The 57,671-nt window shown below is 39.5% G+C and carries 56 protein-coding genes (1 of these 56 running past the window's edge); 16 read left to right on the top strand and 40 right to left on the bottom strand.

Annotated elements, in window-relative coordinates; all coding sequences use genetic code 11:
- Positions 1 to 150: 150 nt before the first annotated feature.
- A complete protein-coding gene (locus ACOEN1_RS01590) occupies positions 151 to 666 on the top strand; it encodes a cob(I)yrinic acid a,c-diamide adenosyltransferase (RefSeq protein WP_422484659.1) in 516 nt (171 codons plus the stop codon).
- 8 nt (positions 667 to 674) lie between these two features.
- On the opposite strand, the gene ACOEN1_RS01595 is transcribed toward ACOEN1_RS01590, so the two are convergent.
- Together ACOEN1_RS01595 and abc-f are read right to left on the bottom strand one after the other, a co-directional pair.
- On the bottom strand, positions 675 to 1,451 hold the full coding sequence (locus ACOEN1_RS01595) for an enoyl-CoA hydratase/isomerase family protein (protein ID WP_422484660.1): 777 nt from the start codon (positions 1,449 to 1,451) through the stop codon (positions 675 to 677).
- A 2-nt stretch (positions 1,452 to 1,453) separates the two neighbouring features.
- Positions 1,454 to 3,352 carry a ribosomal protection-like ABC-F family protein gene (gene abc-f / locus ACOEN1_RS01600; protein ID WP_422484661.1) on the bottom strand — a complete coding sequence of 633 codons (1,899 nt, stop codon included), beginning with the start codon at positions 3,350 to 3,352 and terminating at the stop codon, positions 1,454 to 1,456.
- A gap of 77 nt (positions 3,353 to 3,429) precedes the next feature.
- On the opposite strand from abc-f, the gene ybaK reads away from it, so the two are divergent.
- Positions 3,430 to 3,906, top strand: coding sequence for a Cys-tRNA(Pro) deacylase (gene ybaK, locus ACOEN1_RS01605; RefSeq protein WP_422484662.1), 477 nt, complete (start codon positions 3,430 to 3,432; stop codon positions 3,904 to 3,906).
- Between the two features lie 343 nt (positions 3,907 to 4,249).
- Here ybaK and lpdA read toward each other — a convergent pair whose 3' ends face one another.
- The 9 genes from lpdA to ACOEN1_RS01650 form a co-directional block, all read right to left on the bottom strand.
- Positions 4,250 to 5,638 (bottom strand): dihydrolipoyl dehydrogenase, encoded by a 1,389-nt coding sequence (gene lpdA, locus ACOEN1_RS01610; RefSeq protein ID WP_422484663.1) that lies wholly within the window; start codon positions 5,636 to 5,638, stop codon positions 4,250 to 4,252.
- Between the two features lie 10 nt (positions 5,639 to 5,648).
- Entirely contained in the window at positions 5,649 to 6,953 is a 1,305-nt protein-coding gene (locus ACOEN1_RS01615) for a dihydrolipoamide acetyltransferase family protein (protein WP_422484664.1), read from the bottom strand.
- Between the two features lie 19 nt (positions 6,954 to 6,972).
- Positions 6,973 to 7,968, bottom strand: a complete 996-nt coding sequence (locus ACOEN1_RS01620; protein WP_422484665.1) for an ATP-NAD kinase family protein — start codon at positions 7,966 to 7,968, stop codon at positions 6,973 to 6,975.
- A gap of 42 nt (positions 7,969 to 8,010) precedes the next feature.
- Entirely contained in the window at positions 8,011 to 8,982 is a 972-nt protein-coding gene (locus tag ACOEN1_RS01625) for an alpha-ketoacid dehydrogenase subunit beta (protein WP_422484666.1), read from the bottom strand.
- On the bottom strand, positions 8,983 to 9,963 hold the full coding sequence (gene pdhA, locus ACOEN1_RS01630; protein WP_422484667.1) for a pyruvate dehydrogenase (acetyl-transferring) E1 component subunit alpha: 981 nt from the start codon (positions 9,961 to 9,963) through the stop codon (positions 8,983 to 8,985).
- 15 nt (positions 9,964 to 9,978) lie between these two features.
- The gene (locus ACOEN1_RS01635; protein WP_422484668.1) at positions 9,979 to 10,335 is read right to left on the bottom strand and encodes a Lin0512 family protein; all 357 of its coding nucleotides are present in this window, start codon (positions 10,333 to 10,335) and stop codon (positions 9,979 to 9,981) included.
- Between the two features lie 218 nt (positions 10,336 to 10,553).
- The gene (locus ACOEN1_RS01640) at positions 10,554 to 12,482 is read right to left on the bottom strand and encodes a sigma-54-dependent Fis family transcriptional regulator (RefSeq protein ID WP_422484669.1); all 1,929 of its coding nucleotides are present in this window, start codon (positions 12,480 to 12,482) and stop codon (positions 10,554 to 10,556) included.
- Between the two features lie 11 nt (positions 12,483 to 12,493).
- Positions 12,494 to 12,970, bottom strand: a complete 477-nt coding sequence (locus ACOEN1_RS01645; protein WP_422484670.1) for an NUDIX domain-containing protein — start codon at positions 12,968 to 12,970, stop codon at positions 12,494 to 12,496.
- Positions 12,971 to 13,088: 118 nt separating this feature from the next.
- Positions 13,089 to 13,895: a carbon-nitrogen hydrolase family protein gene (locus ACOEN1_RS01650; protein ID WP_422484671.1), complete on the bottom strand. Its 807-nt coding sequence runs from the start codon at positions 13,893 to 13,895 to the stop codon at positions 13,089 to 13,091.
- 147 nt (positions 13,896 to 14,042) lie between these two features.
- On the opposite strand from ACOEN1_RS01650, the gene ACOEN1_RS01655 reads away from it, so the two are divergent.
- From ACOEN1_RS01655 to ACOEN1_RS01665, 3 genes are all read left to right on the top strand, one after another.
- Positions 14,043 to 14,507 carry a nucleoside deaminase gene (locus tag ACOEN1_RS01655; protein WP_422484672.1) on the top strand — a complete coding sequence of 155 codons (465 nt, stop codon included), beginning with the start codon at positions 14,043 to 14,045 and terminating at the stop codon, positions 14,505 to 14,507.
- A 132-nt stretch (positions 14,508 to 14,639) separates the two neighbouring features.
- Entirely contained in the window at positions 14,640 to 15,122 is a 483-nt protein-coding gene (locus ACOEN1_RS01660) for a hypothetical protein (protein ID WP_422484673.1), read from the top strand.
- Entirely contained in the window at positions 15,122 to 15,652 is a 531-nt protein-coding gene (locus ACOEN1_RS01665) for a permease (protein ID WP_422484674.1), read from the top strand. Before ACOEN1_RS01660 ends, ACOEN1_RS01665 begins: the two co-directional genes overlap by 1 nt.
- Positions 15,653 to 15,710: 58 nt before the next feature.
- On the opposite strand, the gene ACOEN1_RS01670 is transcribed toward ACOEN1_RS01665, so the two are convergent.
- The 4 genes from ACOEN1_RS01670 to ACOEN1_RS01685 all read right to left on the bottom strand — a co-directional run bounded on the left by ACOEN1_RS01670 (position 15,711) and on the right by ACOEN1_RS01685 (position 19,012).
- Positions 15,711 to 15,905, bottom strand: a complete 195-nt coding sequence (locus ACOEN1_RS01670; RefSeq protein ID WP_422484675.1) for a hypothetical protein — start codon at positions 15,903 to 15,905, stop codon at positions 15,711 to 15,713.
- The gene (gene dpaL, locus ACOEN1_RS01675) at positions 15,898 to 17,091 is read right to left on the bottom strand and encodes a diaminopropionate ammonia-lyase (protein WP_422484676.1); all 1,194 of its coding nucleotides are present in this window, start codon (positions 17,089 to 17,091) and stop codon (positions 15,898 to 15,900) included. The genes ACOEN1_RS01670 and dpaL overlap by 8 nt, the downstream gene beginning before the upstream one ends.
- Positions 17,088 to 17,648: an RNA 2',3'-cyclic phosphodiesterase gene (thpR, locus tag ACOEN1_RS01680; protein ID WP_422484677.1), complete on the bottom strand. Its 561-nt coding sequence runs from the start codon at positions 17,646 to 17,648 to the stop codon at positions 17,088 to 17,090. Before thpR ends, dpaL begins: the two co-directional genes overlap by 4 nt.
- 65 nt (positions 17,649 to 17,713) lie before the next feature.
- Positions 17,714 to 19,012 carry an acetamidase/formamidase family protein gene (locus tag ACOEN1_RS01685; RefSeq protein WP_422484678.1) on the bottom strand — a complete coding sequence of 433 codons (1,299 nt, stop codon included), beginning with the start codon at positions 19,010 to 19,012 and terminating at the stop codon, positions 17,714 to 17,716.
- A 139-nt stretch (positions 19,013 to 19,151) separates the two neighbouring features.
- Here ACOEN1_RS01685 and ACOEN1_RS01690 point away from each other — a divergent pair, with 139 nt between their 5' ends.
- Entirely contained in the window at positions 19,152 to 21,131 is a 1,980-nt protein-coding gene (locus tag ACOEN1_RS01690; RefSeq protein ID WP_422484679.1) for an LTA synthase family protein, read from the top strand.
- Positions 21,132 to 21,148: 17 nt separating this feature from the next.
- On the opposite strand, the gene ACOEN1_RS01695 is transcribed toward ACOEN1_RS01690, so the two are convergent.
- Positions 21,149 to 22,123 (bottom strand): D-2-hydroxyacid dehydrogenase, encoded by a 975-nt coding sequence (locus tag ACOEN1_RS01695; RefSeq protein ID WP_422484680.1) that lies wholly within the window; start codon positions 22,121 to 22,123, stop codon positions 21,149 to 21,151.
- A gap of 441 nt (positions 22,124 to 22,564) precedes the next feature.
- Positions 22,565 to 22,828, bottom strand: coding sequence for a hypothetical protein (locus ACOEN1_RS01700; RefSeq protein ID WP_422484681.1), 264 nt, complete (start codon positions 22,826 to 22,828; stop codon positions 22,565 to 22,567).
- 159 nt (positions 22,829 to 22,987) lie between these two features.
- Between ACOEN1_RS01700 and ACOEN1_RS01705 the strand changes: the two genes are divergently transcribed.
- On the top strand, positions 22,988 to 24,115 hold the full coding sequence (locus ACOEN1_RS01705; protein ID WP_422484682.1) for a hypothetical protein: 1,128 nt from the start codon (positions 22,988 to 22,990) through the stop codon (positions 24,113 to 24,115).
- A 43-nt stretch (positions 24,116 to 24,158) separates the two neighbouring features.
- Here ACOEN1_RS01705 and ACOEN1_RS01710 read toward each other — a convergent pair whose 3' ends face one another.
- The 18 genes from ACOEN1_RS01710 to ACOEN1_RS01795 all read right to left on the bottom strand — a co-directional run bounded on the left by ACOEN1_RS01710 (position 24,159) and on the right by ACOEN1_RS01795 (position 44,748).
- Complete coding sequence (locus ACOEN1_RS01710; protein WP_422484683.1) at positions 24,159 to 26,183, bottom strand: urocanate hydratase; 2,025 nt, start codon at positions 26,181 to 26,183, stop codon at positions 24,159 to 24,161.
- A 13-nt stretch (positions 26,184 to 26,196) separates the two neighbouring features.
- Positions 26,197 to 27,453, bottom strand: a complete 1,257-nt coding sequence (gene hutI / locus ACOEN1_RS01715) for an imidazolonepropionase (protein ID WP_422484684.1) — start codon at positions 27,451 to 27,453, stop codon at positions 26,197 to 26,199.
- Positions 27,454 to 27,669: 216 nt separating this feature from the next.
- Positions 27,670 to 29,379 (bottom strand): sigma-54 interaction domain-containing protein, encoded by a 1,710-nt coding sequence (locus tag ACOEN1_RS01720; RefSeq protein ID WP_422484685.1) that lies wholly within the window; start codon positions 29,377 to 29,379, stop codon positions 27,670 to 27,672.
- Between the two features lie 18 nt (positions 29,380 to 29,397).
- Positions 29,398 to 30,288, bottom strand: coding sequence for a fumarylacetoacetate hydrolase family protein (locus tag ACOEN1_RS01725; protein ID WP_422484686.1), 891 nt, complete (start codon positions 30,286 to 30,288; stop codon positions 29,398 to 29,400).
- Between the two features lie 91 nt (positions 30,289 to 30,379).
- Positions 30,380 to 31,246, bottom strand: a complete 867-nt coding sequence (locus ACOEN1_RS01730; RefSeq protein WP_422484687.1) for a DegV family protein — start codon at positions 31,244 to 31,246, stop codon at positions 30,380 to 30,382.
- Positions 31,247 to 31,261: 15 nt separating this feature from the next.
- Positions 31,262 to 32,341 (bottom strand): peptide-methionine (R)-S-oxide reductase MsrB, encoded by a 1,080-nt coding sequence (msrB, locus tag ACOEN1_RS01735; RefSeq protein ID WP_422484688.1) that lies wholly within the window; start codon positions 32,339 to 32,341, stop codon positions 31,262 to 31,264.
- 68 nt (positions 32,342 to 32,409) lie between these two features.
- Positions 32,410 to 33,177: an NADPH-dependent oxidoreductase gene (locus ACOEN1_RS01740; RefSeq protein WP_422484689.1), complete on the bottom strand. Its 768-nt coding sequence runs from the start codon at positions 33,175 to 33,177 to the stop codon at positions 32,410 to 32,412.
- Positions 33,178 to 33,261: 84 nt separating this feature from the next.
- A complete protein-coding gene (locus tag ACOEN1_RS01745) occupies positions 33,262 to 34,224 on the bottom strand; it encodes an ABC transporter ATP-binding protein (protein ID WP_422484690.1) in 963 nt (320 codons plus the stop codon).
- Between the two features lie 18 nt (positions 34,225 to 34,242).
- On the bottom strand, positions 34,243 to 35,085 hold the full coding sequence (locus ACOEN1_RS01750) for a hypothetical protein (protein ID WP_422484691.1): 843 nt from the start codon (positions 35,083 to 35,085) through the stop codon (positions 34,243 to 34,245).
- Between the two features lie 12 nt (positions 35,086 to 35,097).
- A complete protein-coding gene (locus tag ACOEN1_RS01755) occupies positions 35,098 to 36,720 on the bottom strand; it encodes an ABC transporter permease (RefSeq protein ID WP_422484692.1) in 1,623 nt (540 codons plus the stop codon).
- Positions 36,721 to 37,824, bottom strand: coding sequence for an extracellular solute-binding protein (locus tag ACOEN1_RS01760; RefSeq protein ID WP_422484693.1), 1,104 nt, complete (start codon positions 37,822 to 37,824; stop codon positions 36,721 to 36,723).
- 177 nt (positions 37,825 to 38,001) lie between these two features.
- Positions 38,002 to 38,517, bottom strand: coding sequence for an SOUL family heme-binding protein (locus ACOEN1_RS01765; RefSeq protein ID WP_422484694.1), 516 nt, complete (start codon positions 38,515 to 38,517; stop codon positions 38,002 to 38,004).
- 12 nt (positions 38,518 to 38,529) lie between these two features.
- Entirely contained in the window at positions 38,530 to 38,982 is a 453-nt protein-coding gene (locus tag ACOEN1_RS01770) for a VanZ family protein (RefSeq protein WP_422484695.1), read from the bottom strand.
- 36 nt (positions 38,983 to 39,018) lie between these two features.
- Entirely contained in the window at positions 39,019 to 40,479 is a 1,461-nt protein-coding gene (gene pepD, locus ACOEN1_RS01775; protein ID WP_422484696.1) for a beta-Ala-His dipeptidase, read from the bottom strand.
- Positions 40,480 to 40,525: 46 nt separating this feature from the next.
- On the bottom strand, positions 40,526 to 41,683 hold the full coding sequence (locus ACOEN1_RS01780; RefSeq protein WP_422484697.1) for a DUF2974 domain-containing protein: 1,158 nt from the start codon (positions 41,681 to 41,683) through the stop codon (positions 40,526 to 40,528).
- Positions 41,684 to 41,710: 27 nt separating this feature from the next.
- On the bottom strand, positions 41,711 to 42,469 hold the full coding sequence (locus tag ACOEN1_RS01785) for a Mut7-C RNAse domain-containing protein (RefSeq protein WP_422484698.1): 759 nt from the start codon (positions 42,467 to 42,469) through the stop codon (positions 41,711 to 41,713).
- A 180-nt stretch (positions 42,470 to 42,649) separates the two neighbouring features.
- The gene (locus ACOEN1_RS01790) at positions 42,650 to 44,092 is read right to left on the bottom strand and encodes a hypothetical protein (RefSeq protein WP_422484699.1); all 1,443 of its coding nucleotides are present in this window, start codon (positions 44,090 to 44,092) and stop codon (positions 42,650 to 42,652) included.
- A 104-nt stretch (positions 44,093 to 44,196) separates the two neighbouring features.
- The gene (locus ACOEN1_RS01795) at positions 44,197 to 44,748 is read right to left on the bottom strand and encodes a helix-turn-helix domain-containing protein (protein WP_422484700.1); all 552 of its coding nucleotides are present in this window, start codon (positions 44,746 to 44,748) and stop codon (positions 44,197 to 44,199) included.
- 153 nt (positions 44,749 to 44,901) lie between these two features.
- Here ACOEN1_RS01795 and lepB point away from each other — a divergent pair, with 153 nt between their 5' ends.
- On the top strand, positions 44,902 to 45,447 hold the full coding sequence (gene lepB / locus ACOEN1_RS01800; protein WP_422484701.1) for a signal peptidase I: 546 nt from the start codon (positions 44,902 to 44,904) through the stop codon (positions 45,445 to 45,447).
- A 30-nt stretch (positions 45,448 to 45,477) separates the two neighbouring features.
- Here lepB and ACOEN1_RS01805 read toward each other — a convergent pair whose 3' ends face one another.
- The 3 genes from ACOEN1_RS01805 to ACOEN1_RS01815 all read right to left on the bottom strand — a co-directional run bounded on the left by ACOEN1_RS01805 (position 45,478) and on the right by ACOEN1_RS01815 (position 46,925).
- A complete protein-coding gene (locus tag ACOEN1_RS01805) occupies positions 45,478 to 46,029 on the bottom strand; it encodes a guanylate kinase (RefSeq protein WP_422484702.1) in 552 nt (183 codons plus the stop codon).
- Between the two features lie 11 nt (positions 46,030 to 46,040).
- Entirely contained in the window at positions 46,041 to 46,583 is a 543-nt protein-coding gene (locus tag ACOEN1_RS01810) for a DUF6512 family protein (RefSeq protein ID WP_422484703.1), read from the bottom strand.
- Positions 46,584 to 46,664: 81 nt separating this feature from the next.
- On the bottom strand, positions 46,665 to 46,925 hold the full coding sequence (locus ACOEN1_RS01815; protein ID WP_422484704.1) for a hypothetical protein: 261 nt from the start codon (positions 46,923 to 46,925) through the stop codon (positions 46,665 to 46,667).
- Between the two features lie 232 nt (positions 46,926 to 47,157).
- Here ACOEN1_RS01815 and ACOEN1_RS01820 point away from each other — a divergent pair, with 232 nt between their 5' ends.
- The 8 genes from ACOEN1_RS01820 (at position 47,158) to rbsB (ending at position 55,443) form a co-directional block, all read left to right on the top strand.
- On the top strand, positions 47,158 to 48,486 hold the full coding sequence (locus ACOEN1_RS01820; protein WP_422484705.1) for an NfeD family protein: 1,329 nt from the start codon (positions 47,158 to 47,160) through the stop codon (positions 48,484 to 48,486).
- A 29-nt stretch (positions 48,487 to 48,515) separates the two neighbouring features.
- Positions 48,516 to 49,316 carry a slipin family protein gene (locus ACOEN1_RS01825; protein ID WP_422484706.1) on the top strand — a complete coding sequence of 267 codons (801 nt, stop codon included), beginning with the start codon at positions 48,516 to 48,518 and terminating at the stop codon, positions 49,314 to 49,316.
- Between the two features lie 282 nt (positions 49,317 to 49,598).
- The gene (locus ACOEN1_RS01830) at positions 49,599 to 50,606 is read left to right on the top strand and encodes a LacI family DNA-binding transcriptional regulator (protein ID WP_422484707.1); all 1,008 of its coding nucleotides are present in this window, start codon (positions 49,599 to 49,601) and stop codon (positions 50,604 to 50,606) included.
- 14 nt (positions 50,607 to 50,620) lie between these two features.
- Positions 50,621 to 51,559: a ribokinase gene (rbsK, locus tag ACOEN1_RS01835; protein ID WP_422484708.1), complete on the top strand. Its 939-nt coding sequence runs from the start codon at positions 50,621 to 50,623 to the stop codon at positions 51,557 to 51,559.
- Positions 51,560 to 51,561: 2 nt separating this feature from the next.
- Positions 51,562 to 51,969: a D-ribose pyranase gene (gene rbsD, locus ACOEN1_RS01840; RefSeq protein ID WP_422484709.1), complete on the top strand. Its 408-nt coding sequence runs from the start codon at positions 51,562 to 51,564 to the stop codon at positions 51,967 to 51,969.
- A gap of 28 nt (positions 51,970 to 51,997) precedes the next feature.
- Positions 51,998 to 53,494, top strand: a complete 1,497-nt coding sequence (locus tag ACOEN1_RS01845) for a sugar ABC transporter ATP-binding protein (protein WP_422484710.1) — start codon at positions 51,998 to 52,000, stop codon at positions 53,492 to 53,494.
- Positions 53,495 to 54,463: a ribose ABC transporter permease gene (rbsC, locus tag ACOEN1_RS01850; RefSeq protein ID WP_422484711.1), complete on the top strand. Its 969-nt coding sequence runs from the start codon at positions 53,495 to 53,497 to the stop codon at positions 54,461 to 54,463.
- A 65-nt stretch (positions 54,464 to 54,528) separates the two neighbouring features.
- Complete coding sequence (gene rbsB / locus ACOEN1_RS01855) at positions 54,529 to 55,443, top strand: ribose ABC transporter substrate-binding protein RbsB (protein ID WP_422484712.1); 915 nt, start codon at positions 54,529 to 54,531, stop codon at positions 55,441 to 55,443.
- 263 nt (positions 55,444 to 55,706) lie between these two features.
- On the opposite strand, the gene dctP is transcribed toward rbsB, so the two are convergent.
- Positions 55,707 to 56,744: a TRAP transporter substrate-binding protein DctP gene (gene dctP / locus ACOEN1_RS01860; protein ID WP_422484713.1), complete on the bottom strand. Its 1,038-nt coding sequence runs from the start codon at positions 56,742 to 56,744 to the stop codon at positions 55,707 to 55,709.
- Positions 56,745 to 56,804: 60 nt separating this feature from the next.
- Positions 56,805 to 57,671 carry the 3' portion of a TRAP transporter large permease gene (locus ACOEN1_RS01865; RefSeq protein WP_422484714.1) on the bottom strand. It continues 441 nt past the right edge of the window, so only the last 867 of its 1,308 coding nucleotides appear in the window; the start codon falls outside the window, past its right edge; the stop codon is at positions 56,805 to 56,807.

Genomic DNA, 57,671 nt, shown 5'->3' on the forward strand with positions numbered 1-57,671 from the left:
GGTTTTTTCCTCAAAATTAATCATACCATACGGAGCTCTATTCTCATTTATTTTTCCTACAGTTATTTTACACTAACGTGAAAATCCCACCAATAAGGGTATATGTAGCTCAAACAAGTATAAAAAATTACCAACCAAGGAGGCATACCAATGGAAAAAGGATTAATTCATATATACACAGGTAACGGAAAGGGAAAAACCACTGCTGCATTCGGTTTGGCCATCAGGGCAGCACTGGCAGGGAAAAAAGTATATATCGGTCAATTCGTCAAGGATATGAAATATAGCGAAACAGCTATTTCAGAATATATTCCCTCAATTGAAATAGAACAGCTGGGCAATGGTTGCTATATCTATTCCAAACCAGAGCAGATAGATATCGACAAGGCTATGGAATCACTCGCTAAATGTTCAGACATCCTTAAAAGCAGCGAGTATGACCTTGTTATTCTGGACGAAGTAATCATTGCAATCTATCTCGGTCTTCTTGATGAGGCTAAGGTCATTGAAGCGGTCAAGAACAAGTCCCCAGATGTTGAAGTTGTTCTTACAGGAAGATATGCTTCAGAGGGACTTATCAATATTGCAGATCTAGTTACAGACATGACTGAAATAAAGCATTACTACTCCCAAGGTGTGCTTTCTAGAAAAGGATTTGACTGCTGATTCGAGAACTAGTCTTTTCTGAATTCTGGTTTTCTTTTCTCAAGAAAGGCCCTTACTCCCTCCTGCCCCTCTTCAGTGGTGCAAAGGGTTGCAAAATGATAATTGGTAAGATCAAGGGCATCTTCAAATTTCATGTCTTCCATCTGATAGAAGGATTGCTTCCCCAGCTGCAAAGCCAGGGGGCTTTTTCCTGCCAGTTTGGCAGCATATTTCCTCGTCTCTGCTTGAAGGTTTTCTGCCGGCACAATCTTGTTTACAAGGCCTATTCTCAGTGCTTCCTCCGCATCAATGATATCCCCTGTCATAATCAGTTCAAGAGTCTTTTTTCTACCTAGGCTTTTGTAAAGTGGAACTGCAGGCCCCATGCAGAATAATCCAACATTGATTGCAGTGGCTCCAAACATTGCGTTGTCTGCTGCTATTGCAAGATCGCAAGCTGCCACGAGACCAATGCCATTTGCAACTGCTATTTTGTGAACCGATGCAATAACTGGTTTTTTCATTTTTGCAATTGTCATATTCATCTGTTCCATAAGTCTTACCCACTTCAGGTATTCATCCATATCCTTTCCATCCACATAATTGACATCTATCCCTGTACAAAAATTTCTTCCATTGGCATTGATGACAACAACATTGACATTTGAATCTTCATCCATCAATCTCAGTGCATTGTTTAGTTCCTCTGCCATTGGAATATTGAAGGTATTGTTGGCTTCCGGTCTGTTTAAGGTAATCGTTCCAATCATTTCATCAACTGAATGGAGTATCGTTGTAAATTTCATCTTTACCTCCCTTGAGCCTCCTGTAGGCTCTCCCATTCTTCCATTACCAATATTATCTGTTCTTCCAGCTCTTCCTTGATTCTATAAAGCTCCATAAGTTCATCTGGATTGTCATTATTATGCTCCATCTGCTTTGAAACCTCCAGGAGTCGAGATTCTTTCTCCTTGATTTCCATTTCAAGTCTCTCGATTTTCTGAGCATGGTCTGGCTTTCTGGATGGCTTTTTCTTCTTGTCTGAAATTCTATTTCCGGATGTATCTTTTTGTTTTTCCTCTTGTTTCCTTTTTGCTCTTTTCTCCATATAATCATCATATCCAAATGGATAGATCTTATACCCTTCTTCTTCCAATACAATTATACTCTTTGCAACCTTTTCAACGAAATATCTGTCATGGGATACAAACAAGATTGTTCCCTCGTAGTCAAGCAGGGTGTTTTCAAGCACCTCCCTGGTATCTATATCCAAATGATTGGTTGGTTCATCCAAAATCAATAGATTTACCTTGGTGTACAATAAGGAGCACAGTTTTAGTCTAGACTTCTCTCCTCCTGACAATACCTTTATCTTTCTAAAGACATCATCCCTTACAAATAAAAGTCTTGCCAATTCATTCCTTGCTTCCTGCTCTGTAATACCATGGGTTCTTGTAAAATATTCAAGAATCGTAACATCTTCGTTGTGGAAGGTTATGTTCTGAGGCAGAAACCCGATATTTACATTTGATCCATATCTAATCTTCCCGCTATCCTGTGATAGTTCACCAAGAATTATATTGAGCAGGGTGCTTTTCCCAGAGCCATTGACTCCCATAATACACAATCTGTCCTGGTAAAACAGTGTAAAGGAAAGGTCCTTGAATAACTTTTTTTCAGAAAAAGACTTTGAAAGTTGTTCTACATCCAGTACTATCTTACCTGTTCTTCGAGCACTTGAACTCCCCAAACGAATCTTCTTTGCATCCTCCAGAGGTTTATCTACAACCTCGAGTTTGTCCAGTCTCTTTTCAAGCTCTTTTGCCCTTTTATACATCTTTTCGCTATCTCTCATGGCACCCCATATGCGATACCTTTCGATTTGCTTTTCCATCATGTCAATTTTTCGCTGATTATTTAGGTACTCCCTGTATTCAATCTGGAAACGTCTTTCCTTCTCTTCCACATAATAGGAATAGTTCCCATTGTATATGCTGGCCCTGCTGGATTCCAGCTCAATTATTCGATTTACTACACGGTCAAGAAACACCCTGTCATGGGAAACCATTAAAACTGTTCCATTGTATTCAATTAGGAAATCCTCAAGCCATTCCACTGAATCCATATCCAGGTGATTGGTTGGCTCATCAAGAAGAAGTACATCAGGCTTCTGCAATAGGAGTCTTGCCAGAAGAACCCTGGTTCTTTCACCTCCACTTAACTGCTGAAAGGGCTTATCCATAAAATCCTCAGGTATTCTAAGCCCCTGACAAACCTTATCAATATTTACTTCAACATCATATCCATCGTTCAACTCATATTTTTCGACCAAAGATGAGTATCTCGTAATCGATTTTTCAAGTTCTCTTCCCGAAAGCTCCTTCATCTTAAGTTCAACATTGCGGAGCTCTTCCTTAAGCTTCCAAACTTCCTCAAAGGCCTGTTCAAGAACCTCTTTAACCGTAGTATCTTCCTGAAAAGTAAAAATCTGATGGAGATATCCAAGAGTTACGCCTTTTCCAAATGTAAGAGAACCCTCCTGGTAATTTTCCTCTCCCATTAGGATTTTCATCAAAGTAGTCTTTCCACAACCGTTCTGTCCAATTAATCCCACTCTTTCACTAGAGTGAAGTTCAAATGAAATGTTTTCGAAAACCATCTCTGCTCCGTAGTACTTCTTAAGTCCCGATACGCTGCACTGTATCATGCGTATCTCCTCCAATCTATCTTGACTTTGCTGATTTTTTAAATTTGTATTATTATATATCTAAGGAGTTGATAACAATGTCTGATAAAACAAATGCTGCAAGGTTATGTGACAATAAATCAGTGGAATATATTTTAATACCATATGATACCCATGATGATAATATTGACGGAAAATCCGTTGCAAAAAAGTTAAATATTCCTGAAGATGAAATTTTCAAAACTCTGGTCACCAGGGGTAAAAGCAGCGATATTTATGTATTTGTAATCCCTGTATCCCAAGAACTGGACTTGAAAAAAGCTGCCAAAGCCAGCGGTGAAAAGTCAATACAAATGCTGCCTGTTAAGGAAATCCTTTCTGCAACAGGCTATGTTAAAGGCGGATGCTCACCCTTGGGAATGAAAAAGCAATACCCGACAATATTCGATGAAACCATTATCCTGCTGGATAAGATTACTTTCAATGCAGGTAAAATCGGTCTTCAGCTGCAGTTACCTGTAACCGACCTTTCAAAGCTCCTGGACTACGATGTTGCAGATTTATCAAATGATTAGCTGAAAATGTTTACCAATATAGATGCCAGAAGGAAAAACACTCCAATAGCGGCAAAAATTATTACAAATTTGAATCTTGGATCTGGTCCTTTATTGAAATTGCTCATATGAATACCTCCCCAGTTTTCATTTGAGTATATTATACCATGAAGATTCAATTCACAATGCACAAATCAGAATTCACAATGAAAAAAACCAGAACAACAATACTTCGATGTTCTGGCTAATATCAAATAAAATCTTGTTAACTGTAAATAGAGAAATGCATGTGCCCGGCGATAGAATTTCTAAAAATTTTATTTTTTTGAAATTCATCGAGAGGGTATGAATTGTGAATTATTCTTTAACCTGGCAGATGTACTGCCTTACCAAATACACCTTCAGCTGCCTCATGAATTGACTCCCCTACAGTTGGATGAGCATAGATAGTAGTAAGAAGCTCATCTACAGTGGCTTCAAGCCTGATTGCAACAGCACCGGCAGAAATCAGCTCAGTTGCGCTATTTCCGGCAATATGAATCCCAAGGACCTCACCGGTTTTTTCATCTGCCAGAATCTTTACAAGTCCCCTTACATCACCTGAAATAACAGCTTTCCCGTTTCCATACATGGGGAATCTTCCTACTTTTATACGGTAGCCTTTATCAAGAGCTTCCTTTTCAGTCATACCGACCGATGCAAGTTCAGGCTTTGTATATACACAATATGGAATGGTTCTGAAATCCATCGCCATTCTCTTACCCATTATCAACTCTGCAACCATCAGGCCAGAGGCCGATGCCACATGTGCAAGCTGAACTCCCCCTGTACAATCTCCTATTGCATAGATATTATCAACATCTGTTTTAAATAGCTTGTCAACCTGAATAGCTCCTCTTTCGACTTTCGCTCCAATCTCCTGAAGTCCCAGATCATCCCCAGCTGGCTTTCTTCCCGTTGCCATAAGTACCTTATCAGCAACAAGCTTAAAGGTTTCATTTCCCTTCTGAGCTGTAACCTGAAGGCCACCATCAGCCATCTCAATTTTTAGGACTTTGGACGATTTATGGATTTGTACTCCATTATCCACAAGCGCCTCTTCAAGACTTTCAACTATTTCCTGATCCATATTTGCAACCAGATCTGGTAGCATTTCCACTATTGTAACTTTGCATCCAAGGTTGGAATAGATGTTTGCAAATTCCATACCTATTACTCCTCCACCTATTATGCAAAGACTCTCTGGTATTTCCGCAAGACTCATTGCTTCTCTGCTTGTAATCACACCTTCCAGGTCGTGCCCCGGAACCGGTATAATTATTGGCTTTGCTCCTGTCGCTACAATGGCGCGGTCAAAGGAAACCCTTTTAGTTCCACCATCATTTAATGCAACTTCAATGCTTTTCTTTGAAGTGAATCTTGCAATACCTTCTATCACTTCAATATTTCCTGTTCTAAGAAGGTTCTTTACACCCTCCACAAGCTGTGTTGCAACCAGCTCTTTTCTTGTCTGGAGCTCATTCCAGTTTACTTCAAGATTATCCAGCTCCAATCCAAGAGAACCAGCCTCATTTTTCAATTTATGATAAATATCAGTTGAATGAAGAAGTACCTTTGTTGGAATACAGCCGGTATTAAGACATGTTCCACCGATATACTCCTTCTCAACAACAACTACCTGTGCTCCCATCTGTGCAGCCTTTACTGCGGCTACATAACCTCCTGGGCCTCCACCGATTATTACAATCTTCATAGTATCCCCCCTAAAGCAGCATTCTCAGCGGATGCTCCAGTACTTCCTTGAGTCTCGCCAGGAACATTGCTGCAACTGCCCCGTCAACTGTTCTATGATCGGCAGTAAGCGACAGCTTCATAAGCGGTCTTGTACATACACAGCCCCCCACTACTACAGGAGTCTCAACAATTGCATTTACACCAAGTATTGCAGATTCAGGCTGATTTATAATAGGTGTAAAGCTTTCTATACCAAACATTCCGATATTGGTAACTGTAAAGGTTCCTCCCTCTATTTCATCAGTTGTAAGCTGATTGGTTTTTGCCCTGTATGACAGGTCCTTTATTTCATCTGAAATTTCTCCTAACTTCTTAACATGGGCGTTCTTTACAACCGGAACCAGGAGTCCATCCTCAAGTGCTACTGCCACTCCCATATTGACATAGTTTCTAAGCACAATTTCTTCTCCATCAAGCGAAGAGTTCAAATATGGATGCTCAAGGAGCAACAATGATGTCACTTTTACAATAAGATCTGTGTAGGTTATGCTTTTCTCCACTTTAAGCTCTTCCCTTAATGACTTCAAATTTGTCATGTCAACGGATATGGTAAAGTTCACTGTCGGTGCTGTATGAGTGCTCTCACTCATCCTTTCTCCGATGATCTTTCTCATAGTCGTCAGAGGAATCCTTCTGTCCTCAGGTTGTGCCAATGATGCATACTGAGCTTCTTTGTCAGCTCTAAGTACATCATCCTTCATTACTCTCTTTTCACTTGCTATCTTGGAAGCATCCACCCCCAGATCTTTAGCAACCTTCTCTGCTGTTGGGCTTGCCTTGATTTTATCCTTGTTTTCCACTGCATTCTTTACATCATCAAGTACAATCCTGCCTCCAGGACCTGTTCCTTCTATAGTCTCAACATCAATACCCTCCTCCTCAGCCAGCTTTCTGGCAACAGGAGAAACTTTGATTTTTCCGGTTCTCTGGATCCTCTTCTCTGGCTCAGTTTCCTTCTGAATTTTATCATCCTTAGTTTCTGATTTTTCTGACGAAGCTTCAGGTACATCAGCAAGCAACGAAGAGATATCCTCGTCAGCTCCTGCAACAATACCAACAGGTTCCATAATTGGAACCGTATTTCCTTCATGAACTATTATTTTTCTTAGAACTCCTTCTTCAGTTGCTTCTGAATCATTTGTTATCTTGTCTGTTTCAATACTGAATAATTTATCCCCAATCTTTATGGGGTCTCCCTCTGCCTTGTACCACTTGGCAAGCTTTCCCTCCTTCATTGTAAGACCCAGCTTGGGCATTACTATCTTTTTAGCCATTTTACCTCCTCCTCCGATGTTACCGGTTAAAGAACCCATTTTTTTGGGCTGACATAATTGTTCTTTTTATATTGACCCTGTAGGGTCCGTCTCTTGTTATTTTGAATTGGAAGGTATCTCCTTTTTTGAAAGGAATCTCCCTTTCCCCGTCAAGTGCCATTATTCCCTTGTATTCCATGGTCCACGAAAATAATTCACCCAAAGGATGTATTATTGGCTCATCCACTCTAATCGCTTTCATTGTTCCGGCAGCTATTGGAGCCACCAGTTGATTATCGCCTATATTTACATTTATTGATGCACCGAAGTCATCTTCTTCATTCACAAGCTTTTTTACACCTACAATTGTTGAAAATCCTATGGATGCAGGATTTGCCCTGGATACTATTACCTTCTGTATATCTGCTGGCTTCCAGATAGCTTTTGATCCAATATAAGTCTGCTTTGAAATTACGCAATCCACAAGTGCGATGTCAATCATTTCTCCGCCCTTGTAAATCTCAATTCTCTTGTCCCTTCTACAGGTTTCTCCCATATCACATACATTTGTTGAAATTGCTGCAGCAGCAATTCCCACAACTGTCCCTTCAAGCATTTCCGGATATACATTATTGGTACCGGTTGATATGCTAATCAATGGTGTCGCAGTTATTGATTTTGCAACTGCTCTGCTGGTTCCATCACCGCCAAGGGCTATGATGCAATTAACACCTTTCTCCTCCATCAGCTTTGTGGCTAGAATTGTATCCTCGACACTCCCTCTCACTCTCATCTCCAGTATTTCCACTGGAACACGCAGCTCCTTTGAACCCTTGAGTTCTTCTCCAGCCTTGTAGCCTATAAGGAATGTATCGGGCATTACTACAACCTCTGTGATACCTGCTCCTTGTGCAGCCAGGATAATTCTCTTTACAATATTTACCTTTTCATTGTTATCTACAACTGTTGCATGGGAAACAAGCCTTCGAATATCCTTTCCAGATGCAGGATTGGCTATAATTCCTATTGTACTCATTTACTCACCCCTTGAAGGGGAGGCAACTCAGGTTGCCTCCTTCTAGAACATCTTCTTGACAGCTGTCACAATTTCATCTGCACTTGGTACATAGTACTGCTCAAGTACCGGTGAGAATGGTACAGGAGTATTCATTGCACATAGTCTTGCAACTGGCGCATCCAGATAGTCAAAACCATCCTCGGCAATTACAGCCGCAATTTCACTTGCACAGCTTCCTCTCTTGTTTTCCTCTGTTACGATTATAACCTTGTTGGTCTTCTCAATTGACTTTAACATGGTTTCCTTATCAAATGGGAACAATGTCCTTGGATCGAGAATCTCGGCTTCGATTCCTTCTTCTGCAAGCTTTTCAGCTGCAGCCAAGGCTTCGTGTACCATCTTTCCTGTTGCAACTATTGTAACATCGCTTCCTTCTCTCTTGATATCTGCAATACCAAATTCAATTGGTTCCATATTCTCATCCACTTCACCGCTTGCTCCGTAAAGGATCTTGTGCTCCAGGAATATAACAGGATTTTCATCATCTATGGATTTAAGCATCAGTCCATAAGCGTCGGCAGGAGTCGAAGGATAAACTACCTTTAAACCAGGTACATGTGTAAACCAAGCTTCCAGTGACTGGGAGTGCTGAGCTGCTGCACTTATTCCCGCACCAAGCGGAAGTCTTACAACCATTGGTAAATTGATTTTCCCACCAAACATATATCTCATTTTTGCAGCCTGGTTTACCAGCTGATCCGAACCAACTGTTGCAAAGTCAATAAACATAAGCTCTGCAATCGGTCTAAGTCCTGTTGCAGCTGCACCTACTGCTGTTCCGATGATAACTCCCTCAGATATTGGGGTGTCTCTTACTCTTTCCGGTCCAAACTCATCAAACATCCCTGCTGAAACGCCAAAACAACCCCCAAACGCTCCAACATCCTCACCAAATAGCAATACGTTTTCGTCTTCTCTCATTCGCTTATTCATAGCCTCTCTGATGGCTTCCATCATGCTCATGGTTTTCATCTATCTTACCTCCTCTACGATATCTGTATAAATATCCTGAACTATCGACTCTAAAGAAGGCACTGGGCTATCCTCTGCAAACTTGATGGCATCCGCTATTTCATTGACAATTTCATCATCAATTTTCTTTAACTCTTCTTCTGTTACAATGTCATTATCCAATAAGTAAGCCACTGCCCTTGGTAGAGGATCCTTTGCCATCCATTCCTGAACTTCTTCAGATGCTCTGTATGTTGTTGGATCTCCCTCGAAATGTCCCTTGTGTCTGTATGTCTTACACTCTATAAGGGTTGGTCCCTGACCGCTTCTGGCTCTTGCAACTGCTTCCACAACAGCCTCATACACTGCGAATACATCGTTTCCATCTATGACTATTCCTGGAATGTTATAGGCAACAGCTCTGTCAGCTACATCCTGTATTGCCTGGTGTCGCGCCTGGGACATTGAAATTCCGTAGAGGTTGTTTTCACATACAAATACAACAGGAAGCTTCCAGATGCTTGCCAGGTTAATAGATTCGTGGAATGTACCTTGGTTTGTAGATCCATCTCCAAAGAAGCATGCACATACCTGTCCAGATTTTCTATACTTTGCACTTAGTCCGGCTCCCACTGCTATGTTCTGTCCAGCTCCTACTATACCGTTCGCACCTAGGATACCCTTGGTTGCATCAGCAATATGCATGGAGCCTCCCTTTCCTTTACAATATCCGGTTTCCTTTCCAAAAAGCTCTGCCATCATGTATTTGGTGTCTCCACCCTTGGCTATTATATGTCCATGACCTCTGTGTGTACTGGTGATAAAGTCATCATCATTCAGCGTTGCACATACACCTGTAGCGACAGCCTCTTCACCCAGATATAGATGTACAAATCCAGGAATGCTACCCTCAGCAAACAATCGGCTTGCATTTGTTTCAAATTCCCTGATACGCTTCATACTTTTGTACATTTCAATGATTTTTTCATTAGTCAAATCCAAGAAAATCCCTCCTTGCTATAGTATCTCTACTTCCACACATGCCAGTGCAGCCTCTATGCTGCTGTCCTTGTCTCCAAAGTCTGGAATAAACAATCCTGGTACAGTCATACCCCCTTCGATTGTTTTGATGGTTTTCTGACCAACGGGAAGACACTTCTTGATTCTTTCCAGGTCCACCTCAGCCGGTCTTGCAACTGCTATGGTTACATTCACACCCACTCCCTTGTTTAGGTCATTGATTCCGACAACCTCCTCAAGGCCACACAAACAGCTTTTTGATACGGCATCAAGTACTGCTTTTTCAGCAGCTCTGGTAACATCCTGTCCGTGGAAATCCACTCCCATTCCAAATTCGATGATAAATCTGTTCATCCATTCACCTCCAATTAACGCCCCCCTATCTAATCCCTCCTTTCCTATGGGCCACAAAGTACTATTTCTATAAGATTGCAATTCTCATGCCAACTAAACCTAATCACACAAATGCGTTAATTTAAAAAATCAAGCCCACGGAAAAATCCCAAAGAAAAACAAATTCCCATAATCGGGAATCTGTTTTTCGCGATTATGGGAATTATCCCGTTATTCTTCTATGATTTGTACTGCTTTGGATTTATGCTGTACTCCTTTAATTTTCTATACATGGCTGACTTACTAAGACCTATCATATCCCCAGCGCCTATTACATTTCCATTTGATTTTTCAAGAGCTCTCTTTATAAACTCCTTCTCCTGCTCCTTTATGGTTAAGCTCCCATAATCCTTCTCATCAGATTTATCATTAAAAAGATCCTCCGGCAACAACTCTTCTGTGATAAGACTCTCTTCACAGAGATGATATGCTCTGTGCATTATATTCTCCAACTCCCTTACATTTCCCTTCCATTGGTTTCTTCCCAAACACCCACTAAACTCCCTGGACATCCTCTTGTCCGTACGATTTGCAAGGTTAAGCTTTTTCAGAAAATGTTCTGCAAGAAGGATTACATCTTCGCCTCTTTTTCTTAGTGGAGGGATTTTTACATTGAATACATTAAGTCTGTAATACAGGTCCTCCCTGAAAGTCTTCCTCCTCGTCTCTTCCAGAAGATCTCTGTTGGTTGCCACAATAATCCTTACGTCAAGTTTCTTTGCAACCTTTCCACCTACTCTTGTAACTGTAAAATCATCCAAAACCCTTAAAAGTTTAGCCTGAAGGTCAAGAGGCAGCTCACCAATTTCGTCAAGAAAGAGTGTCCCTCCATTTGCCAACTCAAATTTACCAACCTTTCCTTCTCTGACAGCTCCAGTAAATGCACCTTTTTCATAGCCGAAAAGTTCACTCTCCACCAGATCCTTGGGTAATGATGCACAATTTATTGCAACAAATGGACCGTTGCTTCTACTACTATGGTTATGTATGGCATGTGCAAACAATTCCTTTCCTGTCCCACTTTCTCCTTCAAGAAGAACGCACCCTCTAGTTCTTGCAAATTTCTGTGCTTCCTTTATTGCTCTAAGCATATTCTCATTACCTGTAATTATGCAGTCAAAGCTATAGTTAGCCTTGTTGCCGGAAACTACGTTTACAGTCTGGTGAACATCTTTCATTTCTCTAAAAAGTATAGCCATCCCTTTCTTTTCATGTTCGATCTCGATTGGTGTTATTTTAACATTGCAGGGGATTCTTCTATCCTTGAATGTAAAATCCCAATCAACCCTTTTTGAAAATGCATCTTCACCCCTGAATATATTATCTCCCAGAATTTCTCTGATATCACTTTTATCGAGTTCACCACCCCTTATCCGAAGTATCCTGTCTCCGGCTTTATTTATACGGTGAATTCCAAAGTTATCATTTACAATAATCATTCCATCAGCAATCGACTCCACTGTCGTATCCAGAATTGCATATGATTTTTTGAGAGAAAGCTGATTCTCAATTGAGTATGCTGCTGCAACAACAATACCCAAGGTATGTTTATGTGCTCCTAGACTATAACCGGACATATCCAGAACTCCAACCATTTCTCCATCTGTACCTTTTATAGGGGCAGCAGAACAAGTCCAAGGATGATGACCCATGCAGTAATGCTCAGCGCCTATTGTCTGTATCGGTTTTTGTTCAATCAGACAGGTACCGATTGCATTGGTTCCCACTTGGTCTTCCTGCCAACTTGAACCCGGACAGAAATTGAGTCTCCTTGCATCCTCCTCTACGCTCTTCTCTCCGGTTATGTGAAGGATAATACCATTTTTATCAGTAAGCACAAGAACAAACCCTGTTCCCAGAACAAGGCTGTTCAGATTTTCCATTATTGGTTTGGCTACTTCAATTAGGTCCCGGTTGCAGTGCATAACTCCAAAAAACTCATCTTCATTGAGTCTTTTACCTGTACCACCATAAGGATCTACTCCAGCCTGCTTGCATCTTTTCCAGGAGTTTTTGATCACAGGTGACACACGATCTGAAACTTCCCCAGTATTAATGTATCTTTCCCAATCGGTCTTAACCTCTTCAAGAAACTCCCAAGACATCATACCACTCCCTTCTAAATAGGATACCACCAGACATATGGCTCTTCCCAGTCCAGTACTCCCAGTAATAGATCTTTTCTTCTATCTCTAATGTAATGATTTAGGACCTTCAAAACCACTGGATGTGATATTTTTTCAAGAGCTGAATCCATCTTAACCCAATGCAGCACACCCTCATGATTTGGAACGACATAAGGTGCAGAGACCTCTCCAAAGAAAATGTGATTTACAACAATCTCGTTGTCATCAACTCGATTATATACAATATACTTCAATTCTATTTTTTGTATTTTCGAACTGTCTATTCCTGTTTCCTCAAACACTTCCCTGTAAACTGCTCTGTAAGGATCGTTTATTTCCTCGGGCTCCATATGCCCTCCCACTCCAAACCAAACACCTGGAGCGATTTCCTTATCCTGACTTCTTTCAAGCAACAACATCTGGTCATTCCACATCAGGAATGCTGTGACAATATTTCTGAACATAAGCATATTCCACCCTCCTTTTCTCACATATACCCTTTTTTTCTTACCTCAATACACAATATCAATACAGTGCTAAAGTAAAAATAAAACCCTGAATCATCAGGGTTTTAGCTTATATCTTTATTCAGTAGAGCTCTTCTCTTCTGTGCTTTAGAAGAGGAAGTTCATTTCTTACCTTTTCTATCTTATCCGTATCGATTGTTACAAAAAGTATTCCTTCTTCTGTATCGAGCTCAGAATCAATGTCACCCCACGGGTCTGCCATTAGAGAATGACCATATGCAGTATATGAGCTTTCCTGATTTCTTGATTGAGAACATAGAAGCATATATACCTGGTTGTCCAGTGCTCTGGCTCTAGCCAAAAGATGCCAATGAGCTGGTCCTGTAACCATATTGAATGCTGCTGGCACCAGTACTGCCTGAACTCCCTGAAGTGCCAGTTTTCTTGTGAACTCAGGGAATCTTATATCATAGCAGATAATAAGACCCATTTTCACTCCATCAATATCAAATATTGTTGATTCATTTCCTTGTGAAAGCACATCTGATTCCTTAAAGGTTATACCGCCTTCCACATCAATATCAAAGAGATGAGCCTTTCTATGCTTTCCAATCAATTCACCAGCAGGCGAAAAGATATAGGAGGTATTGTATATGCTGTCTTCGCTCTGTTCAGGTATGGAACCTCCTGCGATATAAGCATTCAATTCAGTGGCCATATCTTTTAGAAATTCTGTTGTCTTTCCAGGGTATTCTTCTGCATATTCCGGGAATCTCGAATTATCATAGGGTACGTTAAACATTTCTGGAAGAACAAGAAGCCTTGCACCTTCTTTTGCTGCACCTCTTAGCATTTTTTCTGCAGTCTGAAGGTTTTTATCCTTGCCTTCGACGACCTCCATCTGAATAAGTGCTGCCTTAAGCTTCATTCTTTCACCTCATTTTATAATATTTCATCATACTCTTATGGGAAAAGTATATCACTTTATCGATATAATTCACAGTAGATATGCCAGGCATTTTCTCTTGTTCAATACTGGGTATAAATATTATGATAATGAAAGGAGATGTTGTCCATGAACAAATATATGAAAGCTGCCATAAATGAAGCATTGTTAGGCATTGAGAAAAGGCATGGTGGTCCTTTTGGAGCTGTTGTAGTGAAGGATGGCATTATAATTGGAAGAGGCCACAACAATGTAATCGGCACCAAAGACCCCTCCGCTCATGGAGAAATAGTGGCCATCAGGGAAGCGACCAGAGCATTGGATGATTTTGACCTTTCAGGCTGTGAACTCTATACAACCTGCGAGCCATGTCCAATGTGCTATGGTGCAATTCATTGGGCAAGGATTGACAAGGTTTATTATGGTGCTACCAAGGAGGATGCCGCCAAGGTTGGATTTGATGATCAGATTCTAAATGACATCCTTCCTAGGCAGGAACATCATGGAAAGCCTCAGCTTATTCAAATCTACAGAGACGAGTGCATGGAAGTCTTTAAAAAATATGAAGAAGATGAAGAAAAGCAGCTATATTAGACTATAAAGGGTACCTACAACAGGTGCCCTTTAAATTTTATTTGACATTGCCATCATTTTTTTATACAATAACACCATCCCCCGGCATGGGGGGGTGGTGTATTAATAATAAATTACTGGAGGTTTTGATAAATGGTAAGTCTTTATGTTGTAACAGCCGCTGCCCTTTTTGTTTCTTATCTATTTAATGCAAAAAAAACCATGATGGGCTTAAAAAAAGGATGGATGAAGTTTTCAAAAACCCTGCCAACCTATCTTAAGCTACTTATGATAATCTCATTGGTACTGATGCTGACAGAGGGCATAATAGTCGATTACCTAAGCCAGGATAACGTATTTCTGGGTTTGATATCCAGTCTGGTATTGGGGTCTGTAACGATGATGCCTGGATTCATAGCATATCCTCTTGCAAGAATTCTTGTTGAAAGAGGTGTACCATACATGGTGGTTGCAGGTTTTGTGACATCTCTTATGCTTGTGGGAATTGTAACCTATCCTCTTGAGAGCAAATATTTTGGATCCAAAGCCACTATTTTGAGAAATGCCATGAGTTTTGTTGTAGCTGGTTTAATAGCCGTTTTAATGGGCGTTTTCTATGGGGAGGTATTTATTTAATGAAGAAGATTGATAGAAACTATATTTATTTTGGTGTATTCCTGATGCTGGCCTTTGTTTCATTTCTTTCAGAATTTGATCTTGGAATAAGGGTATGGAACAACTTCCTTGTCTTTGCAAAGGATATGGTTCTGATTTTACCCCCGGCCTTTGTCCTTATTGGACTTTTTGATGTATGGGCAAAAAGAGAATCAGTTGAGAAGCATTTTGGCGACAACAATAATCCTTTAAGATTTCTTTGGTCAGTTTTACTGGCTTCAACAACAGTAGGAGGCACTTTTGTTGCATTCCCGCTGGCAAATTCAATGTACCATAAGGGTGCAAAATACAGTTCGATCATAACTTATATAACCGCTGCTTCCCTATTTATGATACCCATGAGTATTATGGAGGCAAGTATGCTGGGAATCAAATTTACAATTATTAGATTGATTGGATCTCTTCCCTTTATTATCGCCGGTGCAATTCTTCTTGAAAAATATTTTGAAAAGTCAGGATATCAATTGCCTGTGGTACTTGATGATAAATAGAAATGACAATGCCACCTGATGGTTTAATCGGGTGGCATGTTTTTTCTGGTTTTTCAATCTATTTGTTCCTATTTAGATTTTTCAGAAGCTCCTCCATATTTAGATCATACATCTCTGAAAACTCTTCGACTGTTTCAAATAGATGGTTACACATTACGCATTTCCCAACTATTTCATCGTAGGGTTTGAATATTTCCTCAGTCTGAGGATAATCCGATACTATATCCAGAATTTTATCCTCTTTTTCAATCATTATTCTCACTCTCCGTACCATCCCACACTATTTCACGATACTTTTCAGGATCAGTATCACCCTCTGTGCTTATGATAAGTATTTTGGAATCCTTGTCCAGGTTCATCTTGTCTCTTATTTCCTTATATTCATTTCTTTCCATAAAATATGAAACTACTCCAAGACCTACAGCGCCTGATTCACCGGAAACAATCTGATGGTCACCCTCCAATGGAGCAGCCATAATCCTCATTCCTCGTGCGGCTACGTAGTCAGGACAGGAAATGAATCCGTCACTATGGTCCCTTAGCATCTCCCAACTTACAGTATTTGGTTCTCCACATGCAAGTCCAGCCATAATTGTAGCCATATCTCCATCAACTATTCTTATTTCGCCCTCAATTGATGAAAGATATAGACAGTTGGCCTCATCCGGCTCAACAATGTAAATGCTTGGACCGTCATTTCCGTAATATGACAGTAAATATCCCAGCATAGCTCCTGCAAAGGAGCCTACTCCAGCCTGAAGGAATACATGGGTTGGTTTCTCCTCAATCTGCTCAACCAGCTCATCCATTATCGTCCCGTATCCTTGCATAATCCAGGTTGGAATTACTTCATATCCTTTCCAGGCTGTGTCTTGAATAACTACCCAGCCGTGTTCTTTTGCCATTTTATCGGATAGCTTCACAGCATCGTTGTAATTTCCGTCAATTATTGATGCTTCAGCTCCCTCGTTTCTGATATTCTGGAGTCTTGTCTGTGAAGAACCCTTGGGCATGTATACAACACATTTCTGACCTAGCTCTCTTGCTGCCCAAGCAACACCTCTTCCATGATTCCCATCGGTAGCTGTTACAAATGTTATCTCACCTATTTTCTCCCTTACTTCTTTTGACTTAAGATATTCAAAGTCAAGGTCAGCAATATCCATCTGAAGCTTTTCAGCAAGGTATTTTCCAATTGCATAAGATCCTCCCAAAACCTTAAAAGCATTCAATCCAAAGCGCTTGCTTTCGTCCTTTACGTATATATCCCCTACTCCAAAATGCTGAGCCAGGTTATCCAATTTGTGTAATGGAGTCATGGAATACTGAGAAAATCCCTTGTGAAAAGTCCTTACACCTCTAATCAAGTCCTTTCTCATAGGGTTGGAATCTTCTCTCCTGTATTCCTCTTTTTTGTCTGAAAAATGTATCCTAATCAATTTCTCTCCTCCTCGGATTTGTTTTTGGCAGACTTTGAATACAGTCTGGTATGTATCATTTTTCTATCCTGATTTTCTGACTTCTTTAAAACTATCTCTTTGACTCTTGTACATCTACCCTGAATAAGCTCTGTGTAGGTTGATGGATTAAAGTCTTCCTTAACCTTAACATTCCTTCCGATTGTTACATGTGGAGTGTATTCTCTTTTTTCGAGATTAAAACCTTGATCTTTCAATTCACCTTGTAAATCTTTCTGAAGTCTAAGAAGTTCTTCGTTTCTTTCAAATCCAATCCAGTAGATTTTACCTGACCTCTTTTGGAACCAGCCGAGGCCAGACATATGCAATTGGAATTCCTTGAAACTTATTTTTTCGATTGCTTGAATAACATCATCTAGCCTGTGATCTTCGACCTCCCCAATAAAAACCAGTGTTAGATGTGTATGTTCAGATTTTACAAACCTTCCTTTTCTGGACTCGATTTTCAACCTTTCCTTCGCTTTTTCAACAACATCCAATTGCTCCTCTTCAAGTTCTATGCAAATAAAAAGTCTCATTGCAAACCTCCGTCCCAATTATTTCGGATAGGTTCTGTCAACCTACCCGAAACAATGCTAAAATATCAATCTGTACCGTATTGCTCTTTGACGATTTCGAAAAGCCCGGCCTTCTTGAGAGTATTTACAGGAGCCAGGAATGTTATTGTTGCAGTACCTGGATATCTTCCGATTTCCAAGCCTCCATTGATTGTTGTCCTGTTTTTAACTTCCGGAACTGACATTCCCAGTACTGAGGCTGCTCTTTCCAAACCGTTGTCAATGGCGAGATTTAGGTTTTCACCGGTTCCCACAAACGAAATTGGAGCGGTCTGCTCAAACTCGCTTATTTCAAGTTTTTTACCCATGGATCGAGCACTTTTCTTCTCTGCTTCAGTTATAGGCTTGCCCAGATGTGGCAGGTCCTCTTCCAAAGGTAGAATAATCGGCCCATCAAGCCTCAAACCCTTCAATACCTTTACCTTAAGGGTTACAACTGCTGACACATCAGTGGTATGACCTGCTATTTCACCATCTCCTTGCATCCCATGAACATCTCCTACATAAATTCCTCCGCCATCCACCTTGACGGGACAAATGACTACAGCGCCTTGTCTTACCCTATTGACGTCCATATGTCCATCGGTCTTGCTCTTTTGAAGAGTCTCATTATCTATTGCATACTCATGAGGAGCTCCAATAAGAAATGCTCCGAAGTCTCCTGCATTATGTGAATCAGGCATGGGCACAGAAGGAGTAGTCCCCAACTGACCTATAAAGGGTCTCATTCTTGAAATATTTCCGACTATATCATGGGGAGCAAAGGTTACTATGGGATTCTGAATAGATTCATCCGGAATTGCCATTACCTCCTTAGCATTTTTTGCCATCTCCTCTGCCTTTTCCTTAGTAAGGGTCAGTCCAATGGTCTTCTTTTCGTCAAAAGCCATCGTATAGCCATGGGTAAATTTAAACGGTGCGATTTCAGCTCCACAATGGGCACATCTTACTGATGCATCTCCGATTCCCTCCAACACAGTATCTGGATGTTTTGCCCCGCAATGAGGACATTTTCCCGCAACAAAGGGGTCGCCATCAAAGTTTTCAGGTACTGTAAATTCATTACCCGATGCCACAACTGATGATGTCACCACCACGGACTTTATATATACAGCTATTGCATCTCCCACCTGTGCTCCTTCTACATATACTGGCTTTGTAACCTCATGCCCACCCCTTAGAGCTGGTGTTATCATTGGTCCCCAGCAGCCTGGAGCTGTATTGGCGATAATTACGCCTCCGTCTCTGACAGGACCCAGCATGGGTTCATTTGGATCCAAAACTCCGTTGGTAAGCTCATTTACCATTATAGTTTGCTTAGCCAAAACAATTACCTCCTCCTTAGTTCCTCTTATAAGCATCCATTTTCTTTATACCCTATTATATGGAAACTTCCAAAAATTATTCAAAGTCTTATCTGAAGTGGTATACTATTGTTAAAAGCAAATATAAATGAGGTTTATTATGAATACATATTACCTGTTTCTTTTCTATCTAACAACAATAATCTTTCTTGAATCATATATTCGACTTCAATTCAGGGAAACTCTTATATCCAAGGGACAGCTTCTGTCTGTAATTTTTGGAGTCTTTTTTGCTTCGATTCTTTATTCGATTTCAACATTCTTCGCACCCAATATCAACATGTTCCTCGGGGCAATTCTGATACTACTCCTTTGCCTGATTTTTGCATCCCAACTGGTGTACTACAAGGTTTTTCGTACTTTCTACATAACTTATTCCGTTGGAAATGCGGGAGATGTGTTGGAGTTTACTGGGATTGCAGTAAGTACTGTACGCAACAATCTGATTTCAGTTTTGATTGCTTTTCTTCCACTACCTGCCTACATGATTATGCTAAAAATTGATCTTTTGGATTTTAATTCCTATAATTCCATAAAAGCATTTTTGATTGTTCTTGGAGTTATATTTCATATTATCGGACTCCAGATTGTTCATAATGGCAAGAGGGATGTAAACTCACCATACAATCTCTACTACAATATCCATCAGCCTGAGTTCTCCGTTGAAAATTTAGGTCTTCTTACCTATATTAGACTTGATATAAAGAGACAGCTGTCCGATTGGAAACCCAGAAGCATCCCCAGTGAGGATGATATCAAAAAATACATTGAACTGACTTCCAAAGATAAGGATTTTGTTAAAAACAAGCCTTATGAGGGATTAAAGGATCTCTACAATATAATGGACATAGATTTCAGCGCAATTGCAGTTAAGCAGCATGATGAAAAGACATCAGCTCTTCACAATTACTTTCATATTATTGAGCCATCGATGAAAAATCAGTATACAGGAATTTTTAAGGACTACAACCTTGTATTTATTACTGCTGAAAGTTTTTCGCACCTAGCTGTAAGAGAGGATATCACTCCAACATTATACAAAATGGTTAATGAAGGATTTAATTTTAAAAATTTCTACACCCCAATATGGGGTGTGAGCACAACAGACGGAGAATATGTTGCTACTACAGGACTGCTTCCAAAGCCTGGTATATGGAGTTTTTCTAAGTCAAAAAACAATTTGATTCCATTTTCATTGGGCACTCAATTAAATACCCTAGGGTATAAAACTATGGCCTATCACAATCACACCTATACTTACTATGAGAGGCAGTTTACACATACTAATATGGGATATGAGTACAAAGGTGTAGGAAATGGTCTCCAACTCGATAATTCATGGCCAGAATCTGATGTTCAGATGATGGAAAAAACTATTCCTGAGTATATCAATAGTGATAGATTCCATACCTATTACATGACCGTAAGTGGGCATTTTAGATATAGATTCGGTGAGAATGATATTGCTGATAAGAACAGAGCTTTGGTGGAATCTCTTCCCTACTCAGACAACGTAAAGGCATATCTTGCAACTCAGATTGAGCTCGACAGGGCACTCGAATATCTTCTCTCCCAGCTTGAACATGAAGGAGTTGCAAATAAAACACTAATTGCCATGAGCTCAGATCATTATCCGTACGGACTGACTCTTGAAGAATTGGCTGAACTGTCAGGAAATGAGATTGAAACTAACTTTGAGCTCTATGAAAATACATTTATTCTTTATGTAAAAGATATGGAACCACAGATTATTGAGGCACCTACATCAAGTCTTGACATTTTGCCCACTATTTCAAACCTTATGGGACTTCAATTTGACTCCAGACTTCTGATGGGGAGAGATGTGTTCTCAGACAAGCCACCTCTTGCAATTTTTTCAAACAGAAGCTTTATCACTGACAAAGGTAGTTTTAATTCAGAAACTGGTGATTTCCTACCTTCAGGAGATTTCGCAAATGCCAGTGAGGATCAAAAGACAAAATACAGAGAATCCGTTTCAGATTATATCGATTCGAAATTCCTTTATTCAGCGTGGATGCTGGATACTGATTATTACAGAAAGGTGCTGAATGGGCAATAATACCCATCAGCACCTTTTTAATCATTCACTATATTTATTGGATTCCTTTGGATGAACTTCTCCAGATTATCAACTGCAACATCCATCAGTCTCTTTCTAGACTCCTTCGGAGCCCATGCAATATGTGGTGTTATAATACAGTTCTCTGCCTTTAGAAGTGGGTTATCCTCATTGATCGGTTCAGAAGATACCACATCAAGAGCTACTCCTGCAATCCTTCCACTGTTCAATGCTTCTGCAAGATCTTTCTCAACTATCAAAGGTCCTCTTGATGTATTGATTATCATAACGTTTTTCTTCATTTTTTCTATTGAATCCTTATTTATCATACCTTCTGTGGATTCAAAAAGGGGTACATGGAGGCTTATTACATCTGACTGTTCCAGAATTTCATCCAGTGATGCAAATCTTAGATCCTCTGTCTCTAGTTCAGGCTTTGGACTACTTGCCATTGCAAGGACTTTCATGCCTAAAGCCTGGGCAATTTTCCCTACATTACTGCCGATTCGACCGTAACCTATAATCCCCATTGTTTTACCGGCTAATTCCACCAGAGGGTAGTTCCAGAATGACCAGTCTGGATTTTCGACCCATTCTCCGTCAAAGACAGCCTTGCTGTGTTCTCCCACATGATGACAAAGCTCCAAAAGCAATGCAAATATCATCTGTGCAACAGCTGTAGTTCCATAGGTTGGAACATTGGTTACTACAATTCCATTTTCTTTGGCTGCTTCAATATCCACGATATTGTAGCCCGTTGCCAGTACTCCTACATACTTCAATTTCGGAAGTCTATCTATCATCTCACGGGTCAGAAGTGTCTTGTTAAGAAGAATCGCATCGGCATCCTTTGCCCTTTCAACAACCAGGTCCTCCCCTCCTGGTTTGTATGCCGTTCTGTCGTATACTGTAAGCTCACCGAATTGAGAAATTCCCTCCCAGGACAAGTCCCCAGGATTCAGTGTATATCCATCAAGCACAACTATTTTCATTTTACAACACCTCCATAATTTTAGTTTAAAATTAAAGACAGATGAAACGTCCCCCTGTCTTCCCCCTGTCTTCATTACTTTCCTTGCTTATTTTTGATCCAGAGGATAAGACTTCGTTTTAAAAGGATTAGAGATGTCTCGACTACTCTCGACATGACAATTACTCAAGAAATCCGATGGGAACATTTTTTGAGGACATTACTTGGCCAAGGTTTTAACCGCTTGTGCCCGGCGATAGAATTCCTAAAAATCTTTGATTTTTCTGGAATTCATCGAGGGGGTATGAGCGGTCCGAAGTAAAATCGTTGCCAAGGATTTCGAAGAATATAAGAAAAATCTTTTCAATTGCGAAGTGCCCGGCGATAGACTTCCTCAAAATCTGTGATTTTGTTGGAATTCATCGAGGGGGTATGAATCGTGCATTGAGAATTGTGAATTGCCTTAGCTCTCTTCCCCAATTCTCTTATTCCTTATATATAACCCAAAATCAGTGGCAATCATGCTCAGATTCAACATATACAAGTAAATTACATTGTCGTACTGATGAAAAAGCTTATTCATTATCCCGAAAACATACCCACTCATAAGAACCAGAAGAAATATTGGGCTCTTACCTTTTATTGACCTGGATGTATATGACTTGTAGATTGCAAATGGCCAAGCTGCACCAAAACACAGCAGCATAAGTATTTCAAATATACTCATATGTACCTCCCGTAATATATTAGCATTTTCTGCTATCTTAATATTATCAGATTCACGTATGATTTTACAGGTTATTGTGGAATATTTACCTTCACAAAAGTTGCCATTACGGAGCAGTTTAGGTATGATATAGGAAATACCCTAAAGGACGGTGACTAAATGAAGATACATTCTATCGGATTTCCAAGGATGAATAAGGAAGAAAGTGAGAGAAGGGATTTTGTACCCCTGCTTTTCAGATTGCTCCAATTGAATCAAGATATAGAAATTCTAGTCGAAGAGGACTACGGAATAGGAATGGGATTTGGAATCAATGACTATCTTCTAGCCAATGATAGGATCAAAATCCTTCCAAGAAGGGAAGTTTTTAATGCAGATATGGTCGTTGTGTTGAGAACACCTGAAGAAGATGAACTAAAATGGATGAAACCCGGCGCAGTAATATTTTCAATGCTCCACTACGATACCCGCGAAAGCAGAAACAACCTTCTCCAGGAACTTCAAATAATTCCATTTTCAATGGACGGTATAGAAGATGACTGGAACAGGAGAATGGTTGTAAATTACAGTGGAACTTCCTATTCAGGAGTTGAAGTAGCATTCAATGAGCTAAAGAAAAAGACGGACCACTTTAAAATCCCTGGTAACAGACCTATTTATGCAGGAATACTGGGTTTTGGTGCAGTTGGTCTTGAGGCTGCAAAGGCTCTTAAATATTATAGTGACCATTTTTTCCTGAATAATGAATCAGAAACACCGGGAATGATAATAAATCTTTATCCCAGAAGTATAACTGAAAATCCTAAAATCCTTAAGGAACAGCTCAATTTCATGGATATACTTGTAGATGCCAGCAGGAGAAGAGACCCTACCCAATACATAATTGAAAATAGCTGGCTTGAAGAAATGCCATCTCATGGAATAATACTGGATCTATCGGCAGATCCATACAATACAGATATTTCTCCTATTCAGGTAAAGGGAATTGAAGGCATTCCAACTGGCACTCTGGATCAACTGGTCTTTGGTCCTGAGGATCCTGCCTATGATAGCATTCCAGAAGGAGTGGATACAACCCACAGAAGAACTGTTGTAAGCTGTAACGCCTGGCCTGGTGTTGATCCAATTGGCTGTATGACACTTTATAGCAAGCAGCTTATATACTTCCTTAGAGAACTAATCTCCAAGGATCCTGAAAATCTTTCAATTCAATCTGATGACCCTTATGAACGAGCACTTGTAAGATCATCACTTGCATATTTTCTTGAAAACCACAATAAAAGCTGACCATCTGGTCAGCTTTTATTGTGCCTACTATAGTTTATCGGCCTTACTTGTACTTCTTTTCAACAAGATTCTTGACAAGATTATCATCAGCCACATATGGCAGTGTAATATGATCGGTGTCCTTGTTGTTCTTATTGAACTCAATGATTGTATCTAGTGAGTTGTCGTTTCTTGCCCATGCCCTTCTTGCCACTCCACTTATTACATCCCATGGCATTGCAAGCTTAAGGATATTGTCAACTCTTTCTGATCCATCAAGAACCATTCCAAATCCACCGTTGATGGATTTTCCGATTCCTACTCCTCCACCATTGTGAAGGGCAATCAGACTCATTCCCCTTGCTGCATTTCCAGCGAAGCAGTGAGTTGCCATATCAGCCATGATATTGCTTCCATCCTTGATGTTTGCAGTCTCTCTAAATGGTGAATCCGTTCCAGATACGTCGTGGTGGTCTCTTCCAAGCATAATCGGTCCAACTTCTCCCTTTCTGACCATTTCATTGAACTTTAAGGCAATCTCCGTTCTTCCCACTTCGTCCTGGTACAGTATTCTGGCCTGAGTTCCAACAACAAGCTTGTTCTTTTCAGCGTCTCTGATCCAGTTGTAATTGTCCCTGTCCTGTCCTCTTCTATCTGGATCTATACAATCCATTGCAGCCTTGTCGGTCTTTGTAAGATCCTCATGCCTGCCGCTTAGGCAAACCCATCTGAATGGTCCATATCCGTAGTCAAACAGCATTGGTCCCATAATATCCTCGACATATGACGGGAAGATAAACCCGTCTGTATCGTCAATTCCATTTGCTGATATTTCCATTACTCCAGCATCGTAAATAGCCTTCATAAAGCTGTTTCCATAATCAAAGAAGTATGTTCCCCTCTCAGCAAGCTTCTGAATCAGATGGAAGTGATGCTTTAGACTCTTGTCAACTTCCTTGATAAATCCCTTCTTGTCCTCAAGTAGCATCTTTGTTCTCTCTTCAAATGAAAGACCCTGTGGACAATAGCCACCATCATAGGCCGCATGACAAGAAGTCTGGTCTGAAAGTAGCTCAATGTGGATGTCATTTTCAAGTGCATATTCAAGTAGGTCAATTATGTTTCCATGATATGCAATAGCGGTTGCCTTCTTCTCTTCCATTGCCTTGTGAGCTGAATTGAACAACTCACCAAGATCTTCATGAAATTCATCTATCCAGCCTTGCTCAAGCCTAGTATTGATTCTTGAAATATCAACCTCAGCAATTATCCCTACACCACCTGCAATCTTGGCAGCCTTGCCCTGAGCACCACTCATTCCACCAAGTCCAGAGCTTACAAACATATGACCCGCAAGATCCCTGTCATCAGGAATACCAAGCTTCAGTCTTCCTGCATTTAGGATAGTGTTATATGTTCCATGTACAATTCCCTGAGGTCCGATATACATCCATCCACCTGCAGTCATCTGCCCGTAGTTTGCAACTCCCATTGCCTGAGCCTTGATCCAATGCTCCTGATCATCAAATGCTCCGATCATAAGTGCATTTGTGATTATAACCCTTGGGCTGTTCTTGTGGGACTTGAATAGTCCCAGTGGATGACCCGACTGAAGAACCAGTGTCTGCTGGTCAGTCAGCTCTTCAAGATACTTCATTGTTAATCTGTACTGCATCCAGTTCTGGAATACCTGTCCGGTTTCACCATAGGTGACAAGCTCATATGGATAGAGTGCCACATCAAAGGAGAGATTGTTGTCAATCATAACCTGAAATGCCTTGCCTTCAATACATTTACCCTTGTATTCATCAATTGGCTTTCCATAGATCAATTCATCCGGTCTGAATCTGTAACCATAGATTCTTCCCATTGTCAGAAGCTCATCAAGAAACTCAGGTGCCAGCTCTTCATGAAGATCTTCAGGAACATATCTAAGAGCATTCTTAAGAGCAACCTCTGTCTCCTTCTGAGTAAGTGTAAATTCCCTTTTTGGAGCTCTTCTGATAAATTTGCTAAACTCAGGATACTCTGGAAGATAATTATCCAGCTTTATTTCCATTGCCTCACCGATATTTTTGTTATTCCACATAATACAGCCTCCTTTATTTTTCAAATACTACTTTTCCACCCTTTACAACCTTATCTGTATGATTGATACCGAAGTGATATATCATATAGTCAAGATTGGGAGCGTCAAAGATTGCAATATCCGCATTTTTACCTATTTCAAGTGATCCTGTATGGTCTGATATCCCAAGGGCTGCCGCTGCATTTAACGTTACTGCAGTTATGACCTCTTCGGGAAGCATCTTCAGTGTCAGTGATGCCAGAGTCATCATCAGTTGAAGATTTTCACTTGGACAGCTTCCCGGATTGTAGTCTGTGGATACTGCCACGGGAACTCCAGCTTGGATCATGTCTCTTGCCCTTGCACCATTCTTTTGAAGATTGAAGCTGGTACCAGGAAGCAATACTGCTATTGTGTCAGCCTCAGCCATATCCTTGATACCCTGATCACTGGCTCCTATTAGGTGTTCTGCCGAGATACATCCGGTTTCCGCTGCCAGTTCAGCTCCACCAAGTGATACTATTTCATCTGCATGTATCTTTGGAATCAATCCATTCTTCTTTGCAGCAAGAATTATCCTTCTGGACTGGTCGACGCTGAATACTCCTTCTTCACAAAATACATCACAGAATTTTGCCAATTTGTTTTCTGCAATATGAGGAATCATTTCGTTTACCAGCTTATCTACAAACTGATCCGGGTTTTCCTTGTATGCAGCTGGTATGGCATGGGCTCCCATAAATGTTGGAAGAATATCAACCGGGTGATCCTGATTAAGCTTGTTTGCAACTTCAATCTGCTTCAGTTCTGTTTCAAAACTTCCAATGCCATAGCCTGATTTAGCTTCCACTGTAGTAACTCCAAATCCCAACATTGTTTGGAGACTTTTCCAGGCTTTCTCATATAGCTCCTGCGAAGTAGCATTTTCAGTTGCCTTTGTTGTGGAATGGATTCCACCTCCCGCTGCCAGGATTTCAAGATATCCTTTGCCTTCAAGCTTCATTGCAAGCTCGTTCTCCCTGCTTCCTCCGTGAACCAGGTGAGTGTGACAGTCAATCAACCCAGGAGTGACGGTTTTTCCGCTACCATCAATAACTACAGTATCCTCGCTGATTTCAATTCCTTCAGGTAAATCCCCCTCACCTACAAATATTATCTTCCCATCCTTTACTGCAACCACTCCATTCTCAATTATACCTGCCTGACCCTGGGCTTTTCCGGTTCGAGGCATTTCTCCTCCCCTAACAGTGACCAAAGTCTTTATGTTTTCAATAACCAATGATGCCTTCATGGAACTCCTCCTTTCAATATTGCTTCATACTCCTCTTACCCTTAATATTCTTGCAATATATGTGCCAAGTTTTTGAAGCTTTACGGCCGTCTGAAATACCCATCCCATTATTATGAAAATTAAAAAAACAGGCAGCTATGTTTCTTTTTAAAACACTTTTGCCTGTTTTTGTCATTTGTGTGTGTTTTATTTTAAAACACAATGTTTTGTTTTCAATCAATCAATTTCATATTTTCTGCTGATGTCATATTTTCTCATTCTGTAAATCAAGCTTTGTCTTGTGATTCCAAGGGCTTTGGCTGTTTTAGTAACATTCCATAGATTTTTTTCAAGGGCTCCACTTACAAGTCTTTTTTCCAGCCCATCCAAGCTATTTTGAAGGTTTTCTGTTGCAATCTCTCTCCTGTCCTTGTTTGAATCGCTCCACTTCATGGCTTCAAGGATGTAGTCAGGAGTATTTTCCAGCTTGAGTATCTTTTCATCATCTCCTGATCTGACCATGGTATTTTCTATAAAGTGCTCCAGCTCTCTTATGTTTCCCGGCCATAGATAGCTTTTCATCATATTTTTCAAATCTTCTCCAATGCTGGAGATGATTTTTTCCATAAGCAGATTGTATCTCTTGATATAGTGATGGCTGATGTGGAAAATATCATCACCTCTATCTTTAAGTGGAGGAATATATAGATTGTATCCTGCAATCCTATAGAACAGATCCAATCTCAGTTTTTCTGCATCTATAAGTTTATATGGATCAGTATTCATGGCACTTATTATACGGCATTTGATCGGGTAACTGTCTTTACCTCCGACTCTACGGGTATTTCTTTCCTGCAGCACCCGCAGCAGCTTCGTTTGCATATTAATTGGCATTGAGTCAATTTCATCGAGGAAGAGGGTACCTTCACCAGCTTCCTCAAAAAGTCCCGGTGAATCCACCGCTCCCGTATACGCTCCCTTGACTGCACCGAAAAGGATGCTTTCAAGAAGATTCTCCGGTATTGCAGAGCAGTTTATGCCTATAAAGGGATGAGCCTTCCTTTTGCTGAAGTTGTGGATGCTTTGAGCAAATACCTCTTTTCCTGTACCCGTGTCCCCAACAAGGAGTATGCTATTGTCAAGCCAGGCAATTGCCTGAGCTTCTCTTATAACTCTCCTGATTGCATCACTTGAACCAATTATATCCGTAAAAGTGAATCTTGTCCCATTAAGGAAAGTCCCTTCTCTTTCTTCAAGGCCATATGATTCCTTTTTCAGTTCCATTATCTGAGTGAGAAGGTTCTGAAGCTTGGTTTCATCCTTGCTTATTGAAAACACACCTATAGTAGACTCACCATGCTTTATTGGAATGGTTGAATACGATTTATAAACCGGCTTGCCTTTGTTGTATGCGTGGGCAGCATATTTGTTTATAATTGCCTTTCCGCTTTCAAGCACTTCCATATGCTCAGATTTATTCTTGTCACTGTATCCATATGCATCCCAGATGAATTTTCCAATCATATCCTCAGCTTTTCTTTTTTCCAGTTCTTCCATCGCCTTGTTGTAAATCATTACCCGCCCATTTTTGTCACTAAGAAGAACTCCATCATAGAGATTCTCAACAACCTGCAACAAACTTTCAGCTTTAACCTCTGGATCATTGTAATCTCCAAGCTCCCTTAATTCAATAATATACATTGACTCAGTCTTAAAAAGCAGCGCCAGGTAATTATTTTTGTCCATAACAACATTCATCTCAACTTTATCTGAAATCATCCTTAGTTTATCTATATTAACTCCAAGAATTTCAGTAATGCTTTTTAATCCACTGGAAATAAGCCCTTCCATTGAAGTGCTTTTCCAAAGTATATCCCCATTTTTATCAGCAATCATAGATATTGGCGCAAGAATTTCCAAAATGATTCCTACGGTCTTTAAGTCCATCAAACCCCTCCGATACCGCTAGATAATCTTATTCCTTAGAACTCCAATTTCGGGAATTTCACATTGGACCACATCCCCTTTGACCATGTATCTAGGAGGATTTAATGCCATTCCAACTCCGGCAGGAGTTCCAGTCGCAATTATGTCCCCAGGCTCCAGGGTTATTCCCTTTGAAAAGTCTGAAATCAATGTCGCTATGTCATTTATAAGCATTCTGGTATTTGAGTTTTGTCTTATTTCATCATTAACCTTTGATATAACATCAACTTCCATAGGAAATGGTAGTTGTGATTTATGAAGCACTACAGGACCCATAACAGAATACCCATCCAGGCTTTTACCCTTGTACCACTGTATATGATCTCTCTGAAGTCTTCTTGAGGATAGATCGTTGAATATGGAATACCCGAAGATATGATCCTCAACCTTATCCAAAGCTATATCTTTACCAGCTTTACCGATTATTACGGCAAGCTCGACCTCGTAATCAAACTCCTCATCAAGCTCAATTTCAGCCTCTATATTCTCATCAGGACCTACTATTCTGGTTGTCCTCTTTGAGAAATATACAGGCTTGGTCACCTTTTCTAGATTGCCATCCTTTATTGCCGCCTGAGATTCCTTCAAGTGATCAGCGTAATTTACACCTACACAGATTATGTCGTGAACCGGCTTGGTTATAGGCGACAATATGCTGACTTCATCAAGCGGTATGGCCTTGATTGATTTTTCCTCTAATGTAGCCTCTATTTTACTTATATGTTCTTCCTTTGAATCTCCAATAAAATCAACCAGTGTTTTAAATCTTCCAACTCCAAATATCTTATCCAAGCTGTAAACAGATTTTTCTTCCTTGTCCAATACACCTGGATACTCCTTATCTCTTAGCTTAAATGTAACAAATTTCATCAAAACACCCCCAAAATTTTGTATATATGTCTATTATACACATAATTTTAAACAGAAAAAGGGCGTAAACCTAATACACCCTTAAATTTCTTCAATTGTTTTCCATAAAGAACATTGATAGTCCACCAAGCCCAACATGTGTACCCACGGCAACTCCCATCTGCATAATGTATATCTCGCCTTTAAAATCAGTGTCCTGGATTACCTTGTCTCTCAGAGCATTGGCAATATGAATATCTGATGTGTAGCCAATTATAATAAAATTTGTATTCTCCCTATCAATCCTTTTCATAAATTCACTAGTATAATACCTTAAAACCTTGTTCCAGCCTCGTTCTTTGGCAACAATAGCGCCTTTTCCTTTTTTCATGGTCATAATGGGTTTAACCCTAAGCAGTTTTCCAATAAATGCGCTGGAATTTGACAATCTTCCACTTTTTATAAGATTGTTTAAGTCATCTACGCACAGAAAATGCTTGACCCTTTTCTTGTTGTCCTCGCTGAACCGAACAAGTTGGTCAAAATCATAACCTTCCTGGATCAGCTGAGAAGATTTCATAATAAGCCATCCGCTTCCATGGCTCATTGATAAGGAATCCACTACATGAATTCTTATTTTGGCATCGGGATTTCTGTCATAAAAATATCCCTTTGCAATCTCTGCTGATTGATATGATCCACTTGTACCGCTAGACATGCATATAATCAAAAACTCGTCATACCCTTGTGGAATAGCTTCGTCGATTATGCTCAGGTACTCTTCAGGACTGGGCATCGATGTGCTTGGCAATTCCTGGAGCGTTGGCAGCATCTCATAAAATCTGTCAGGAGTTATATCAATTTTATCCTGATAGGTTTTTTCTCCAATCTCAATATTCAGTGGTGCCACTCCAATGTTGTACTTATCGATTATTTCCTGTGATAAATCACAGGTTGAATCTGCCATGATCTTTATCAATTATTCTCCTCCTCATCATTGAAAGTACATCAAATATTTTCCGTATCCATTCTGCTCCATCTCTTCAAGGTAGATAAAATCCAATGCACCACTATTTATACAAAACCTAAGTCCACCTTCCTCAGCAGGGCCATCATTAAATACATGTCCCAAATGGGTGTCCCCAGTTCTGCTTTTTACTTCGATTCTTTCCATACCCATGGTTGCATCCAAGTGCAGTGTAATAACATTCCAGTCAATTGGTCTTGTAAAGCTTGGCCAGCCTGAGCCTGAATCAAATTTATCCCTTGATAGAAACAAGGGTTCACCCGTTACAATATCAACATAAAGTCCTTCATCATGATTGTTCCAGAATGGGTTCTGAAAAGCCGTTTCAGTTGCGCCCTCCTGGGTTATGCTGTATTGAAGATCAGTCAGCTTCTCCCTGATTTCATCATCACTTGGCTTAGGATAATCTGAAGCTCTTATGGATGGTCTTTCAGATGGAATATTACTTAAATCAACATGACAATAACCGTTGGGATTCTTATACAAGTAGTCCTGGTGATAGTCTTCTGCTAAAACGTAATTTTGGAGCTTCTGAATTTCTGTTGCTATGGGCCCTGAATATTTTTCCTGCTCTTTTTCTGTGACAGTCTGAATTACATCCAGGTCATCATCATCTACATAATATATTCCTGATCTGTACTGAGTACCAACATCATTTCCCTGTTTATTGACACTTGTAGGTTCAATTATACCATAAAAGTAGGTTAGTATACTTTGGAGACTTATAATTTCAGGATCATAAACCAGGTAAATTGTCTCAGCATGTCCTGTTTCTTCTATTAAATTATAGTTTGTTGTATCTGACTCTCCATTTGCATAACCTACGTTTGTATATTCCACTCCAATTATTCTCTCGAAATATGCCTCAACTCCCCAAAAACAGCCGCCAGCAAGATAGATCTCCTTGTATCTGCTATTTGAATAGTCCGGTGTCAGGCTTATTTTATCACTCTCTTCCTCTTCAACAATTGCAGGAGCACAGGATGACAGAATCATCGTCAATGCTAGCAACACTATGATAGTACTCTTAAATTTATTTTTAGACATATAAACTCCCCCATGTTTTACTTTAAGATATTTATACCCATAACTAAACATGGAGGAGCTATAAAATTCTATTCTTCTTCAATCATCAATTCAAAACCTTGCTTTCTTATTAGATTCACCAGCAGCTGTCTTTTATCTATTACACTCATTGTTTTTGCAGCCACCTGATCAGTGAAGCTATCCACTCTCTTGTTTGCATTTCTAAGGTCATAATAGGTTTGCATCTCTTTATCATAATCCTTTAGCTCACTTAGGTAATCCTCGTGGACCTGATAAGTGTTTTCAAACACTCTTAAACTCATGTCCATTCTTGGCTTGACTTGCGGATCCTGGTTTGGATAACCGAAGCTTAGTCCTACAACAGGAAATGTCAGTTCAGGCAATCCCAATATATCACACATCTTTTCAGCATCATTTAGGATGCTACCAAGATAATTTACCCCCAACCCCAAGGATTCTGCCGCTACTACAAGGTTCTGGGCAGCAATGGCCGAATCAGTAAAACCCTGAAAGAACTTGTCCATATCTCTTGCATTTACTGACTCCACTCCCTTTTGTTCAGCAATCTTTGCATTTCTGAACTGGTCTACAATAAAAATCAGAAGCTCCGGTGCCCTTGCTACATATTCCTGTCTGCAAACAGTTGATATTTCATCCTTCTTTGCCTGGTCAGTTATCCTCATTATCGAATAAGTCTGCATCCCATTTGATGTGGCAGTCCTCTGTGCAACATGCATCAGTGTGTCAAATATTTCCTCTGGAACCGATTGCTTTTTAAATTCTCTAATGGTTCTGTGTTCCAATTGTTTTTTTATAGTGTCATTAATCAATGTCATCAATTTACCCCCTTTTTTCCTCTATTTCACTTATACCCTTTAGTTTTACTTCTTTACACAAAAAAGGAGCCAATCGGCTCCATGTTAGTCATTCATGATTACTGCATTCTGCAGTTTAATATCAAAACCAAGCTCTTGTCCCTCCATAGGGATTGATTCCCCAAATATTATTGATGGAACATCCATAATCAGATTTCTACGATGCCACTGCAAACTTAATCTGGTAATGCTTCCCAGATATTCGACCCATTCCACAATCCCCGAATATTCTCCATCCTTTGATGGTATTATGCCATCTGGTCTTACCATATAAGTATCATCAGCATATTCTATGAAATTACACTCTCCCATAAACTCAGCTACAAACTTGTTTACCGGGTTTTCATAAACCTCCCTTGGTGGTCCAATCTGCTGGATTACCCCCGAGTTCATAATCACTATCATGTCAGCAATTGACATGGCCTCCTCCTGGTCATGTGTTACATATATACCAGTAATATCTGCTTTCTTTTGAATCCTTCTTATTTCTTGTCTCATGGATACTCTTAGCTTCTCATCCAGATTGCTTAATGGTTCATCGAACAGAAGTGCATCTGGTTGCACTATCAAAGCTCTTGCAAGAGCTACTCTCTGCTGCTGCCCTCCACTCAACTGGCTTATCCTTCTATCCTCATATCCTTCAAGTTCAACTGTCTGCAGTATGTCCATGATTCTTTTTTTTCTGTCTTCTTTCGAAAATCCTCTTACCTTTAACCCATATGCTATATTTTCACCTACAGTTAAATGTGGAAATAGAGCATAGCTTTGAAATACCATAACTGCATTCCTTTTTCTTGGATCCATTTCTGTAACATTAAGATCTCCGAAATGAATCGCTCCTTTTTCAACCTGCAGCAAACCTGAAATAAGTCTCAGCAATGTTGTTTTACCACATCCTGATGGTCCAAGCAAAGCTACAAGTTGTCCATGTTCTGCCAATAGACTTACATCATCAAGTACCCGATTTGTGCCATAATGATGTGTGATTGAATCAATTCTAATATCCATATCTATCACCTGCCCTTATCAGGACTGAAGTCCAAAATCCAAATATACAACTGTGACATCATCATGAGTCTTTAAACGTCCAATCGTTCTTTTCTCTCTGTCGGATTCCTCCAAGCCCCTTAGTTCGCGGATTACTTCCCTGACCCCTTTTGCTCGAATTCGATCCAGCAGATTTCTTCTGCTATATTTATAATTCAAGGGTACTATTCCATCAGTTGAAAGAAGGCACCTTTCAACCTCATCTATCTGGAATTTCCTATATATTCCCATATCAACTGCCTCTATGCTATGTCCTAGAATAAAATAGCCTCCAGGAATATTCATCTTTTTTCTGTTCCTTATAAGTATATCCATCTCTTCCTCTGTAAAACCCTTGAATACCAATTGTCTCTCTCTTTGATGATTTCTTCTCATCAGTTCGACTACCTCAGAATCAAGTCCTTTTAAAGCCTCATCTGTAACGATTTTACAATCTCCCGATTTGTCCTCAACAGATATTTCAACATCTCCAAGAACGTAAGATTCTAAAATATCACCGTTCTTTCTAATGATTGCTATTCCTGCTGATAACTGTTCGTGTGGTTGCAGAGTATTGAGATCTACAAACTTTCCGTATTCTCTGTTAAATTTTTCAATGCCTTCCTTCATGATTTCTTGAATGGTGTAAGTGGTATCGTCCAAATAATCATCCAGATAATCTCTCCACCACTGAACCATCCAGCTGACATCATTTCCATCAGGAACATAGCTTCTCTTTGTTAGTGCAGAGGCACCATCAATAACAAATGCACCTCTTTTTGTAAGGCCATATATATCCTCATTGCTTTTTTTTACAGTATCTGTATGAAACTGAATTCTCATTTTACACCTCATCTATTCAACATTTCCCTGCAGTCTTTTTAATATCGATGAACCTATGGCAGTCAAGAGTAAAACCAAAGCTCCATAAGCCATCGCCAATCCAATCTGAAACTCAAATACACTGTTCACCATTGCTATTGATATAGGTCTATTGGCAGCAGTATAAAGAAAGGCTGAAATAGTATATTCGCCCAAACTTCTTATGAACACTAGTAAAAATCCTGACCATATCCCTGGAGAAACCAAAGGAAGAGTAACTTTTAAAAAAGTAGTAATTCTATTTGCACCTAAGTTCATAGATGCTTCTCCATACTGATCCTTTAGTCGCTGGTAAGAGATTGTAACAGAACGGACAGCCATGGGCAACATGCTAATAAAATAAGCAAGCGGAAGCATTATCCATTTTCCCAGTAGAACTGAACTGAATCCGTTAATCATATTGATAGCTATGGCACTGGCTGGCAATGCAAATGGCAGCATCAATAATATTTCCAAAAGCGGTTTCAATCTGGTTTTTGTCTTGGTTACGGTGTATGCTGCTGGAATGGCAATCACAATTGCTGCAAATGCCGCAATCAAAGCCATTCTTAGACTGTTCATAAATGGAGCTAAACTTCTGCTCCTTGTGAAAATCCTTATATAATTATCAAAACTGAACTCTCTTGGAAAAATCTCTATCATCCAGGATCCTGGCTTCACAAATGATAATACAATTATTGTTACTATGGGAAGAAAAATCATAATTATTATTCCAATTGCTAATGCTGACATAATGACTTTCACAATACTGTTCTTTATCCTAACTGGTTGAATCAAATGTTCTCTTGTACCTGCCTGAAATGAAACCTTTCTTTCATAATATCTTGCAATCAGCATGTAGCTTATTGCAAACAATGAAAGGACTACTACCTGGGCTGCAGCAAGATCCATATATAAATTTGCCTTGGCAAGAAGTATCTGGGTCGTTAAAACTTTAAATCCTCCGCCTATAATATTAGGAGCAGAGAACGAACCGATCCCAGTCATAAATGTCAATATTCCTGAACTTATTAGAGCCGGAGATATGAATGGTAAAACAATAGTCCAAAAAACTCTCACAGGTGATGCTCCAAGATTCATAGCCGCTTCAATAACTGATCTATCAAGCTCTTTTACAGCTACAGATACATTCATGTAAAAGTAAATGTATTGAGTATATGCATGAACCATAAGTATTCCTGGGAGTCCCATAAATGTATACGGCAATCCTTCCAGTCCAAATGCATTCTGAATGGTCTTGGTAACCATACCACTTTCCCCATAAAGCTGAACAAATGCAAATACTATGATAAGTCCTGGAACTACCAATGGCAAAAGCAAGACCCGATCCAGCAGTTTCTTAAAGGGAAAATCAAAATAATGTACAAAAAATGCAAGAAAGGTCCCAATAAAACCACAGATTAAAACCGTAAATGCACCCATAATCAAAGTGTTTTTTATAGCTACCAGGGATCCTGCTGTACTAAATATATATTCATAATTTTCTAGTGAAAACCCCTGGTCAGTTTGCAAGCTGACCAGAAGTGTTCTAACTGACGGATATAATACGAAAACTCCCAAAACAGCCAGTAAAACCAGCTTAATCAGGTTTTTCATTTAATTCACATCTTTTCCTGTATCCTTGATTTCTGTATCCCATTTCTGCATCCATTCAGATTGCTTTTCTGATAAATCGACCCAGTCAACATCCATTGCTTCAAATGTTATTTCATCCATCCACTCTGGAGAAGTTGCAAGTGCCCCGGGGTGTGTTGGCAAACGGTTAAACTCATTTGCCAGCATGCTTTGAATCTCTGCACTTCCCGCAAATTCTACAAATGCCTTTGCTGCTTCAGGGTGTGGAGAATTCTTTATTGCTGCTATTCCATCTGTTATTACAGGATAACCACTTTCTAGCTGGATTATTTCTATAGGTAAATTGTTGTTCAGCTTGTTGTCTATTACATCGTTAAGCGTTGAAAAGCTTATGCTGGCTTCCTCTCTTCCTATTGCCTGCATCATAAGTGAGCCACTGTCAAAATACTGCTTGGTATTTTTATCAAGTGCTCTCATAAACTCCCAACCCTCTTCTATTGAGGAATTTTTTTCATGCTGTTGAATCAAAGCAGAATACATAACCCTTGCAGATGATGAAAGTGCGTTTCTGAAGATGAGTTTCCCTTCATATTTAGAATCTGTCAGATCATACCAGTCATTTGGTAAATCTTCAGGTTGAACCAAATCTGTGTTATAGAATAATGCAACAGGTGTCTGGATAGTTCCAAACCAATGATTTTCTGAATCCTTGAACATTGGGTCAAGTTCATCAGCCCATTCAGGGTTAAAAGGTTCAAAAAGGTCCTTACCCTTAAGGTCCATAAAAAGATTTGATGCTCCTCCAAACATTACATCGGCCTGGGGATTATCCTTCTCAGCCTCAACTCTTTCTGCCAGCTCTCCTTTAAGATTTATATACTCAACCTGGACTCCTGTCTCTTCCTGGAAAGCTTCTGCAACCATTTCAATCATGTCTTCACCATGTGTTGAATAAATTACAACCTTATCCTCAAGCTCTGACACTTCTTCTGCTGGCTCTTCAGCTGGTTCTTCTACCTCTGGTGTCTCTGCTGGTTCTACGGGTTCTTCAGTAGTTGAACACCCAGTAAATGCAAATATCATAACTCCTACAACAAATAATACAATTAATGCTTTTTTACTCATCTAATTCCTCTCCTTTTTGTAATCAGTTATTCATGTCCTAATCAATACTATCATTTGAGTTTATGTCAATAAAGGGTTATTAGATTTTTCTATTAGCCTATTTTTCTCATAAGAAAACCTAATCACATAAAAAGACCTGCTATCCTTAGCAGGCCATGATTCGCTTATTCAGTTCTATTAAACCGTATACTCTATTCTAACCATTATTTCACTCTTCTTTATAAAGGGCAGCTGAAATGGTGGATCGTAAAAAGCATTGTAATAATTGGACAACACTTTGTATCCCTTGTCCTCGATAAATTTTTTGAGCTTCTCCTCATTGTCCATTATCTTCTTCTCTGTAGGATTGCCCCTGAATCTTATAACTGCAAAATATCCTTTTTTAATTGTTTTTATACTTAGAAAATCACTATTTGGCAAGGGAATTTCATCCTGATTGAATTTTGAGGGTACAACAAAAGACATGGTTTTAATTCCTGATTTCTTCTCATCGATTACAGGAACGGTCATACTGATTTTTTCTTCTCTTTCATTTCCTTTCGAAATATATAAAAACAGATTTGAAAAACCCTCGTTTGAGGTACGATCATCGGGATTCTCATAGGTTACAAGATTGTATGATTCGTACTTCCTGATTTCAATGTCTCCATATTCCTTAACAACCTCATACTGCGGACTTTCATAAATGCCCATGGCTAATTCCCCCTATATGTTGGATTTCCTAAACTTCACTCTTCCAATCGTATATATGCCTATTGCCGTTAAAGACCCCATGCTATCTATAATGACATCCCTCAGCTCACCGCTTCTACCTGGAACAAAAGTCTGATGAAACTCATCTGATACTGCATATAAAAAGCATATCGCAAGCGCAGTAATAAATGCCTTCCTGCCTCCAAGTCCATTTACATATAATGCATTTATTTGCAACAGCCCCAAAATGAAATATGCAATAAAATGAGCATTCTTTCTTACAATATGATTGAGCCACTGGACCTGTGGTGCCAATCCAGGAAATACTCCTGAAATCAAATCAACAATAATTTTTGTAATACCTGTACTCAGTTGATTTGAATCAGCAGCCTGCTGACTGCTAAGGTAAAATATGATAGCCATCCACGCGAGAACAAGCAACCAAGGTGTCTTCTTTCCAAACATTTATCTATCTCCTTTTATTTCAAGCAAATACTTATGCTATTCATCATTTTTCAGTTTTTCAAGGAAACTTATAAGCATTTCCCAGTAGTCTTCTGTTTCAGCTATTGAAAGGTACTCGCTGGGTGAATGTGCTTCGTAGTAGGGAGATCCAAGGGATATTACAGTTGACTCTGGAATATTCATGTTGAAAATTCCAGCCTCAAGAGTAGCCTGACTTGCATGGAACTCTGTATTCGGGTATACATCATTTAGTATTTTCATAAGTTTTTCACTTACATTGTACTCCCAATGTGGAAGGTCTCTCCCAATACTGTGTTCTACTCCCAGCAGCTCACATAATCTAACTGCCTTTCGGAGTAGAAAGTACTTCTTGCCTGGAAGAAAACTTCTGATAAGCATTGTTACAAATACCCTGTTTTCATTTGTTTCAATTACTCCTATATTTGTTGCGGACTCCATTGCTCCGAGAAACTCCCTATTTAGAGAGAACAAGCCATCCGGGAGAATTGTTAGAAGGTCCAGCAATTTGTTCTGTGACTTCTCATCAATTACATTATCATAAACCTCAACTTCAAAGACCAAGTCCATTTTAACTGAGGGATCTCTTCTTTCCATCTCTTTTTTTATAACTGCAAACTCTTCATCCAAAATTCTTGTGACATCATCTCTTGCAACAGCTGGATAAGATATAACACAGGTTGAATTTCTGGCAAATGCAGATGACATTCCTTGTCCACCTATAATATCAGCCAATCTGAAATCAACCTTATTCTGCAATGCAAGAATCAATCTTGTCAGTATAAGAATTGCATTGCCTCTTTCATCCATGGAATTCATCCCGGAGTGTCCACCTTTAAGACCTCCAATTTTTATTCTGCATACTTCAGATTTCTTCATAACAGGTTCTCTTTTGATGGGAATACTCATCTCTAACTCGAGCTCCCCAGAACCACAAACCCCGATTGCCTCAGCATCAAGATTTAGAATAAGCCTGCTCTTTATTTTTGAGTAATCCAGATTAAAGGCTCCTCCCATGTCAGTCTCTTCATCTGTGGTAAATACTGCCTCAATCTCAGGATGCTTAAGACTCTGATCTTCAAGAATTGACATTATAAATGCCACTCCAATCCCATCATCTGCTCCAAGAGTCGTACCATCCGCCATGATGGTATCGCCTTCCCTTATTAATCTTATTGGGTCCCTTTTAAAATCATGATTAGTGTAAAGCTCCTTTTCACACACCATATCCAGATGCGCCTGAAGCATTACCGGTGGTTCTTCCTCGTAGCCTTTCGCTGCAGGTTTTCTTGCAACCACATTAAGATGCTCATCCTGATAAACCTCAAGACCCAGCTTCCGTATGAAGGAGAAAATATAGTTGCTAATGCCTATTTGATTTGATGGCACTCCAGATCCTCTTGGAATCACTGAAATATCAGCAAAATGCTTCCAGAAGGTCTTCTCTTCCAATCCTTCGATTGCATCATAGTTAATCATTTTTTAATCTCCTTTCATATTAAGGTCTTTGGAATCATCCTGCTGTCTATTCCTGATCCTTCCTCTTCCTTGATTTTCTACGTGATACAAGAGAATCAAAATCATCTGAAATAGACTTTTTTATTACTTTTCTTGCCTCTTCAAAAAGCATGTCAATCGTATCCTTTAGATGATCTTTTGTTACAGAATCCATCGTCTTCAGTGCCTTGATCATTGCATCTGCAGCACTGAATTTTTCATGATTTAGTTCTGCCAGTGAATTTGCTCCAGTCTCATTTAATACATCAAACAATGCATCCACGAAGGCTTTTTTTTCATCCTTGGATAGCTTTTTTACCCATGCCCTAATTGTGGTATTGATATTAAGGCTTTCCTTTGTCAGGCTGTCAGCCAGAATAAATCCATTTCCAACAACCTCCCATATAAAAGGATTATGCTGAGTTATTGCAAGTCCCCTGCTTTTTACTATATCATAGTAGGTTCCGTGTTCAAGAAGCATTCCCACTATTGATGACTCCGGTAGAAATGTATGAATCCTGTCCCTAATACTCCTGTAGTCTTCTCCCTCAACCACCTCGGGCTGAAATCCAGGACCGTCATTGTTATATATTTCTATTATTCTTGATTTATTCAGCTCATTCATCTTCAATGCAGCGTAAATGGCTAGATTCCCTCCCTTTGAATGTCCTCCCAGAATAAAATCACCCTTCATTGCCATTATAGCCCTTCCAGTATATGCAACTGCCTCCTTTTGGGACTGGACTTCTTCCATAAAGCTCATCTGAAGATCTTCTTTCCATCCTGCAAGAGAGTCATCTGTACCTCTGAATGCAATATAATTGATCTTATTTGTAAGTTTAAAAACTACAGCTGAAAATTGCTTGGTTGCCTCTGGATCAATTTGGTTTATGTACCAAGTTGCTGCAAGATTTCCAAATCGTTCTGTTTCTGCAGCTTTATTTAATAGATCAGGAATTACATTGAGGAATGGTATGTCCTCCAGATGGGTAACATCCTTCTGTTCCCTAAACATCTTGGCCGCTTCCCTTAAACTTATTGTACCCTTTTCTCCTGGTTCGGGAACTATTCCTTCAAAATCATTGTAGCTTAAGATTGAAAGAATCAAACTATCTACTTCATTCAAGGGATCCCTTGAAAAATCAAGATCTCCTCTCCAATCAAGGTAATCCATAATATTGGTCATTTTTTCACCTTCCGGTTCTTTTTTTGCTTACATATTCTCGTTTCTGTTTCCTTGTCTCAACCCGTTAATTATAACATCCATCTTGTCGGTATGTGTACCTTTCCAGTATATTTTTCCACAATTTTCGCATATTTTAAAGACATGACGTATTTCCCTTACACCTTCTGGCAATTGATCCTCTATTTTCTCTTTATTGATAGGAACAAGTACACCATTACACACAAGACACCTTGAAAAAGGCTTGATGTTTTCAAGAAGGTTAAACTTTTCAATGACCTCTTTCAGCTGTTCCATTGGATATCTGGACCTAACGAGGTAGGGATATGAAACATTCTTCCGCATTAAAAGCTCCCTGTCAAAGGATAAAAGAATCCTCTTTTCGGATTCTGATATATTGGCAAGCCAGGGATCATCAGCATCTATTCTGTAGACAACATCAAATCCCAGCATTCTAAGATACCTAGCAAGTTTTCCCAAATGTACATCAAGAACAAATCTATGTACTTCAGGAAATTCTATCACTGTCTTGGATATAGAATTTACATCAATTTTTTTGAATACCGGATAAACCGAGACCCTTTCTCCTCCATACAGCTTTCGGGAAAAACCTTCCACCTCTCCATCTATAAGTAGTAGCCCTACTTCGCTGTGTGGTATTCCAAGTGATTCAACTACATCCTTAACCGAAGGCGTTCCTTTAATATGAATGATAATTTCACCGCCTTCGCGATGGTTCCAGAGGAGTCTATTCAATTCACCATATATTCTTAAATCGACATGATTCATATAATTTCCTCCAACGATTTCCTTAAAATTATTATACCCTGGATTTCCATAACTACCGACATAATATGAGTTTTTGTTTGTTACTCAACTCTCCAGATGGTGGCTAAAGCCCTTGGGGCTGAAGTATTCTGGGATGAGGCAACAAAGACAATATCATTCAGAGATAAAATTTGGATGTCTTCAAATTGAAGACATCCTTTTTAGATGCTCTATTAGCCTAGTGTTGTTATCTGTCCTAAAAAAATGTTCGAAACACATTTTTGCAACCCTTGGTGTGAAAATCCCAGCCTTAACCTGTGGCCACTTGCTTGCCTGGTTATAGAATACCGTCTCGCTTGTCCAGGGTTTAAGATCAAATCTACAGACAAAGCTATCATATCCCAGTGCTGAAAGAGCAGCTATCCTGTGCTGACCTTCGCTGGCAACGAATCTGTAATCGTCCTTCCGGACTAGTAAATATCCCGTAATATATCCATCCACAAAGAAATCCGGATTATAACCAGTCTCCTTTAGAGTGTCATAAGCACCTCTAAGCCTATTGAACTCAGCATGACCAAATTCTTCAGTATTTGGACCAATATTATGATTCCCACCTTTTCTTGTTTCAAACCTTTTTTCCCTCAAAGGAGGATTGGCAGGTCCTCTCCAGGGATCATACAACCATCCATGATCCATTGGAAAACAATCCACTCCCTCTTCCCAAAGGTAATTGTCTCTTCGATTGTCAGGTTGGAATTTATCATAATAGTCCTTGAGATATGATTCCTCATATTTTAAATCCTCGTTATTTTCATACTGTTTCAATGTTTCAACGAAATAGTGACCCTGCTCTGTATACATAAATCCATTGTTGTCCCTGCACTTTTCCATATCTACCTTAAGTATTACAGAGTTGCTCTTTAGTACCTCAAGACCTTCAGGAATCCTTGTCTCTTTCTGATCAATTTCATCCTTGGATGACAGAATCAAGATTTGAAACTCACTCTCTTTTGATATTAATGACCTATCCAAACAAATCTCCCTGCGAAACTCAACTGGATTTATCTTTATACCTTTTGGTATCAACATTATGATATCAACATCTTCGTTCTCAATATAATTATTCAAAAATTTCTTTTCCCTCATGTAATCGTCAACTATCCAGACAAGTCTGTCCACTTTTTGAGAATTCTCATTCCCGGCCATTAAAGGAGAAAGCTCTCTTTTCAAATACTCCCTTCTTAGCACAGGAAAATTGGCAAAGATGCATTTTTCCCATTCATCTTCACAGAGTGTCAAACCAATTGATTCGAAGCCCCTCTGAGTCATATAGTTCAATAAAAACCCACCAGTATTTTCAAGATATCCAGTCTTTCCCTTTTCCAAGTCAAAATTTTCAACTATGGTATTTATAAACTCTTCATATCTATATGGAAAATAATAATTGAATACCTTTTCTTCATTTTTACACTTAATTCTTATTCTGTATCCCTGCTTGTCTTTTCTTGTGCTGGAATAGCTTTTTATATTTCTCAAGGCTTTTCTTGCTAGAACAAGACTCTCTTCATCTCTACTCTTCATATACTCAATAAAAACTGAAATATTTCTGTCGTCTTCCAAAAGTTTTTCTCCATCTCCCGGCATAAAACAACCCCCTCACACATAAAATATACCCAACAAATGTAATACAAAAAACTCCCGGCAAAAAAATCCGGGAGCTGTAACCAATATTTATTTGATAGTATTCCCTAATATTTTACTATGTCTTGAAATACCACAGGTTCAATAAATGGATTTGAATAGCTGTGTTCCCTGTCAGCCTTAAATGAGAATGCAGCAGGGGCCTTGATCTGATAGCTTTCATCATCTACCTGCACTATCAGCCTGCCTTCGGTTACCACAATGTATTCGCGACTCGAACTTCTGTGAGGTGCGGATTTGTGGAATGCACTGGGCAGAAGCTTAATATAGAAATATTCAAAACCAGTTACTGGATTAAATGGAAATACATTGTAGAGAATCATCTTCCCCTCTGATTCATAAACAGGATCTTGTTCTTCAAAATTCACAACACCAAGTTTTTCTTCCTCTTTTGTCTCAAAAAGTTCAGAAAAAGATATTTTAAGACCAGTGGAAATCTTCCAAAGCGTTGATATTGTAGGATTGGACTCTCCTCTTTCAATCTGTCCAAGCATCGCCTTGCTGACACCTGTCAGTTCTGCTGTTCCCTCCAGAGTCAATCCTCTTTCGGACCTTACTCTTCTTAGCACTGTGCCCACATTCGTAGATGGATCTGTCATATTAATCACCTTTTCTTTATTTATATTTACGTTTTATCAATATTCTTGCTATTTTTCTCTTAATTTCCTCTGTGCCATATCTTCGTTGTACTGAAACCCAACTAAGGGTATAATTATATTGTATTCAAAATTGACAAAGACAAGGAGAAAACAATGACTACTGATAATTCAAAGATAAGTCTCAACAGCAAACTGATAATATTTTTTGTGATAGCTGCAATTATGATCACGGGAATATTAATCTCATTTGATACCATAGAAATAAATGGAGACTCAATGGTTCCGACCTTATCAGACGGTGATACAGTTGTCGTATGGAGTCTTCCTTACCTTCCTGGAATGCCGGATGAAAACCTAGATTATGGAGATATAATCGTAATCTCTGCTCCCGATTCCATGGATAATGTTCTGATGATAAAAAGGATCATAGGTCTTGAACACGATGTAATAACTATTGAAAATGGTCTTGTCTATAGAAACGGATTTCCACTTCAAGAACAATATGTCAACGGCATGACCCTGCCATTGAATTTGCAGGCAGATGAAGAAAAAATGCCTGAATGGGATATGGATTACAGCTATACAGTTCCTGCAAATCACGTTTACATTCTTGGTGACAACAGACTTCTTTCATCAGACAGCCGTGAATATGGAGCTCTTCCTCGCAAAAATATAATTGGAAGAATGATTTTTCCATAGATTATCATGAATTCTGTGCTTCTATTTAACCTATACCCAATCTGTCTCTTCTAATTTACTGCCTATTCCCTCTATTATTATCCTGGACATCCACCAGTTGTCTTTTGTATTAAGAATAATAACATGAGAGATATCGGTCATTGCATCTATCTCTTCACCATATAGTTTGCTTCTGCTTGAGAAATCAGGATCTCCTCTTTCTTTCATCCTCTCAAAACATTCTTCAAGTGGTGTCCTTATCCCAATCACAAGAAGATTATCCGGAAATACCTCTTTAAGCCTTTTTGCACCATTGATGTCCACTACAATCGAAATCAACTCTCCCTTTGAAATCGAATCTCTCAAGGGTTTTATTCCCATGCCGTAAAGATGCCCATTATACTCTGTGTATTCAAGAAGTTCCCCTTCATCATAAAGTCTGAGGAATTCCTTCTTCTCCATGAAAAAGTAGTCAACACCATCCCTTTCACCCTTTCTAACGGGTCTTGTGGTAAAAGTTATGACTTTTCTTAAATTCATGTATTTGGCAAGAGTTGTCTTCCCTGAACCACTTGGCCCAATAAATGCTACAATATTAATCATATTATCATCCTCTACCTGATTTTATAGATTCCATAGCTTCCTGTTATTGAGTCTCTAAAATAGTCATGCATTGGCGGATTAAATGTGAATCTGAAAAATATCGAAAACATTAATCCTATCACTGTTATCCCTGCAATGAGAAGCATCAAGGATGGTCTCGTTTGACTCATTACATAATATCGGGTAATCTGTCCTGCCAAAGCACCTAAAAGAAACGAAACCACATGAACGACAATATGTGCCTTAGCAAAGATCATCTCGTAAATCTCAATCCCTCCAAAAGTTACTATCAGGAAGACGGCAGCTCCTGCAGCTAATGCAAATAAATAATTATTACCTCGAAGACCCAACAGAAAGTATTCAATTCCTCCAATTATAAGCATGGGAAAGAATGCCATTTTCCAATGCTCCCACTTGCTCTCATTTACAGGGCTGATTATTCCTAAAAATGTTATCCCAGTTGCCTTGTATAGTTCATGAAAAGCAAGACCCATAAGAATAAGCAAAACCAAACCGAAATTTCTAGCTGAAGCCCAATCGCTGTAGGCTTTCATTTCAATCATCTCCTAAACATTCTTGAGTTTTCCCTTCTTATGCTAATATTTTCTTATGCTTAAAAACATCCGCAACCTAAACTAGAACATCATCTGGCTGGGCATTCTTATGTATGAAAAAAGCATCCCTGCAAAAAGGAAGTAGAATACCACTCCAATCAGTGCAACAACAAGTTGGGCTTTGAAAAAGTTTGATTTACTCCTCTTTGTTCCATTGCCAAAGGCCCATACAAATGGCATAACAATATTAACCAAAGGTATTACCATAATCAAAGCTGTTATCAGCCACTCTGAAACACTTACTGGTTCATTGTTCCCATGTTCGTATCTGTAATCTCCCAAAAGTATACTCCTTTCTTCGCATCCATAGATTTATCTTCTACTGTCATTATATCAATATTATCATGATTTTTTTGAATTTTTGATAATAATCTGAAATTTTATTACTCTAATGGGAATATTTACAGCCTATTTCCAAAATGAGCAGTTGTAAATATCATGAAAATATATTCAGGGTACTTCTCCTGGGTATACATAAGATAAGAAAGTTACCATGATAAGGTAAGGTGGTGCTATGAAGCGAATAATAAGCATTATACTAGTTGCAGTAATTATTTTTGTGCCAATTTCAACTTCGAATTCCTCTGATATGGATGCTAAAGGTTCACCTCTAATTCTTACTATAGACCTTGATGATATGATAACAGCAGGTACTGCAGCAAGAATTGAACGAGGTGTCCAGGAAGCCGAGGAAAGAGATGCAACTGCCCTTGTCCTTCTTTTGGATACTCCTGGAGGACTTGTGGATTCAACCCTTAAGATTATCAGTGACCTCTCTGCATCGAATGTTCCAATAATAACTTATGTAACACCTCAAGGTGCAATTGCTGCTTCTGCAGGATCCTTTATTCTACTTGGAGGGCATATTACAGCAATGTCACCTGGGACAACCACTGGAGCAGCAATGCCAGTGACTATAACTCCTGGTGAGGAAGAAACCCAAACTGCCGATGACAAGACAATTCTATTTCTTGCAGGTCATATCAGAAGTATAGCAGAGACCAATGGAAGACCTGGAGACATTGCTGAGCGATTTGTAACAGAGAATCTTACCATAAGCAGTCTTGAGGCATTGGAGCTAGGCGTTGCAGATTATATTGAACCCAACCTGGTCTCACTTCTGGGTACTATTCACGGACAGGAAATTCAATTCCAGGGAAAAACAATAATGATGGACACAGAGGATGCAGTAATTGAATCAATTGAACCAGACCTAACTGAAAAGATTACGCATCTTATAAGCAATCCACAAATAACATTCATACTTCTTATGGTGGGAGTATACGGCATCATATTTGGAGTCAACAATCCCGGGACATTTGTTCCCGAGGTTCTGGGTGCCATTTCTCTTATACTTGCGCTGTTCGGGCTTGGAATGTTTGAAGTAAACCTGTTTGCCGTTATCATGATATTCCTCGGCATGGGACTTCTTGTAGCTGAAGCTCTCACCCCAACCTATGGAGTGTTGGGGACTGGAGGAGTTGTCAGCGTTGTATTAGGAATCATATATCTCCCTGTTGAACCATTGGTCACCAGCAGATGGCTGATACAATTTAGACTTATGGCAATAGGCATAGGTGCTGTAGGATCAATATTTCTGGTTATTCTTCTTGCAGGACTTGTAAGACTTAGGAAAACGCCTGTCTATATGGGTGAAAATGAATTTTTAAATGAACTGGGAATAACAATGGAAAATCTTGATCCACAGGGACTCGTAAGAGTAAAAGGAGAATTGTGGAAGGCACAGACACGAAGTGAGTCCTTTGTGCCAGCAGGAACTCATATAAGAGTATTGGAACGGCATCAAATGGTTCTTATAGTTGAACCGGTTGATAAAGAATAATGTAGCTTTAAATTAAAGGAGGTATTTCAATGATACTGGATTTGTTTGAAGGAATTATCCCCTATCTGGGTGGTATAATCCTGGCTGGTGGACTTCTTAAGATGGCCGTAAAAGTAATCCCTGAATATGAAAGAGGTGTTCTTTTCAGACTGGGAAGACTTGTATCAGTTAAAGGTCCTGGCCTTATACTGATAATCCCATTCATTGATAAAATTGTAAGGGTTTCATTAAGAATTATAGTTGACAACGTCCCACCACAGGAAGTTATTACAAAGGACAATGTTACCTGTAAGGTCAATGCTGTGCTTTACTACAGGGTTACAGAACCTGATAAGGCAGTCATAAATGTTGAGAAATTCCATGAAGCAACAAGCCAGTTTGCCCAGACAACGATGAGAAGCGTTGTAGGTCAGGCAGACCTTGATGAACTTCTCTCAGAAAGGGATAAGCTTAATAAGAGAATTCAGGAAATCGTAGATTCAGCAACAGATCCATGGGGAATAAAAGTTACGGCAGTGGAAATCAGAGATGTTATGATTCCTGTGGAAATGCAACGGGCAATAGCACGACAGGCTGAAGCTGAACGTGACAGAAGAGCTGTTGTAATTCAGGCAGATGGTGAAAAGCAAGCCGCAAAGAAAATTGCAGAAGCAACGGAAATCCTCACAGAGGTTGACGGTGCAATGACCCTTAGGATGCTAAGAACCATAAGTGAATCTGCCAATCAGCAAAGCAATACCATTCTCTTCCCTCTTCCAATGGAATTAAAGCATCTTCTTAAGGATGTTGGTCCCAAGGAAGTTAAGGAAAAGATAATTGAAACCGAATAGAATAATTCAAGCTGAGTCCCAATATGGGGCTCAGTCTTTTTTATTGCGAATAGGAAATTTATACTTTTTTTAATCATGAAATTTCCGTAGATGAGTATCATAAAAAGCTTGCTTAATTCATCTTTAGATGTTTTTTCTATTTGATAGTTCCAGTTGATAGTTCCAGAAAAGTGTTAGTTGGAATTATTTTTTCAAAATATGTGTAAACTGTTTTCAATATAGGTTTTAGTGGTATAATATAAATGTAGTTAAACGTTTAACCAAATGGAATGAGTTGATTTTATGAAGAAACGCAACACAACCATAAAGGATATCGCAAAGGCGGCGGGTGTTTCAACCGCAACTGTTTCAATGATATTAAATAAGAAGGATAAGAGTATCTCACAACCAACAAGGGATAAAGTCCTTAAGATAGCAAAGGATATCAATTACATTCCCAACTCCATGGCCAGAAGTCTTGTAACCAGTCAAACAAAAACCTTGGGTTTGATACTTCCGGACATCGTAAACCCCTTCTTCCCCGAAATTGCAAGAGGTGCTGAAGACAAGGCAAGGGAATCCGGCTACAATATCATAATTTGCAATACAGATGATAATGTGGATCAGGAGAATAAATATATTCAGATGCTGTCTGAAAAAATGGTTGATGGCATTATCCTCACCCACTCTGCGAACAGAAATGATGAAATGACAGGTCTTGAGAACACCAGAATACCAATTATTTTGATTGACAGAGATTATGATTCACCTAATATACTGGGAAAGATTTTGGTTGATAATGCAAAAGCATCAAGTGAAGGTGTAAATTACCTTGTGACTAAAGGCTACAGGAGAATTGCTTATATTGCCGGCCCATTAAACACAGGTACGGCCAGAGACCGGCTTGAAGGATACAAAAAAGCACTATTGGATAATGATATTGAATACGACGAAAACCTTGTCAGGGTCGGAGAATACAGAACAAGATGGGGTTATGCAGCTGCAGAAGACCTGCTGAATAGCAATCTGGATTTTCAGGCTATCTTTTGTGGCAATGATGCCATAGCAATTGGCGCAATGAAAAGAATCAGGGAAATGGGAATCTCAATCCCCGATGATATTGCAATAATGGGATTCGATGATATATATATATCCTCCATGGTAGACCCTGAACTAACGACCATAAAGCAACCCAATTATTCCATGGGCTATGAAGCTGTTAAAATGATGATTGATTCAATAGAAGGCAGAAAAGCTGATAATAATAATCTTATTCTAGATACAGAACTTATAATAAGAAAATCCAGTTGAAAGGAGCTAAAGAAATGGTGATAGTTGTAGGCAGTCTTAACATGGACCTGGTTATAAGAGCTCCTAAAATACCAAGACCCGGTGAAACAATCCTGGGCTCTGACTTTAAGCAGGTTTCAGGCGGAAAGGGAGCCAATCAGGCAGATGCTGCAGCCAAGCTTGGTACAGAAACAATTATGCTTGGTGCAGTAGGAAATGATTCGATGGGAAAGCGACTTAAGGATTCACTCGAAAGGGATGGCGTCAATGTTCAGATGGTACTTGAAAAGGACGATTCCCCAACCGGAGTTGCAGCAATTGTAGTAGAGGATTCAGGAAACAATGCCATAACAGTCGCACCGGGAGCTAACTCTGGCTTCTCTTCGAAAGACCTTTTACAAATGGAGAATGCGTTTAAGGGAGCAGACGTCATGCTGGTCCAGTTGGAAACACCTTTGGATACGGTCAAGACAGCTCTTAAGTTGGCAAAGAAGAACAATGTTACCACAATTCTAAATCCAGCTCCTGCAATGAATCTTGATGATGAAATATATACACTGGTAGACGTGCTTACACCAAATGAAACGGAGCTTGAGCTTCTGAGCAATATGGAAACAGATACATCTGAAAAGGTTGAAGCTGCTGGTAGATTACTTTTGGAAAAAGGAGTCTCTGAACTGGTTGTAACACTAGGCAGTCAAGGTAGCATGCATATTGGAAAGGATTTTTCACAGATTTATCCTGCCTATAAGGTAAAAGCAGTGGACACAACGGCTGCTGGAGACAGCTTCAATGCTGCACTTGCAGTGTCGCTGGCAAATGGTTCAACAATGGAGGAATCGATCCTGTTTGCCACCAAAGTAGGGGCAATGACCGTTACCAAGCACGGAGCACAAACCTCTCTTCCCCTTCTTCAGGAGGTAGAGCAATTTGAAAAATGGTATGAAAAACTGAAATTAAAGGAGGAGAGATAGAAATGAAAAAAAACTTCCTGCTTAACTCAGATATATCTTCTGTAATATCACGTATGGGTCATATGGATGAGTTGACAATTGGGGATGCAGGTCTCCCAATACCTTCAGAAACTCCTAGGATAGATCTTGCCGTATTTGAAGGTGTTCCTTCCTTCTTGGATGTTCTTAGAGCAGTTCTTTCAGAGCATAAGATAGAAGGAATAATATTGGCTGAAGAAATTAAGTATACAAGTCCCGAGATGCATGCAAAAATCCGGAAGCTTGTGGAGGAATTTGAAGATGAATTCAGTATCGCATATATTCCACATCTCGAATTCAAAAATCGAACCAAGACATCCAAAGCAGTTGTCAGGACTGGAGAATTTACTCCATATGCAAACATAATACTGATATCAGGAGTTATATTCTAATGATTTTTAGTTGAAGGAGGAATTCTCCATGGAAGAAAAAATTGTTTCAATGGAAAATATAATAAAGGAATTCTCCGGAGTAAGGGTACTGGATAATGTCGACTTCAATATATACAGGGGTAAAGTAATGGCACTTGTTGGCGAAAACGGAGCTGGCAAGTCCACTCTTATGAAAATTCTCACAGGAGTATATGTAAGGACCTCCGGAGATGTGAATCTTAATGGTAAGCCAGTGGATTTTAACACAACAAAGGAATCCCAGGAAAAGGGAATTGCATTTATCCACCAGGAGCTTAATCTTGTAAGGGACCTCTCCATCGGTGAAAACATCTTCCTTGGAAGAGAACCTGTCGGCAAGGGCGGAAAAATCAATTGGAAAAAGCTCTTTGAGGATTCAAAAAAATGGATTGCAAAACTGGGCTTGGATGAAGACCCCAGAGAACTTGTTAAGAACCTGAGCATAAGCAAGCAACAGATGATTGAAATTGCAAAAGCCCTTTCCCTTGATGCCCAAATTATAATAATGGATGAACCAACTGGGGCCCTGACCATGTCAGAAACCAAAAGATTGTTCCAGGTTGTTCGAGAGCTTAGGGATTCAGGACACAGTATCGTCTATATTTCCCACAGACTCAAGGAAATATTTGAAATCTGTGACCATGTGACTGTACTAAGAGATGGCACTCTCGTTGGAGAAGAGCCCATAGAAGATCTGGATGAAGAAAAAATTATTGAAATGATGGTTGGCAGAAAACTAAGTGAACAGTATCCAAGAGTGGCAACTGAAATCGGTGATGTGGTCCTTGAGGTCAAAAACCTAACCAACCGATTTGTACACAATGTATCCTTTCAGCTAAGAAAAGGAGAAATACTTGGAGTTGCGGGGCTTGTGGGCTCAGGAAGAACTGAACTTGCCAGGACAATCTATGGTGTATATCACCCTGAAAAAGGTGAAATATTGTTACATGGGTCACCTGTTACCATCAACAGTCCAAAGGATGCAATTGATAATGGAATTGCCTACCTTTCCGAAGACAGAAAGGAAAATGGTATCGTCCTTGGAATGGACCTTGTTGAGAATGTTACTCTGGCATCATTGAATAGGTATGTTGGCAAGATTGGTAATATCGACAAAAGCAAGGAAAGAGATTCCACCGATGCCTACATTAAGACAATGTCCATCAAGGCTGCCAGCAAGTATCAGCTTCTTCAGTTCCTGAGTGGCGGTAATCAGCAAAAGGTTGCTCTTGCAAAGAATCTTGATACAAATCCTGGCATTCTCCTGCTGGATGAACCCACAAGAGGTGTTGATGTTGGCGCAAAAAAAGAGATCTACGAACTGATCAATAAATACAAGCAAGAAGGAATGAGTATTCTTATGGTTTCTTCGGAGATACCTGAAATACTTGGAATAAGCGATAGAGTGATGGTCATGCACGAAGGAAAAGTAAGTGGTATTCTTGATATTGCCGATGCTGACCAGGAAAAAATAATGACTTATGCCGTCGGAAGGGAAGTGAACTAGATGGGTAGATTTTCTTTGAAGGGAAAGGGCTGGAAGCAGTTCTTGTTGGATAACAAGCCTGTTGTAGTCCTGTTGATACTAGTGGTGGCAATGTCTTTCCTAAGCGACAGATTTTTGACCTGGTCAAATATAATCACTGTTTTAAGGCAGACATCCATAAATGCAGTAATTGCAACTGGTATGACTTTTGCAATCCTTATTGGAGGGATTGACCTTTCAGTTGGTAGTGTTCTTGCCATTTCAGGAGCTATTGCAGCAAGTCTTGTGGCTAGTGGAATGAACATCATTTTGGTCATACTCCTGACGCTATTGGTGGGTCTTGCAATTGGCCTGGTAAATGGATTGCTTATAAGCAAAGGCAGGCTTCAACCTTTTATAGCTACATTGGGTACAATGACTCTTTTTCGTGGATTAACCCTTGTTTACACACAAGGTAGGCCAATCAGCATATTTGGATCAGATACATCCGCAATATTCTCAAAGATCGGTACCGGTTACTTCCTTGGAATTCCATTGCCGGTTTATATAATGCTTGTTGTATTCTTTATATCCTGGTATACACTTAATCACTTGAAAATCGGAAGATACACATACGCTCTGGGTTCAAACGAAGAAGCTACAATGTATTCAGGTATAAAGACCGATAATATAAAACTTTTTGTATACGGTGTAGCAGGTGTTCTGGCAGCTCTGGCAGGAATTATTGTAACAGCAAGGCTGGGTTCTGCACAACCGACAGCTGGCTCTGGTTATGAGCTCGATGCCATTGCTGCAGTGGTAATTGGTGGAACAAGTATGGCAGGTGGTATTGGAACAATATTTGGTACTGCAATCGGCGCAGTGATAATAGGAATCCTGGATAATGCATTGAATATGCTGCAGGTTTCATCATATTATCAGGATGTCGCCAAAGGTGTAGTAATTCTTATAGCAGTTTTATTGGACAGGAAACAGAGAAAGTCTCGTTAATATGATTTTAACCCATGTGGGTTGAGATAGATTAAAAGAAAGTATATTTAAAGGGGGAGAAAAAATTGAAGAACAAAAAATTGTATTTAGGACTGGCTTTAGCACTTGTATTGGCAGTAGGACTTGCAGGTTGTAGCACAGGAGGAACTGACAACGGAGGTGCTGAAGGTGAGTACACTATAGGATTGGTAGTATCAACCTTGAATAACCCATTCTTTGTTGACCTTAGGGATGGTGCACAGGAAAAAGCAGATGAGCTTGGAGCCAGCCTTATAGTGCTAGACTCACAGGATGATGCAGCTACAGAATTGTCAAATGTTGAAGACCTTATAAACCAAGGTGTTGACCTTATTATGATCAACCCCACAGATTCAGATGCAGTAGGTAGTGCAGTTGCAGCAGCCAATGCAGCAAGCATTCCTGTTGTAACCCTTGACAGGTCAGCTAACTCAGGAGAAGTTGTAGCTCATATAGCTTCTGACAACGTAGCTGGTGGAACAATGGCTGGTGAATTTATCGTAGAACAACTTGGTGGAGCCGGAAATGTAGTTGAGCTTGAAGGAATACCAGGAGCATCGGCAGCAAGAGAAAGAGGCGAAGGATTCAACGCAGCAATCGAAGGAACTGACATTGAAGTAGTGGCAAAACAGACTGCCAACTTTGACAGAGCAGAAGGACTTTCCGTAATGGAAAACATTCTTCAGTCTCAGCCTGAAATTGATGCCGTATTCGCACACAACGATGAAATGGCTCTAGGAGCTTTGGAAGCAATCAGAGCATCCGGTAGGGATATCATGATTGTTGGATTTGATGCAACAAGTGATGCTGTTGCAGCAGTTGAAGCTGGAGAACTTGCAGCTACTGTACAACAGCTTCCAATGGACATCGGTTCAATCGGTGTTGACACTGCAGTTATGGTTCTAAATGGTGACTCAGTTGATGAGTATATCCCAGTAGAACTTGAGCTTGTAACTCAGTAAAACATACAGAGGCTTTACAAAAGCACGGTCCAGTGACCGTGCTTTTCCTATTTCATCGATTCCCTGATAATCCTTAAGGTATTCTTGTAGGCTAGTTTTTCAATTTGGCTATGACTACAGCCAGCTTTTTTCAAAAATTAGATTGCAATTTTACACCGATAAAATATGACACCAATCATAATAGCAAACTGGTGTCATAAATTTCATTATTAAATACTGTTCAAGATATTGTTCTTAGCCTCGTTGTTATTATCATTCCTTAATTACTGATTATATTCGGTATACTCTTGCAATTTTTCAGCATTTTCTGGATCAGCTTCTAGTGCACTTTTCCAACCTTCTTCATATGCTAATTTCAAATATTCTTCAGCTTCTTCACCTTCAAGTACAATTTCTTTCATTCCTTCGCTCTTCAAAAATTCATTTTCTTCATCTATAGCTTCTTTGTAATATTCTCTTGCTTCCTCTTCAATCTCTGCTCCAGCTTCCATAATAGCATCTCTTTGATTATCGCTTAATTTTTGCCAAGCTTTGTCACTCATCATGATGGCAACATCAACAGTATAGAATTGCGGCTGAATAATATATTCTGAAACTTCCTGCCATCCAAAATCTGTAACACCAACACTTGGCCATCCATATCCTTGAATTACATTACGCTCAAGTGCCTGATAGGCTTCACCTGGATCCATATTTACGACTCCGGCTCCTAGTGATTCAACAAATGGCTGGTATGCAGGTGTTGCTCTAATAGTCATTCCTTCAAAATCACTTAGGCTGTTAATTTCGTCTTTTGTATATAGATTGTAAGTTAATCCGTCAGTTGATGCAGCTATATAGTGACTATTTAATTTTTCATTGTAAATGTCATTAACAAACTCAAAACCGCCAGTTTCTCTCATAGTTGCAGCATCTGTCAATTTCATTGCTTCAAGAACTGGTATGTTAGAAACATTGTAAGTATGAGCTGTCCAAGCAATATCTACAATTCCGTTTTTCAATGCTTCAACAAGTTGATATGTAGGTATTGCTTCTGGACCACCGCCCCACTCAATTTTCACTGTACCATTTGATTTCTCATCAACTTTTTGAGCGAAGTCATCAAAATTGAACAACAGGCTGTTTCCTTCTGCCCATGCTGAGCTTACTCTTAATACAACACTACTTTCTTCTCCTGATTCTGATTCAGATGGATCTTGTGTTTCTCCTCCAGCTTCTTGAGATGAACCGCCACCACATGCAATAAGACTCAAACTGATAACAAAAACTAGCATTAAAAACATTAATTTCTTGATATTCATTGTCCTTCCTCCTTTGATTTATCTAAATTTTATTACGGCCAATAGATTGTGTTTCTAATGTTAATTTAAACTCGGCAACCAAGTTACCAGAGCAGGTATTAATGCAATTACAAATAGTGCTAAAATGTCCATAGCGAGGAAAGGAACAGCACCTTTGTAAATATCAGTCATTCTAACCTCAGGTGGAGATACACCTTTCATTGTGAATAGAGCCAGTCCTACCGGTGGTGTCAATTGCCCAATCTGTAAGCATATCAGATACATTACTGCGAACCAAATCGTATTCACTTCCATGTTTATGATCACAGGCATCATTATTGGTAGAGTTATCATCATTATTGCAGTCTGCTCCATAAAGAATCCCAGAATAATGATAATAAAAAGCATTAAACCAAGTATCAAGAATGTTGATGTCGATAAACCCATAATTGCCATAACTGCTTGTCTGCTAGCTCCAGTCATAGCAAGAATTTGACTAAATCCTGCTGAACCTGCAATAATTATCAATACCATTGAAGTTACTTTAAGTGAATCTGTTAATGTTTTTACAATAAGCTTTATTGTCAATTTCCCATAGAAAGCTGTCAGTATATATGAACTCAACGCTCCTATAGCAGCTGCTTCAGTCGGTGTTCCAACTCCCGTGAAAATTATTCCCATTACTGCAAGAAAAATAAAAAACAATGGTACCAAGTCTTTGAATGCAGCTATCATCATTTCCTTGAAAGGAGTTTTCTCCACTTCATATGAAGGTGCATACTCAGGTTTAATTAAGCATATAACCATTACATAAGATATGTACATCAGCATCAACAAAACTCCTGGGAATATTGCACCAATTAATATTTTGCCTACAGATATTCCTGATATAGATCCAAGTAATACAGCCAGAGCACTCGGTGGAATTACCATCGCTAGTGCTCCAGA

The sequence above is a fragment of the Gudongella sp. DL1XJH-153 genome (genome assembly GCF_049310905.1).
In the GTDB taxonomy this organism is placed as follows: Bacteria; Bacillota; Clostridia; order Tissierellales; family Tissierellaceae; genus Gudongella.

Excerpts from the sequence above, each read along its gene's own strand:
- ACOEN1_RS01590 (WP_422484659.1), top strand. The coding sequence starts at position 151 with ATGGAAAAAGGATTAATTCATATATACACAGGTAACGGAAAGGGAAAA.
- ACOEN1_RS01595 (WP_422484660.1), bottom strand. The coding sequence starts at position 1,451 with ATGAAATTTACAACGATACTCCATTCAGTTGATGAAATGATTGGAACG.
- abc-f (WP_422484661.1), bottom strand. The coding sequence starts at position 3,352 with ATGATACAGTGCAGCGTATCGGGACTTAAGAAGTACTACGGAGCAGAG.
- ybaK (WP_422484662.1), top strand. The coding sequence starts at position 3,430 with ATGTCTGATAAAACAAATGCTGCAAGGTTATGTGACAATAAATCAGTG.
- lpdA (WP_422484663.1), bottom strand. The coding sequence starts at position 5,638 with ATGAAGATTGTAATAATCGGTGGAGGCCCAGGAGGTTATGTAGCCGCA.
- ACOEN1_RS01615 (WP_422484664.1), bottom strand. The coding sequence starts at position 6,953 with ATGGCTAAAAAGATAGTAATGCCCAAGCTGGGTCTTACAATGAAGGAG.
- ACOEN1_RS01620 (WP_422484665.1), bottom strand. The coding sequence starts at position 7,968 with ATGAGTACAATAGGAATTATAGCCAATCCTGCATCTGGAAAGGATATT.
- ACOEN1_RS01625 (WP_422484666.1), bottom strand. The coding sequence starts at position 8,982 with ATGAAAACCATGAGCATGATGGAAGCCATCAGAGAGGCTATGAATAAG.
- ACOEN1_RS01635 (WP_422484668.1), bottom strand. The coding sequence starts at position 10,335 with ATGAACAGATTTATCATCGAATTTGGAATGGGAGTGGATTTCCACGGA.
- ACOEN1_RS01640 (WP_422484669.1), bottom strand. The coding sequence starts at position 12,482 with ATGATGTCTTGGGAGTTTCTTGAAGAGGTTAAGACCGATTGGGAAAGA.
- ACOEN1_RS01645 (WP_422484670.1), bottom strand. The coding sequence starts at position 12,970 with ATGCTTATGTTCAGAAATATTGTCACAGCATTCCTGATGTGGAATGAC.
- ACOEN1_RS01650 (WP_422484671.1), bottom strand. The coding sequence starts at position 13,895 with ATGAAGCTTAAGGCAGCACTTATTCAGATGGAGGTCGTCGAAGGCAAG.
- ACOEN1_RS01655 (WP_422484672.1), top strand. The coding sequence starts at position 14,043 with ATGAACAAATATATGAAAGCTGCCATAAATGAAGCATTGTTAGGCATT.
- ACOEN1_RS01660 (WP_422484673.1), top strand. The coding sequence starts at position 14,640 with ATGGTAAGTCTTTATGTTGTAACAGCCGCTGCCCTTTTTGTTTCTTAT.
- ACOEN1_RS01665 (WP_422484674.1), top strand. The coding sequence starts at position 15,122 with ATGAAGAAGATTGATAGAAACTATATTTATTTTGGTGTATTCCTGATG.
- ACOEN1_RS01670 (WP_422484675.1), bottom strand. The coding sequence starts at position 15,905 with ATGATTGAAAAAGAGGATAAAATTCTGGATATAGTATCGGATTATCCT.
- thpR (WP_422484677.1), bottom strand. The coding sequence starts at position 17,648 with ATGAGACTTTTTATTTGCATAGAACTTGAAGAGGAGCAATTGGATGTT.
- ACOEN1_RS01690 (WP_422484679.1), top strand. The coding sequence starts at position 19,152 with ATGAATACATATTACCTGTTTCTTTTCTATCTAACAACAATAATCTTT.
- ACOEN1_RS01695 (WP_422484680.1), bottom strand. The coding sequence starts at position 22,123 with ATGAAAATAGTTGTGCTTGATGGATATACACTGAATCCTGGGGACTTG.
- ACOEN1_RS01700 (WP_422484681.1), bottom strand. The coding sequence starts at position 22,828 with ATGAGTATATTTGAAATACTTATGCTGCTGTGTTTTGGTGCAGCTTGG.
- ACOEN1_RS01705 (WP_422484682.1), top strand. The coding sequence starts at position 22,988 with ATGAAGATACATTCTATCGGATTTCCAAGGATGAATAAGGAAGAAAGT.
- ACOEN1_RS01710 (WP_422484683.1), bottom strand. The coding sequence starts at position 26,183 with ATGTGGAATAACAAAAATATCGGTGAGGCAATGGAAATAAAGCTGGAT.
- hutI (WP_422484684.1), bottom strand. The coding sequence starts at position 27,453 with ATGAAGGCATCATTGGTTATTGAAAACATAAAGACTTTGGTCACTGTT.
- ACOEN1_RS01720 (WP_422484685.1), bottom strand. The coding sequence starts at position 29,379 with ATGGACTTAAAGACCGTAGGAATCATTTTGGAAATTCTTGCGCCAATA.
- ACOEN1_RS01725 (WP_422484686.1), bottom strand. The coding sequence starts at position 30,288 with ATGAAATTTGTTACATTTAAGCTAAGAGATAAGGAGTATCCAGGTGTA.
- msrB (WP_422484688.1), bottom strand. The coding sequence starts at position 32,341 with ATGTCTAAAAATAAATTTAAGAGTACTATCATAGTGTTGCTAGCATTG.
- ACOEN1_RS01740 (WP_422484689.1), bottom strand. The coding sequence starts at position 33,177 with ATGACATTGATTAATGACACTATAAAAAAACAATTGGAACACAGAACC.
- ACOEN1_RS01745 (WP_422484690.1), bottom strand. The coding sequence starts at position 34,224 with ATGGATATTAGAATTGATTCAATCACACATCATTATGGCACAAATCGG.
- ACOEN1_RS01750 (WP_422484691.1), bottom strand. The coding sequence starts at position 35,085 with ATGAGAATTCAGTTTCATACAGATACTGTAAAAAAAAGCAATGAGGAT.
- ACOEN1_RS01755 (WP_422484692.1), bottom strand. The coding sequence starts at position 36,720 with ATGAAAAACCTGATTAAGCTGGTTTTACTGGCTGTTTTGGGAGTTTTC.
- ACOEN1_RS01760 (WP_422484693.1), bottom strand. The coding sequence starts at position 37,824 with ATGAGTAAAAAAGCATTAATTGTATTATTTGTTGTAGGAGTTATGATA.
- ACOEN1_RS01765 (WP_422484694.1), bottom strand. The coding sequence starts at position 38,517 with ATGGGCATTTATGAAAGTCCGCAGTATGAGGTTGTTAAGGAATATGGA.
- ACOEN1_RS01770 (WP_422484695.1), bottom strand. The coding sequence starts at position 38,982 with ATGTTTGGAAAGAAGACACCTTGGTTGCTTGTTCTCGCGTGGATGGCT.
- pepD (WP_422484696.1), bottom strand. The coding sequence starts at position 40,479 with ATGATTAACTATGATGCAATCGAAGGATTGGAAGAGAAGACCTTCTGG.
- ACOEN1_RS01780 (WP_422484697.1), bottom strand. The coding sequence starts at position 41,683 with ATGACCAATATTATGGATTACCTTGATTGGAGAGGAGATCTTGATTTT.
- ACOEN1_RS01785 (WP_422484698.1), bottom strand. The coding sequence starts at position 42,469 with ATGAATCATGTCGATTTAAGAATATATGGTGAATTGAATAGACTCCTC.
- ACOEN1_RS01790 (WP_422484699.1), bottom strand. The coding sequence starts at position 44,092 with ATGCCGGGAGATGGAGAAAAACTTTTGGAAGACGACAGAAATATTTCA.
- ACOEN1_RS01795 (WP_422484700.1), bottom strand. The coding sequence starts at position 44,748 with ATGACAGATCCATCTACGAATGTGGGCACAGTGCTAAGAAGAGTAAGG.
- lepB (WP_422484701.1), top strand. The coding sequence starts at position 44,902 with ATGACTACTGATAATTCAAAGATAAGTCTCAACAGCAAACTGATAATA.
- ACOEN1_RS01805 (WP_422484702.1), bottom strand. The coding sequence starts at position 46,029 with ATGATTAATATTGTAGCATTTATTGGGCCAAGTGGTTCAGGGAAGACA.
- ACOEN1_RS01810 (WP_422484703.1), bottom strand. The coding sequence starts at position 46,583 with ATGAAAGCCTACAGCGATTGGGCTTCAGCTAGAAATTTCGGTTTGGTT.
- ACOEN1_RS01820 (WP_422484705.1), top strand. The coding sequence starts at position 47,158 with ATGAAGCGAATAATAAGCATTATACTAGTTGCAGTAATTATTTTTGTG.
- ACOEN1_RS01825 (WP_422484706.1), top strand. The coding sequence starts at position 48,516 with ATGATACTGGATTTGTTTGAAGGAATTATCCCCTATCTGGGTGGTATA.
- ACOEN1_RS01830 (WP_422484707.1), top strand. The coding sequence starts at position 49,599 with ATGAAGAAACGCAACACAACCATAAAGGATATCGCAAAGGCGGCGGGT.
- rbsK (WP_422484708.1), top strand. The coding sequence starts at position 50,621 with ATGGTGATAGTTGTAGGCAGTCTTAACATGGACCTGGTTATAAGAGCT.
- rbsD (WP_422484709.1), top strand. The coding sequence starts at position 51,562 with ATGAAAAAAAACTTCCTGCTTAACTCAGATATATCTTCTGTAATATCA.
- ACOEN1_RS01845 (WP_422484710.1), top strand. The coding sequence starts at position 51,998 with ATGGAAGAAAAAATTGTTTCAATGGAAAATATAATAAAGGAATTCTCC.
- rbsC (WP_422484711.1), top strand. The coding sequence starts at position 53,495 with ATGGGTAGATTTTCTTTGAAGGGAAAGGGCTGGAAGCAGTTCTTGTTG.
- dctP (WP_422484713.1), bottom strand. The coding sequence starts at position 56,744 with ATGAATATCAAGAAATTAATGTTTTTAATGCTAGTTTTTGTTATCAGT.